Source organism: Glycomyces algeriensis (assembly GCF_027622855.1).
GTDB classification, from domain to species: domain Bacteria; phylum Actinomycetota; class Actinomycetes; order Mycobacteriales; family Micromonosporaceae; genus Glycomyces; species Glycomyces algeriensis.
In genome coordinates, this window is sequence record NZ_JAPZVR010000002.1 from 74,984 (window position 1) to 120,346 (window position 45,363).

Annotated in this window: 46 protein-coding genes; 17 read left to right on the plus strand and 29 right to left on the minus strand. The window is 70.8% G+C overall.

Annotation, left to right across the window (positions count from 1 at the left end):
* Positions 1-100: 100 nt before the first annotated feature.
* The 6 genes from secF to ruvC form a co-directional block, all read right to left on the minus strand.
* On the minus strand, positions 101-1,309 hold the full coding sequence (gene secF, locus O2L52_RS03525) for a protein translocase subunit SecF (RefSeq protein ID WP_270113937.1): 1,209 nt from the start codon (positions 1,307-1,309) through the stop codon (positions 101-103).
* Positions 1,310-1,318: 9 nt separating this feature from the next.
* A complete protein-coding gene (gene secD, locus O2L52_RS03530; protein WP_270113938.1) occupies positions 1,319-3,154 on the minus strand; it encodes a protein translocase subunit SecD in 1,836 nt (611 codons plus the stop codon).
* Between the two features lie 168 nt (positions 3,155-3,322).
* Positions 3,323-3,787: a preprotein translocase subunit YajC gene (gene yajC / locus O2L52_RS03535; protein ID WP_270113939.1), complete on the minus strand. Its 465-nt coding sequence runs from the start codon at positions 3,785-3,787 to the stop codon at positions 3,323-3,325.
* 103 nt (positions 3,788-3,890) lie between these two features.
* A complete protein-coding gene (gene ruvB / locus O2L52_RS03540) occupies positions 3,891-4,952 on the minus strand; it encodes a Holliday junction branch migration DNA helicase RuvB (protein WP_270113940.1) in 1,062 nt (353 codons plus the stop codon).
* Between the two features lie 2 nt (positions 4,953-4,954).
* Entirely contained in the window at positions 4,955-5,554 is a 600-nt protein-coding gene (ruvA, locus tag O2L52_RS03545; protein WP_270113941.1) for a Holliday junction branch migration protein RuvA, read from the minus strand.
* Positions 5,551-6,084 carry a crossover junction endodeoxyribonuclease RuvC gene (ruvC, locus tag O2L52_RS03550; protein ID WP_344472163.1) on the minus strand — a complete coding sequence of 178 codons (534 nt, stop codon included), beginning with the start codon at positions 6,082-6,084 and terminating at the stop codon, positions 5,551-5,553. Before ruvC ends, ruvA begins: the two co-directional genes overlap by 4 nt.
* A 279-nt stretch (positions 6,085-6,363) precedes the next feature.
* Between ruvC and O2L52_RS03555 the strand changes: the two genes are divergently transcribed.
* Positions 6,364-7,614: a multidrug effflux MFS transporter gene (locus O2L52_RS03555; protein ID WP_270113942.1), complete on the plus strand. Its 1,251-nt coding sequence runs from the start codon at positions 6,364-6,366 to the stop codon at positions 7,612-7,614.
* A 55-nt stretch (positions 7,615-7,669) separates the two neighbouring features.
* Here the strand turns inward: O2L52_RS03555 and O2L52_RS03560 are convergent, their stop codons facing one another.
* On the minus strand, positions 7,670-8,431 hold the full coding sequence (locus tag O2L52_RS03560; protein ID WP_270113943.1) for a YebC/PmpR family DNA-binding transcriptional regulator: 762 nt from the start codon (positions 8,429-8,431) through the stop codon (positions 7,670-7,672).
* 20 nt (positions 8,432-8,451) lie between these two features.
* Complete coding sequence (pdxT, locus tag O2L52_RS03565; protein WP_270113944.1) at positions 8,452-9,126, minus strand: pyridoxal 5'-phosphate synthase glutaminase subunit PdxT; 675 nt, start codon at positions 9,124-9,126, stop codon at positions 8,452-8,454.
* 181 nt (positions 9,127-9,307) lie between these two features.
* On the opposite strand from pdxT, the gene O2L52_RS03570 reads away from it, so the two are divergent.
* On the plus strand, positions 9,308-9,718 hold the full coding sequence (locus O2L52_RS03570) for a hypothetical protein (protein WP_270113945.1): 411 nt from the start codon (positions 9,308-9,310) through the stop codon (positions 9,716-9,718).
* Positions 9,719-9,768: 50 nt separating this feature from the next.
* Complete coding sequence (locus tag O2L52_RS03575; protein ID WP_270113946.1) at positions 9,769-10,338, plus strand: hypothetical protein; 570 nt, start codon at positions 9,769-9,771, stop codon at positions 10,336-10,338.
* Here the strand turns inward: O2L52_RS03575 and O2L52_RS03580 are convergent.
* Entirely contained in the window at positions 10,335-10,634 is a 300-nt protein-coding gene (locus O2L52_RS03580) for a hypothetical protein (RefSeq protein WP_270113947.1), read from the minus strand. The two genes, O2L52_RS03575 and O2L52_RS03580, sit on opposite strands and share 4 nt — an antisense overlap.
* Positions 10,635-10,737: 103 nt before the next feature.
* On the opposite strand from O2L52_RS03580, the gene O2L52_RS03585 reads away from it, so the two are divergent.
* Positions 10,738-11,169: an SSI family serine proteinase inhibitor gene (locus O2L52_RS03585; RefSeq protein WP_270113948.1), complete on the plus strand. Its 432-nt coding sequence runs from the start codon at positions 10,738-10,740 to the stop codon at positions 11,167-11,169.
* A 58-nt stretch (positions 11,170-11,227) separates the two neighbouring features.
* On the opposite strand, the gene pdxS is transcribed toward O2L52_RS03585, so the two are convergent.
* The 7 genes from pdxS to O2L52_RS03620 all read right to left on the minus strand — a co-directional run bounded on the left by pdxS (position 11,228) and on the right by O2L52_RS03620 (position 16,801).
* Positions 11,228-12,148: a pyridoxal 5'-phosphate synthase lyase subunit PdxS gene (pdxS, locus tag O2L52_RS03590; RefSeq protein ID WP_281846475.1), complete on the minus strand. Its 921-nt coding sequence runs from the start codon at positions 12,146-12,148 to the stop codon at positions 11,228-11,230.
* 131 nt (positions 12,149-12,279) lie between these two features.
* Entirely contained in the window at positions 12,280-12,759 is a 480-nt protein-coding gene (locus O2L52_RS03595; protein ID WP_270113950.1) for a hypothetical protein, read from the minus strand.
* A gap of 151 nt (positions 12,760-12,910) precedes the next feature.
* Positions 12,911-13,366, minus strand: a complete 456-nt coding sequence (locus O2L52_RS03600) for an SPW repeat protein (protein ID WP_270113951.1) — start codon at positions 13,364-13,366, stop codon at positions 12,911-12,913.
* Between the two features lie 130 nt (positions 13,367-13,496).
* On the minus strand, positions 13,497-14,615 hold the full coding sequence (locus tag O2L52_RS03605) for a glycosyltransferase family 4 protein (RefSeq protein ID WP_344472546.1): 1,119 nt from the start codon (positions 14,613-14,615) through the stop codon (positions 13,497-13,499).
* A 10-nt stretch (positions 14,616-14,625) separates the two neighbouring features.
* Complete coding sequence (locus O2L52_RS03610) at positions 14,626-15,522, minus strand: phosphatidylinositol mannoside acyltransferase (RefSeq protein ID WP_270113953.1); 897 nt, start codon at positions 15,520-15,522, stop codon at positions 14,626-14,628.
* On the minus strand, positions 15,515-16,144 hold the full coding sequence (gene pgsA / locus O2L52_RS03615) for a phosphatidylinositol phosphate synthase (RefSeq protein ID WP_270113954.1): 630 nt from the start codon (positions 16,142-16,144) through the stop codon (positions 15,515-15,517). The genes O2L52_RS03610 and pgsA overlap by 8 nt, the downstream gene beginning before the upstream one ends.
* 111 nt (positions 16,145-16,255) lie before the next feature.
* Positions 16,256-16,801 carry an HIT family protein gene (locus O2L52_RS03620; RefSeq protein WP_270113955.1) on the minus strand — a complete coding sequence of 182 codons (546 nt, stop codon included), beginning with the start codon at positions 16,799-16,801 and terminating at the stop codon, positions 16,256-16,258.
* A gap of 82 nt (positions 16,802-16,883) precedes the next feature.
* On the opposite strand from O2L52_RS03620, the gene O2L52_RS03625 reads away from it, so the two are divergent.
* Positions 16,884-18,377 carry a potassium/proton antiporter gene (locus O2L52_RS03625; protein WP_270113956.1) on the plus strand — a complete coding sequence of 498 codons (1,494 nt, stop codon included), beginning with the start codon at positions 16,884-16,886 and terminating at the stop codon, positions 18,375-18,377.
* A 52-nt stretch (positions 18,378-18,429) separates the two neighbouring features.
* Here O2L52_RS03625 and thrS read toward each other — a convergent pair whose 3' ends face one another.
* Positions 18,430-20,397, minus strand: a complete 1,968-nt coding sequence (thrS, locus tag O2L52_RS03630; RefSeq protein ID WP_270113957.1) for a threonine--tRNA ligase — start codon at positions 20,395-20,397, stop codon at positions 18,430-18,432.
* Between the two features lie 226 nt (positions 20,398-20,623).
* Between thrS and O2L52_RS03635 the strand changes: the two genes are divergently transcribed.
* On the plus strand, positions 20,624-21,094 hold the full coding sequence (locus O2L52_RS03635; RefSeq protein WP_270113958.1) for a MerR family transcriptional regulator: 471 nt from the start codon (positions 20,624-20,626) through the stop codon (positions 21,092-21,094).
* A gap of 264 nt (positions 21,095-21,358) precedes the next feature.
* Here O2L52_RS03635 and O2L52_RS03640 read toward each other — a convergent pair whose 3' ends face one another.
* Together O2L52_RS03640 and O2L52_RS03645 are read right to left on the minus strand one after the other, a co-directional pair.
* Positions 21,359-22,324 carry an NAD(P)H-quinone oxidoreductase gene (locus O2L52_RS03640; protein ID WP_270113959.1) on the minus strand — a complete coding sequence of 322 codons (966 nt, stop codon included), beginning with the start codon at positions 22,322-22,324 and terminating at the stop codon, positions 21,359-21,361.
* A 101-nt stretch (positions 22,325-22,425) separates the two neighbouring features.
* Positions 22,426-23,400: an NAD(P)/FAD-dependent oxidoreductase gene (locus O2L52_RS03645; protein WP_270113960.1), complete on the minus strand. Its 975-nt coding sequence runs from the start codon at positions 23,398-23,400 to the stop codon at positions 22,426-22,428.
* Positions 23,401-23,624: 224 nt separating this feature from the next.
* Between O2L52_RS03645 and gmd the strand changes: the two genes are divergently transcribed.
* Together gmd and O2L52_RS03655 are read left to right on the plus strand one after the other, a co-directional pair.
* Positions 23,625-24,632 (plus strand): GDP-mannose 4,6-dehydratase, encoded by a 1,008-nt coding sequence (gene gmd / locus O2L52_RS03650; protein WP_270113961.1) that lies wholly within the window; start codon positions 23,625-23,627, stop codon positions 24,630-24,632.
* A gap of 18 nt (positions 24,633-24,650) precedes the next feature.
* Entirely contained in the window at positions 24,651-25,496 is an 846-nt protein-coding gene (locus O2L52_RS03655; RefSeq protein WP_270113962.1) for an aldo/keto reductase, read from the plus strand.
* Positions 25,497-25,551: 55 nt separating this feature from the next.
* Here the strand turns inward: O2L52_RS03655 and O2L52_RS03660 are convergent, their stop codons facing one another.
* Complete coding sequence (locus O2L52_RS03660; RefSeq protein WP_270113963.1) at positions 25,552-25,851, minus strand: winged helix-turn-helix domain-containing protein; 300 nt, start codon at positions 25,849-25,851, stop codon at positions 25,552-25,554.
* The gene (locus O2L52_RS03665; protein WP_270113964.1) at positions 25,848-26,312 is read right to left on the minus strand and encodes a hypothetical protein; all 465 of its coding nucleotides are present in this window, start codon (positions 26,310-26,312) and stop codon (positions 25,848-25,850) included. Before O2L52_RS03665 ends, O2L52_RS03660 begins: the two co-directional genes overlap by 4 nt.
* Positions 26,313-26,427: 115 nt before the next feature.
* Here O2L52_RS03665 and O2L52_RS03670 point away from each other — a divergent pair, with 115 nt between their 5' ends.
* Complete coding sequence (locus O2L52_RS03670; RefSeq protein ID WP_270113965.1) at positions 26,428-27,258, plus strand: aldo/keto reductase; 831 nt, start codon at positions 26,428-26,430, stop codon at positions 27,256-27,258.
* A 92-nt stretch (positions 27,259-27,350) separates the two neighbouring features.
* On the opposite strand, the gene O2L52_RS03675 is transcribed toward O2L52_RS03670, so the two are convergent.
* Together O2L52_RS03675 and O2L52_RS03680 are read right to left on the minus strand one after the other, a co-directional pair.
* A complete protein-coding gene (locus O2L52_RS03675) occupies positions 27,351-27,986 on the minus strand; it encodes a response regulator (RefSeq protein WP_270113966.1) in 636 nt (211 codons plus the stop codon).
* Positions 27,979-29,139: a GAF domain-containing sensor histidine kinase gene (locus O2L52_RS03680; RefSeq protein ID WP_270113967.1), complete on the minus strand. Its 1,161-nt coding sequence runs from the start codon at positions 29,137-29,139 to the stop codon at positions 27,979-27,981. Before O2L52_RS03680 ends, O2L52_RS03675 begins: the two co-directional genes overlap by 8 nt.
* 123 nt (positions 29,140-29,262) lie before the next feature.
* Between O2L52_RS03680 and O2L52_RS03685 the strand changes: the two genes are divergently transcribed.
* The 3 genes from O2L52_RS03685 to O2L52_RS03695 all read left to right on the plus strand — a co-directional run bounded on the left by O2L52_RS03685 (position 29,263) and on the right by O2L52_RS03695 (position 31,629).
* The gene (locus O2L52_RS03685) at positions 29,263-30,018 is read left to right on the plus strand and encodes an SDR family NAD(P)-dependent oxidoreductase (RefSeq protein WP_270113968.1); all 756 of its coding nucleotides are present in this window, start codon (positions 29,263-29,265) and stop codon (positions 30,016-30,018) included.
* Positions 30,015-31,025 carry an S-adenosylmethionine:tRNA ribosyltransferase-isomerase gene (locus O2L52_RS03690; RefSeq protein ID WP_270113969.1) on the plus strand — a complete coding sequence of 337 codons (1,011 nt, stop codon included), beginning with the start codon at positions 30,015-30,017 and terminating at the stop codon, positions 31,023-31,025. The genes O2L52_RS03685 and O2L52_RS03690 overlap by 4 nt, the downstream gene beginning before the upstream one ends.
* Before the next feature lie 148 nt (positions 31,026-31,173).
* On the plus strand, positions 31,174-31,629 hold the full coding sequence (locus O2L52_RS03695) for a hypothetical protein (RefSeq protein WP_270113970.1): 456 nt from the start codon (positions 31,174-31,176) through the stop codon (positions 31,627-31,629).
* Here the strand turns inward: O2L52_RS03695 and O2L52_RS03700 are convergent.
* Positions 31,626-32,462 carry an SDR family oxidoreductase gene (locus O2L52_RS03700; protein WP_270113971.1) on the minus strand — a complete coding sequence of 279 codons (837 nt, stop codon included), beginning with the start codon at positions 32,460-32,462 and terminating at the stop codon, positions 31,626-31,628. The two genes, O2L52_RS03695 and O2L52_RS03700, sit on opposite strands and share 4 nt — an antisense overlap.
* A gap of 280 nt (positions 32,463-32,742) precedes the next feature.
* Here O2L52_RS03700 and O2L52_RS03705 point away from each other — a divergent pair, with 280 nt between their 5' ends.
* The 3 genes from O2L52_RS03705 to O2L52_RS03715 all read left to right on the plus strand — a co-directional run bounded on the left by O2L52_RS03705 (position 32,743) and on the right by O2L52_RS03715 (position 36,088).
* Entirely contained in the window at positions 32,743-33,462 is a 720-nt protein-coding gene (locus O2L52_RS03705; RefSeq protein WP_270113972.1) for a response regulator transcription factor, read from the plus strand.
* 6 nt (positions 33,463-33,468) lie between these two features.
* A complete protein-coding gene (locus O2L52_RS03710) occupies positions 33,469-34,863 on the plus strand; it encodes a sensor histidine kinase (RefSeq protein ID WP_270113973.1) in 1,395 nt (464 codons plus the stop codon).
* 82 nt (positions 34,864-34,945) lie between these two features.
* Positions 34,946-36,088 (plus strand): low temperature requirement protein A, encoded by a 1,143-nt coding sequence (locus O2L52_RS03715; RefSeq protein WP_270113974.1) that lies wholly within the window; start codon positions 34,946-34,948, stop codon positions 36,086-36,088.
* A 137-nt stretch (positions 36,089-36,225) separates the two neighbouring features.
* Here O2L52_RS03715 and O2L52_RS03720 read toward each other — a convergent pair whose 3' ends face one another.
* From O2L52_RS03720 to O2L52_RS03730, 3 genes are read right to left on the minus strand one after another with little or no spacing between them, the layout of a single operon-like run.
* The gene (locus tag O2L52_RS03720; RefSeq protein ID WP_373897058.1) at positions 36,226-36,987 is read right to left on the minus strand and encodes an ABC transporter ATP-binding protein; all 762 of its coding nucleotides are present in this window, start codon (positions 36,985-36,987) and stop codon (positions 36,226-36,228) included.
* A 47-nt stretch (positions 36,988-37,034) separates the two neighbouring features.
* Positions 37,035-38,081: a FecCD family ABC transporter permease gene (locus O2L52_RS03725; RefSeq protein ID WP_270113976.1), complete on the minus strand. Its 1,047-nt coding sequence runs from the start codon at positions 38,079-38,081 to the stop codon at positions 37,035-37,037.
* Positions 38,078-39,142, minus strand: a complete 1,065-nt coding sequence (locus O2L52_RS03730; RefSeq protein WP_270113977.1) for a FecCD family ABC transporter permease — start codon at positions 39,140-39,142, stop codon at positions 38,078-38,080. The genes O2L52_RS03725 and O2L52_RS03730 overlap by 4 nt, the downstream gene beginning before the upstream one ends.
* A gap of 96 nt (positions 39,143-39,238) precedes the next feature.
* Here O2L52_RS03730 and O2L52_RS03735 point away from each other — a divergent pair, with 96 nt between their 5' ends.
* Complete coding sequence (locus O2L52_RS03735) at positions 39,239-40,321, plus strand: ABC transporter substrate-binding protein (protein WP_270113978.1); 1,083 nt, start codon at positions 39,239-39,241, stop codon at positions 40,319-40,321.
* Between the two features lie 129 nt (positions 40,322-40,450).
* Complete coding sequence (locus O2L52_RS03740) at positions 40,451-41,491, plus strand: ABC transporter substrate-binding protein (RefSeq protein ID WP_270113979.1); 1,041 nt, start codon at positions 40,451-40,453, stop codon at positions 41,489-41,491.
* Positions 41,492-41,588: 97 nt separating this feature from the next.
* Here O2L52_RS03740 and O2L52_RS03745 read toward each other — a convergent pair whose 3' ends face one another.
* Both O2L52_RS03745 and O2L52_RS03750 read right to left on the minus strand, forming a co-directional pair.
* The gene (locus O2L52_RS03745) at positions 41,589-43,826 is read right to left on the minus strand and encodes a hypothetical protein (RefSeq protein WP_270113980.1); all 2,238 of its coding nucleotides are present in this window, start codon (positions 43,824-43,826) and stop codon (positions 41,589-41,591) included.
* Between the two features lie 209 nt (positions 43,827-44,035).
* Positions 44,036-45,223: a PQQ-dependent sugar dehydrogenase gene (locus tag O2L52_RS03750; protein ID WP_270113981.1), complete on the minus strand. Its 1,188-nt coding sequence runs from the start codon at positions 45,221-45,223 to the stop codon at positions 44,036-44,038.
* Positions 45,224-45,363 lie beyond the last annotated feature (140 nt).

The following is a 45,363-nucleotide window of genomic DNA, read 5'->3' on the forward strand; positions in this document are numbered from 1 at the left end:
CCCGGCCCCCGCGCCCCGGGTCCCCGCCCCCCCCCCCGGGGGTCCGGGGGGGCCCCCCCCCCGGGCCCCCCCGCCGATTCGTGTGCTGTGAAGGTGTCGCCTAGCGGCGCTTGCGCTTCTTCGCGCCGCCGGGGCGGTTCGCCCCGCCCGAACCGCTGGAAGCCTTCTCAGGCTCCTCCAGCAGCTCCAGCGGCAGCTCGTCGCTCTTGGCGAGCACGAGGCGGTCGTCGTCCTCGTCAGCGGCCTTGCCGGAACCCTTGTCGGCGGCCTTCGCGGCGCCCTTGCGGGCGGGCTTCTCGTCGTCGGCCCCGGACCGCTTGTTCGCGACCTTCTGGTTGTGGCGGCGGATGACGGCGGCGCGCTCGGCCATGTCGACCACCCACGGCGCGGCCAGGAAGATCGAGGAGTACGCGCCCACGATCATGCCGACGAACAGCACGAGCGCGAGGTCCTTGAGCGTGCCGACGCCCAGGAGGCCCACACCGACGAACAGCAGCGCGGCCACCGGCAGGACGCCGATGAGCGAGGTGTTGATCGAGCGCATGAGCGTCTGGTTGATCGCGTCGTTGACGCCCTCGGCGAAGGTCTTGTTCCGGGTCTGGAGCAGTTGCGCCGTGTTCTCCTGGACCTTGTCGAAGACCACCACCGTGTCGTACAGCGAGTAGCCGAGGATCGTCAGCATGCCGACGATGGTCGACGGCGTGATCTCGAAGCCGACCAGGGCGTAGAAGCCCGCGGTCAGCACGAGGTCGTGGATCAGCGCGGCGAGGGCCGCGATCGCCATGCGCCGCTCGAACCGGACCCAGATGAAGACGCCCACCAGGACCAGGAAGACGCCGAGCGCGATCAGGGCCTGCCGGGAGACCGACTCGCCCCAGGTCGCCGAGACCTCGGAGACCGAGATCTCGTCGGTGCCGACCCCGGCCTCGGCGGCGATCGCCTCGCGGATCGAGGCGGCCTCGTCCGTGGAGAGCTCGCCGATGCGGACGATGTAGGAGCGGTCCTCGCCCGAGCCCACGACCTGGCCGGAGGCCACGTCGGCCCCGGCGGAGGCGGCCGCGCCCTCCACGTCATCGAGGGACGCGGAGGTCTCACCGGCGGGCACGTTGTACTGCACGCCGCCGGCGAAGTCGATGCCGAGGACGAAGCCCTTCGTGAGCATGACGACCGCGAGGGCGGCGATGATCACGGCGGAGGCGATGTAGAACTTCTTGCGGTGCGCGACGAACTGGAAGTCCGTCTCGCCGCGGTACAGCTGGCTGAAGACGTTGGGGCGCTTCTCGCCGCGCCCGGTCTGCTTGGTGCTCATCGGATCTCCTTAGGCCTTCGCGGCCGCATCGGCGGTGGCCGGGGTCGCTTTGGAGTGGAGCCCCGAGAGGTGGTGGTTGCTGAGGACCCTGCCGCGGGCCATCCACTCGGCCAGCGGGTGGGTGAACACGAACACCACCAGGAGGTCGACGACCGTGGAGAGGCCGAGCGTGAAGGCGAAACCGCGGACCGGGCCGATGGCCAGGATGTACAGGACCACCGCGGAGATCATCGAGACGGCGCTGGCCGAGAGGATGGTGCGCCGCGCGCGGACCCAGGCCCTCGGCACCGCCGAGCGCACGGACCGGCCGCCGGCCATCTCTTCCTTTATTCGTTCGAAGTAGACGACGAACGAGTCGGCGGTGATGCCGACCGCGACCACGAAGCCCGCGATGCCCGCGAGGGTCATGGTGAAGCCGATCTGGGTGCCCAGCAGCGCCACGGTCGGGTACAGGATCGCGGCCGCGACGACGAGGCTGCCGAGGACGACGAAGCCGATCACGCGGTAGTAGACGAAGCAGTAGATGATGACCAGGAGCAGGCCGATCGCCATGGCGAACACGCCGGCCTCGAGCTGGTCCACACCGAGCGTCGCGGTGACCTCGTTGACGGTCTCGACCACGAAGTTCGTGGGCAGCGAGCCGAAGTTGAGCTGGTCGGCGAGCTGGTTGGCCTCGTCAGCGGTGAATTCGCCGGAGATCTGCGTCGAGTTCGACGAGACCTCCTGGATCGTCGGGGCGCTGACGACCTCGTTGTCGAGGACGATCGCGACCTGCGACTGCAGGTTCTCGGTGGTGAGGGCGCCCCACTTCTCGGCGCCTTCGGTGGAGAACTGCACGTTGACCACGAACTGGTTGAGGTTCGCCTGGTCGGTGCCGACGTCGGCGGAGGTGACGTCCGAGCCGAGCACCGTGGCGGGCTGCAGCAGGAACTTGTACTGGAAGGTCAGCGACGGGTCGTCGGCTGCGGCGGGCTCGGGGGCCTGGCAGGCGGTGACCTCGATGTCGGGCTGCTGGACGGCGCCCGGCGGGCGCGCGTCGAGCGTCTCGCAGGTGATCTGCGGGATGAAGAACTGCACCGATGCCGGGAGCAGGGCGACCTCTTCGGGCTTGAGCGTGCCGAAGGGCTCCAGCAGGGCGCCGGTGGCCTCGTCGGGAGCGGCGGTGAGCGCCTGGGCGGTCGCGGCGGCGTCGGGGCCGACCTTGGCCCACACCTCGTCGAGCGTGGCGGCCACGTCCTCGTCGGTGGTGGGCGCCTGGCCCGAGCCCGCTTCGCTGGTGGCCTCTTCGCTGGGCGTCTCGGAGGCGTCCGCGGTGGGCTCCTCGGAGGTCTCGGCGGTGGGCTCCTCGCTGGCGGCGGCGTCGGTGGGCTCCTCGGTCGGGGCCTCCTCGGCGAGCTGCTCTTCGAGCGCGGAGGTGTCGGCGACGGAGTTGGTGACGATGCGGAACCGCAGCTCGGCGGGGGCGCCGACGTCGCGGAGGGCCTGCTCGTCGATGTCGTCGCCGGCGACGTTCACGACGATGTTCTCGGTGCCCTCGACGTAGACCTCGGGCTCGGAGACGCCGGTGGAGTTGACGCGGCCCTCGATGATCTGGCGGGCCTGCTCCATGGTCTCGGCCGAGGGGGGCTCATCGCTCCCCTGCTGGTAGGCCGTCAACGTCATCGACAGGCCGCCTTGCAGGTCGAGACCGAGCTTCGGCGTGGGGAACTTCCATCCGGAGCCCGCGAGCGCGGCGACCCACAGGATCGCGAGCACCAGGAACAGCGCCACGAAGTAGGGGGCGACTGGCAGGCGCTTGCGCTGGATCTTCTTCCGTGGGCGGTCAGCGCCCGTTACTGAAGCCAATGGTCGGTCTCTTCCTCAGAACTCGAATAGGGGCGGGCGCGAGGACGCCGCCGGCGCGCGGGGAGCGCGCCGCGGCTGTGCTCTCGCACACGTACCCTCGGCGGGCCTCATTCTAGGACGGGTGCCTCAAAGGCGGTGCAGGGCCCAGGGGTGGGGCCTAGTAAAGGCCTAGTAGTCCTTGCGGTCGGGGTTGCCCGCGTGCTTGCCCTTGCCGTCGTCGTCCGAGGCCTCGTCGGTCGCGCGGAGCTTGTCGAGGTCCTCGTCGGAGAGGGTGGCGTCCGCTTCGGAGATCTCCTCGGCAGGGGTCTCGTCAGCGGCTTCGACGGTCTCGGCGGGGGTGATGACCTTGGCGATGGCCTGGCGGGCGAAGACGAGGAAGTTGTCGTCGCTGGCCTCGAGCGTGACGGTCTCGTCGTCGGAGTCGACGACGGTGCCGTAGAGGCCGCCGATGGTCATGACGCGCGCGCCGGGGGCGACGTTGCTCTGCATGTCCTGCTGCTCCTTCTGCCGCTTGCGCTGCGGCCGGATCATCACGAAGTACATGAGGGCGATGAAGCCCACGATCATGATGAGGAACATGAAGTTCGAGCTGCCGGCGCCGTCCTGCGCGAGGACGTCTGCGGATGCGAGCACGATGGTGCCTTTCGTCGTTGACAAGATGTCGATGTCGTCGGTGGGTGACGTGGGCGGAGTCTATCCCGCCGGGCGTGACGCTCCGTCCCCCCTATCGTCCACCCTACGCGTCGCCGCTGCCGAAGAGCCCTTCGGCGCTCGGGGGGTTGAGTCCCAGGTGGTGCCAGGCGGCGGCGGTCGCGACGCGGCCCCGCGGGGTGCGGGCGAGGAGCCCGGCGCGCACGAGGAACGGCTCGCAGACCTCTTCGACGGTGTCCGGTTGCTCCCCTACGGCGACGGCGATGGTGGTCAGGCCGACGGGGCCGCCGTTGAAGGTGCCGCAGAGGGCGCGCAGGACGGCGCGGTCGAGCCGGTCGAGGCCGAGCTCGTCGACGTCGTACAGGGCGAGCGCGTCGGAGGCGACCTTGGCGGTGATGACGCCGTCGGCGCGCACCTGGGCGAAGTCGCGGACGCGGCGCAGGAGGCGGTTGGCGATGCGGGGGGTGCCGCGGGAGCGGCCCGCGATCTCGGCGGCGCCCTTCGGGTCGATGGCGACGTCGAGGATCCCGGCGGAGCGGGTGACGATCGCTTCGAGTTCGGCGTCGTTGTAGAACTCGAGCTGGCCGAGGAAGCCGAAGCGGTCGCGCAGGGGCCCGGTGAGGAGCCCGGCGCGGGTGGTGGCGCCGACGAGGGTGAACGGCTCGAGTTCGAGCGGGATTGCGGTGGCGCCGGGGCCCTTGCCGACGATGACGTCGACGCGGAAGTCCTCCATGGCGGTGTACAGGAGTTCTTCGGCCGGACGGGCGATGCGGTGGATCTCGTCGATGAAGAGGACTTCGTTCGGGCCGAGGCTGGTGAGGATCGCGGCGAGGTCGCCGGAGCGCTCGATGGCCGGGCCGGAGGTCTGGCGCATGCCGACGCCGAGTTCGGCGGCGACGATCATGGCGAGGGTGGTCTTGCCGAGGCCGGGCGGGCCGGAGAGCAGAAGGTGGTCGGGCGAGGCGCCGCGGCGGCGGGCGCCTTCGAGGAGGAGGCTGATCTGCTCGCGGACGCGGGACTGGCCGATGACGTCGTCGAGCTTGCCGGGGCGGATGCCTTCTTCGGCGAGGCGGTCGAGCTCGGTGGCCTCGGCGGCGGTGAGGGCCGCGGTCCATTCCTCTGCGGAGTAGTCGTCGGGTCGCTCCATCGCTATCGCTTCCCGAGGAGTCGGATGGCCTGTTTGAGGAGTGAGGGCACGTCGGTGCCGTCGGCGCCTTCGGCGTCGAGCTTCTCGACGGCGGTCTCGGCCTCCTTGGCGGACCAGCCGAGGGCCTGCAGGCCCTGGCTGACCTGGGTCCTCCAGCCGCCGGGGCGGCCGCCGGGCTGCTTGGGGACGCCGCCGAGGTCGACGGGGCCGATCTTGTCGGCGAGGTCGAGGACGATGCGCTCGGCGCTCTTCTGGCCGACGCCGGGGATGCGGGTGAGGGTCGCGGTGTCGCCGGTGGCGATCGCGCGCCGGATCGCGTCGGGCCGGAGCACCTCGACGGCGTCGCGGGCGATGCGCGGGCCGATCTTCTGGGCGTTCTGGAGCAGTTCGAACAGGTCGCGCTCTTCGGCGGTGTTGAAGCCGTGCAAGGTGATCGAGTCCTCGCGGACGATCGTGGAGATGGCGAGGACGGCCTGCGAGCCGACCTTGAGGTTCGCGAGGGTGTGGGCGCCAGCGTGGACGGCGTACCCGACGCCTTGCACGTCGACCACGGCGTAGGACTCGCTGACGGAGGCGATCATGCCGGTGAGCTGGGCGATCATCGGGCGCTCTCATTCTTGAAGGCGGCCCTGTCGACGGCTGCGGCGATCCGTGCCTTGACGCCGCCGCGCCACAGGTGGCAGATGGCGATGGCGAGGGCGTCGGCCGCGTCGGCGGGCTTGGGCGCCTCCTTGAGGCGCAGGATGCGGGTGACCATGCTGGTGACCTGGCGCTTGTCGGCGGTGCCGCTGCCGCAAACGGCTGACTTCACTTCGGACGGCGTGTAGGTCGCGGTGGGCAGTCCGAGGCGGGCGCCGGCGAGGAGCGCGATGCCGGAGGCCTGGGCGGTGCCGATGACACTGGCCACATTGTGCTGACTGAAGACGCGCTCGACGGCCACGGCCTCGGGCTCGTGCTCCTCCAGGAAGGCGCGGAGTCCGTCGTCGAGAGCGAGGAGCCGGTCGGCAAGGGGCGCTTCCGGATCGGTGCGGACGACGCCGACGGCGACCATGGCGCCGGGGGCTCCGGGGCGGCCGTCGACGATGCCGACGCCGCACCGGGTCAGGCCCGGGTCGATCCCCATAACGCGCACGCGTTCCTCCTGTCGCTGGGTTCGCGTCAGCTTATCCGGCCCTACCGACGTTCGGTCCGAAGCACGTCGGTGGCGGCCGCGGCGGCGCGGCGGTCCGATCGCCGTCAGTCGGGAATCGGACCGGTGGCCTTGCCCATAAACCACTTGCCGGTCGGCTAGTAACGTGCTTCGCTTGATGCTGGCCGGACCGGTCGCGCCCGCCTCCCAACGGCGAGCGGCGCGAGGCGCGAACCGGCTCCCCGATGTCATACTCCGCCCCGCGAACCTGTTGGGATCACTGTGTCTGCTGCTGTCTTCATCCCGCCCGTCGCCGCGCCCGGACACTCACGACGCTTCATCGCCACGATGGTGTTCGTCCTCGGCGCGCTCTCCGCGACCGCGCCGATCGCGATCGACCTCTACCTCCCCGCGTTCCCGTCGATGGCCGAGGCCCTCGGCAGCCCCGAGAGCCGCATCCAGCTCACCTTGACGTCGATGATGATCGGCATGGGGCTCGGCCAGGCCGTCATCGGCCCGCTCTCCGACCGGTTCGGACGCCGCCGGCCGCTGCTCATCGGCATGTCGGTCTTCACGCTCGCCTCGCTGTTGTGCGCGGTGGCGACCAGCGCCGACCTCCTCGTCGGCCTCCGCTTCCTGCAGGGCCTCTCCGGTGCGGCCGGCGTGGTCGTGGCCCGCGCGGTCATCCGCGACCACTTCTCCGGGGACGACATGACCCGGTTCACGGCGAAGATGATGTTCGTCACGATGCTCGCGCCGATGCTCGGCCCGATCGTCGGCGCCCAGCTCATCCGCTTCGGCCCGTGGCAGACCGTGTTCGTCTTCATGGCGGTCCTGTCCGCGCTGTCGACGTTCCTGGTGTGGCGCTTCCTCCCCGAGAGCCTGCCCGCGGAGGACCGCCGCACGATGACCGGCCGCGAGTTCGGCTCGGCCCTGGTGACGCTGGTCCGCGACGCCCACTTCATCGCGCCCACGATCGCGGTCCTGATGAACTTCTCGATGCTGTTCACCTACGTCTCGACGTTCAGCTTCATCTCGCAGGAGGAGCTCGGGGCCTCCCCCGGCTTCTTCTCGCTGCTGTTCGCCTTCGGCACGCTCGCCCTGCTGGCCGGCAACCAGCTCAACATGCTCCTCATCGACCGCTCCCGGTCGAGCAGCCGCATGATCGCGGGCATGATCGTCTCGCTCACCGGCGTCGCCTGGCTCGCGGGCGTGCAGTTCGCGGGCGCCGAGAACCTGTGGACGGTCCCGGCCGGGATCATCCTGATGATGTTCGGCTGCGGCATCGTGTTCCCGAACGCGGGCGCCGCGGCGATGTCCTCGCAGCCGCCGCAGATCGCCGGGACCGCCTCCGCGTTCATGGGCTCGCTCCAGATGGCGGCCGGCGGGGTCCTGCCGGCGCTGGCCACGGTCGGCGGCGTGACGCTGGCGAGCATGACGCTCGGCATCGGCGTGTACGCCCTGGCGACGGCCGCCGCGGTCGCGTGGACGATCGTGGTCTACCGCCGCCGGCCGGTGCCCGGCATCGCTTAGACGGCAACGTGAAAGGGGGCCCGCGGCGTTCGCCGCGGGCCCCCTTTCCGTCGTCTTACTCCGCGTCGAGCTGCGCGAAGACCTCGTCGCTGATGTCCGCGTTGGTCCACACGTTCTGGACCTCGTCGGAGTCCTCAAGGGCGTCGACAACCCTCAGGACCTTGCGGGCGCCCTCGACGTCGACCTCGATGTGCACGGAGGCCTGGAAGCCGGCCTCGGCCGAGTCGTAGTCGATCCCGGCCTCCTGGAGCGCGGTGCGCACCGCGATCAGGTCGGTGGGCTCGCACAGGACCTCGAAGCCGCCTTCGCCGAGGTCGTTGACCTCTTCGGCGCCGGCGTCGAGGACCGCCATGAGGATGTCGTCCTCGGTGAGCTTCTCGTCGGGCGAGACGATGATCGTGCCCTTGCGGGAGAACATGTACCCGACCGAGCCGGCCTCGCCGAGCGAGCCGCCGTTGCGGGTCAGCGCCACGCGGACCTCGGCCGCGGCGCGGTTGCGGTTGTCGGTGAGGCACTCGATGAGCACCGCCACGCCGCCCGGGGCGTACCCCTCGTACATGAGGGTCTCGTAGTCGACGCCGCCGCCGTCGAGGCCGCCGCCGCGCTTGACCGCGCGGTCGATGTTGTCGTTGGGGACCGAGCTCTTCTTGGCCTTCTGGATCGCGTCGAAGAGCGTCGGGTTGCCGGTCGGGTCAGGACCGCCGGTGCGCGCCGCGACCTCGATGTTCTTGATGAGCTTCGCGAAGATCTTGCCCCGCTTGGCGTCGATCGCGGCCTTCTTGTGCTTGGTCGTCGCCCACTTGGAGTGGCCACTCATACCGGCGTTCCTCGTTCCTACTACTCGACCGGTCCGGCGTCTGCGCCTCGGACCATATCCACGAAGTACTCGTGCACCCGCGCGTCGGAAGTCACCTCCGGGTGGAAGGAGGTGGCCAGGCAGGCGCCCGCACGTACGGCGACGATCCTACCGCCCTGCTCCCCGCCGGACCCTGCACCGCTGCCCGAGGCACTGGCAGCGGCACCGTCAGGGGCGCCGGCGACCCGCGCCAGGACCCGCACCCCCTCGCCGACCCGCTCGACCCACGGAGCGCGGATGAAGACCGCCCGGAACGGGTCGCCCGCGATCCCGTCTATCGCGATCTCGGTCTCGAACGAGTCCACTTGGCGCCCGAACGCATTGCGGCGCACCGTCATCGGGATCGCGCCGAAGGAGCGCTGGTCGGGGCGGCCGTCGAGCACCTCGTCGGCGAGCATGATCATGCCCGCGCACGACCCGAACACCGGCAGCCCGGCGTCCAGGCGCTTCTTGACGGGCTCGAACAGGTCGAAGATCTCCAGGAGCTTGCTCATCGTGGTCGACTCCCCGCCGGGGATGACCAGGCCCGCGACCGCGTCGAGCTCCGAGGCGCGGCGCACCGGCACCGCGCGGGCCCCGGCCGCCTCGAGCGCGCGCATGTGGTCGACCACGTCGCCCTGCAGGGCGAGCACACCGATCGGGGGCACAGCGGTCATCAGAGAACTCCAAAAGTCTCGCGGCAACGGGCGCCACAAGCGTAATTCGGGTTCGCTCCCGTGCCTACCTGGAGAAGCGTCCCTGTGACCGAAACCGGGCTGAACTCGGCCGACAGGCGACGATCCGTTAAAGTCTGCGATCGAACGTGACGCACCCCTTCATGCCCGGGAGTAAGTACAGATGGCCAAGACCTCGAAGCGCAACCCGATGCCCCGTGCCGTCCGGGCCGGACGCAACGCCATGTGGATCGAAGCACTGATCGCCCTCGTCACCGGCGGCCTCATCGTGCTCCTGCACCACAAGGCGAACGACTTCGTGCCCCCCGCCGCCGTCCACGACGTCTACCGCGCCGCGGTGGGCCTCGGCGGCCTCGCCCTGTTCCTGGTCCTGGCCATCGCCCTGCTGCGGTTCCAGTGGCGCGTCCTGTGGGTCCTGATCCTGCTCGTGCAGGTCGGCGCGATCGTCGGCCTCGGCTGGCTGCTGTTCACCGGCGGGCTCTACTGGGCGCTGTGCATCGGCCTCGTCATCGTGCCGATTACGATCTTGGGAACGCTTACCGAACGCTTCGCCCGACGCTGGTTCAACCACTAGGACGAAATGCCGGCCGGGCGACCCAGCCGCCACCGCTGAAAGGCCACATAATGCTTCCGCAACCGAACTTCGGCCGCGACAAGGGCCCGATAGAGCCCCCGAAGGACGAGCAGGGCGAGGACGCGAAGCCCCGCAAAAAGCTCCTCCGGCTGCAGATCGCGATGTGGGTGCAGGTGGTCTTCGCCGTGCTGCTCGGCAACCTCCACGCGTTCCGCGTCATCGGCGCGCGCGGCATCACCGAGGCGGAGATCCTCGCGGACTACCAGGAGCAGCCGCCGCCCGGCGACATCACCCCGGAGGACGCCGCGCGCACGGCCTACGAGACGTTCCAGAGCACCGAGTTCATGGTCTTCATGCTGGCGATCTCCGGCTTCGCGATCGTCGCGGCCATCGTCGCCGCGCTATGCGCGATCCGGCTCAAGTCCCGCCTGAAGGCCGTGCGCTGGTGGGCCGTCGGCGCCACCGCGATCCTCTTCGTGGTGGGCATGTACATGTCCACGCAGTTCGGACTCCTGGTGGCGCCGTGGGTGTTCGCCTCCGTGCTCGCCCTGTGGTGGCTCTTCGCCAGCGACATCCGCTACTGGCTCAGCGAGTCCGCCAAGAGCCGCGCCGAAGGTTAGCCCTTCGGCGCCTCGTCGGCGCCGTGCCGCTGGATGTAGTCGATGAAGGCCGCCCGCGCCAGCGGTTCGGCCGAGCCCCAGTCGCCCTTCGTGCCCTCGCGCCACATGCTCAGCAGGTCGTCGATCGCCACCCCGATCTCGGACACGTCCGGGTCGAGGTCCTCGGCTTCGAGCGCGGTCGGGGTGTGCCGGAACAGGTCGATGAAGAACCGCCAGTCGCGGCGCTCGCGCGCCAGCGCGAACGCGCGGTGCTGGAGGTCGGTGGTCGAGAGCCGGTCGAGGTCGCTTGCGTCCATGCGTCCTAGCGTAGGGCCTGTCCCCAGAGCGAGGGATGCGACCGGGGCAGGCCGCGGAGTGTCGGAACCGGATCGGGAGTGTTCCACTCCTTAGGATCAGGCCATGAGAAAGCTCATCGTCGGCGCCTTCGCGGCCGCCGCATTCGTCGCCGCGGGTTCCGGTGCGGCCCAAGCGGCGTTCCCGTACGAGCCGATCCCGGTCGACCCCGGCATCGGCGACGGCTCCGGTCCGCACAGCGCGTTCGACCTCAGCGTCACCCCCGTAAACGGCGGAAAGGCCGGTTCGATCTCGCTGTCGTGCCCGCAGGAGTGGAGCGAGCACCCGAACGCGGCCGCCGTGTGCGATCAGCTCGAGGAGGCCCGCGGGTACATCGAGGCGATCGCGCCCGTCGACGGCATGTGCACCAAGGAGTTCGCGCCAGTGCGGCTGCTGGCGACCGGCCACTGGCACGGAACGAACCACTTCTTCATGAAGGAGTACAGCAACCGCTGCGAGGCGGTCCTCGCCACCGGCGGGAGCCTGCTCGACTTCTGATCGGGACGTGCGAGGGGCCCGGGCGCAAGCGCCCAGGCCCCCTTTTTCGCGTTCGGGACTACCAGCCGCGCTTGGCGAGCTTCTGGTCCTCGGCGAGGGTGTCGACGTTGATGCCGACCATGGCCTCGCCCAGGCCGCGGGAGACCTCGGCGATGACCTTCGGGTCGTCGTGGAAGGCGGTGGCCTTGACGATGGCGGCGGCGCGCTTGGACGGGTCGCCGGACTTGAAGATGCCGGAGCCGACGAAGACGCCTTCGGCGCCGAGCTGCATCATCATGGCCGCGTCGGCGGGGGTGGCGATGCCGCCGGCGGTGAAGAGCACCACCGGGAGCTTGCCGAGCCGGGCGACCTCGGCGACGAGCTCGTACGGGGCGCGGAGCTCCTTGGCCGCGGCGTACAGCTCGGTGGAGTCGAGGGTGGTGAGGCGGCCGATGTCCTGGCGGATCTGCCGCATGTGGCGGGTCGCCTCGACGACGTTGCCGGTGCCGGCCTCGCCCTTGGAGCGGATCATGGCCGCGCCCTCGCTGATGCGGCGCAGGGCCTCGCCGAGGTTGGTCGCGCCGCACACGAACGGCACGTTGTACTGCCACTTGTCGATGTGGTTGGCCTCGTCGGCCGGGGTGAGGACCTCGGACTCGTCCACGTAGTCGACGCCGAGGGACTCCAGGACGGCCGCTTCCGTGAAGTGGCCGATGCGGGCCTTGGCCATGACGGGGATCGAGACGGCCTCGATGATGCCGTCGATCATGTCGGGGTCGGACATGCGCGAGACGCCGCCTTCGCGGCGGATGTCGGCGGGGACGCGCTCGAGCGCCATGACCGCGACGGCCCCGGCGTCTTCGGCGATCCGGGCCTGCTCGGGCGTGACGACGTCCATGATGACGCCGCCTTTCAGCATGTCGGCCATGCCGCGCTTGACTCGGGCGGTCCCGATCTCGGCCTCGGTCTTCTGGGTCTCTGACACGGTTCCCGGCTCCATCTGAGGTAGTCGCCAACTGCTGGGTGAATGTATGGCTCGCACGCTTCGCCATGAGGGGTGCTGACCTGGCCGATTCTACGCCGCGACCCGCCTCACAAGCCTCCTGATACAAACGGGGTGACGAGGGCGTCTCAGTGCACGGGGTCCTCGATGTCCCAGTACTCGGGGCGGGGCAGGCGGTCGCGCAGGCGGAGCACGACGGACATGGGCAGGGAGCGGGAGGCGACGGCGTCGCGCACGAAGTCGGTGTGGATCTGGCGGGCCAGGGCGACGCGGCGGTTGGCGGCCTCGAGGTCGTCGGTCCAGAGGGGGTTCGCGGCGAGTTCGCGCAGGGCGCGAGTGAGGTCGTTCTCGGCGTATTCACGCAGTTCGCGCTGGCGCTGGGTGTCGGCGGGGACGGCGACGACGGAGAGGGCGAGGGCCACGACCTCTTCGAAGCCGGGGTTGCCGACGAACTTGAGGACGGTCTCAGCGCGGTCGTCGAGCTTGGCGAGGAGGGCGCCTTCGGCGGCGTGGGCGCGGCGGTGCAGGCGTTCGACGCGGGTGACCGTCCACGTCGCGTACGCGCCGACGACGGCCACGATCGTCACGAGCACAGCCAACCACCACATCGGGCTGATCTTACGGTTAAGCGCCGACCCGGCGGGTCCCGGTGGAGCTGAATCCGATTCCGGATTCGGCCCGGCGGACTCGCCGGGTGGGCGCTTGACCGCCCGCCACCGGTGTTCCGGTGGCGGGCGGTGTGCGGCTCGGGTCGCTGCTCTAGACCTCCGCTCCGGTGTCGGCTCTGAAGTTGCGGACCTGCCAGGCGGCCATGAGGCCGAGGAGGAAGGTCAGCGCGCCGACGATGATGTTGTTCCATGCGAGGCTCATCGGCGGATCGGTGAGGAGCACCCATGGCGAGACGGCCAGCCAGACGCCGACCGCGCACAGGGCCCAGCTCATGCCGTACATGCGCTCGGGCGCCATCGTGAATCCGAGGGCCAGCAGCCCGATCGCGATACCGATGATCAGGTTGTGGGTCGCGAAGTCCGCCTGCGAGGCCGAGAAGCCGACCACCCAGGGGGAGATGATGCAGTACAGGCCGACCAGGAAGATCGGCGCGTCGATCATCGCCACGTCCCTGCGGCTGAGCATCTTGTCGTATCGTGCCCGCATCTCGTGAACGTCCGGGTGCGTGGTCATCGCCTCGCCCGTGGTGTGAGAGATATCGGCCATCGAACTGCCCTCCGTCGAGTCCGCGCGCGTGCGGCTCCGGCACGGGACTACGCAGACCCTTCGTCTCATTATGACCCCTGCATGTACGCAGAGTAAAGAGGCGCTCACGTTCTTTGTCGGGTTCAGCGCCTCAGCGGCGCTGCTCGGTGCCCGCTTCGATGGCGGCGCGGTAGACCTCGAGGAGGCGCGCGGCGACCTCGGGCCAGTCGTAGCGCTTGACCCACTCGTTGGCTCGTTCGACGTACGCCGTACGGAGTGCTTGGTCGTCGAGGAGGCGCCCGGCCTTGGCGGCGAGGTCCGCACTGTCGCCGACGGCGAACAGCTCGCCCGCCCGGCCGTCGTCGAGCACGGAGCTGAACGCCTCGATGTCCGAGGCGAGCACGCAGGTCCCGGCGGCCATGGCCTCGGTGAGGATCATGCCGAAGGACTCGCCGCCGGTGTTGGGGGCGACGTAGAGGTCGACGCCCGCGAGCATCGAGGCCTTCTCCTCATCGTCCACGGCGCCGAGGAAGCGGATGCGGCGGGCGATCGCGGGGTCGAGCCCGGCGACGGCCGCTTCGGGGTCGCCCCGGCCGACCACGAGCAGGTGCAGGTCGGGGCGTTCGGCGGCGAGCGCCGCGAAGGCGTCCCGCAGGATCGGGAAGCCCTTGCGGGACTCGGAGTAGCGGCCCATGAAGCCGATCGTGGGCCCGTCGGGCTTGTCGAGGAGCGGGGCGGCCTTGCGGTAGAACGCGACCGAGACGCCGTTGGGGATCTCGACGGCGCCGCCGCCGAGGTGCTCGACCTGCACCTTGCGGGCGTACGGGCTCACCGCGATGCGCGCGGAGAGGCTCTCGAGCACCAGCTGCGCCATGTGCTTCCCGGCCGCGAGGATCCGCGAGCGGGTCATCGCGGTGTGGAACGTGGCCACGACCGGGCAGCGGGCATTGAGGACCGCCAGGCACGCGAGGCTCGGCGTGAGCGGTTCGTGCACGTGGACGACGTCGAAGTCGCCTTCCGCGCACCACTTGCGCACCCGCGCGGCCGAGCGGGGCCCGAACGCGAGCCGCGCGATCGACCCGTTGTAGGGCACGGCGACGGCCTTGCCGCCGGGGACCACGAAGTCGGGCAGGTTCGCGGTGTCGGTGGCGGGGGCGAGGACCGACACGTCGTGCCCGGCGTCGATGAGGGTCTCGGCGAGGTCGCGAATGTGGAACTGGACCCCGCCGGGGACGTCGAAGGAGTACGGGCTCACGATCCCGATCCGCAGGTCCCCCACGTCAGTCCGCGCTTTCCCGCGGCGCGTCGAAGTCGGCGGACCAGAAGCGCTGCAGCATGTGCCAGTCGGCGGGGTGGGCGCGGATGCCCTCCTCGAAGGCCTCGGCCATCCGCTGGGTCGCGCCGGCGACGCGCTCGCGGAAGGACCCGGTGCCCAGGTCGACCGGGCCCGAGATGTGGCAGACCGCGCGGTCGTCCTCGTAGTGGATCGCGGCGGTGAACAGCTCCACCTTGTTGCGGATCGCCAGCAGCGCCGGTCCCGTGGGGAACGTCGTGGTCTCGCCGAAGAACTTCACTTCGGTGCCCCCGCGCCCCAGGTCGCGGTCCGCGACGAGTGCGACCACGTGTCCGTCGTCGAGCGCTTCGCCAAGGGCCGCTTGCGGATTGCGGTCGCCGCCGGAGGTCGGGATGATGTGCATGCCGAGGGACTCGCGGTACTCCAGGAACCGCCGGTAGACCCCTTCGGGCTTCAGCCGCTCGGCGACGGTGGTGAGCCGGTCCTTCGCGACCGCGCCGACCCAGGCCCCCGCGAAGTCCCAGTTCCCGCAGTGCGGCAGCGCCACGATCGAGCCCAGGCCCTGCCGGGCCCGCTCGTGGACGGGCTCGTACCCGTTCATCTCGAACTTCCGCTCGAGCTGCGCGGTGCTCATCGACGGGAGCCGGAACGCCTCCAGCCAGTACCGGGCGTACGAGCGCATCGCCCGGCGCATCAGCGCCTCGTCGGGCTCGCCGTCGACCACCCGGGCGAGGTTCTTGCGCAGCTGGCGCACGGCCCGGCCGTTCTTGCGCAGGGCCCGGTCCGCGAAGCGGTTCCCCAGCGCGCTCGCGGCGCCCTCGGGAAGGAGCCGCACGCCGCGCCAGGCGGCCAGGTAGGCCAGCTCGGTGAGGCGCTCAGACATCGAGGCGCTCCTCGCTCGCGGCGAGCACCGCGCGGGCGTGGAAGAGCCGCTGCACCACCGTGATCGAGGCGAGCACGCCCAGCAGGCCCATGCCGGCCTCGAGCGCCCACGGCATGCCCAGGACCTCCGCGAGGACCGCGGCGGCCGCGATGATGAGCCGCTCGGGGCGCTCGGCGATGCCCACATTGCAGTCCGCGCCGAGCGACTCGGCGCGGGCGCGCACGTACGAGACCATCTGCGAGGCGATGAGCGCCCACAGCGCGAGCGCCCCGCCCAGGCCCCGGTCCTCCGAGAGGAGGAAGAAGGCCAGGCCCGCGAAGATCGCGCCGTCCGCCAACCGGTCGCAAGTGGAGTCGAGGAGGGCGCCGAAGCGGCTGGTGGTGCCGTTGACGCGGGCGATCGCGCCGTCGAGCATGTCGGTGAGGACGGAGGCCGCGACCACGAGGAGGCCCGCCAGCAGGTGGCCGGGCGCGAGCAGCAGCACCGAGGCGCCGACGACCACGGCGGTCCCGGCCACGGTGACGGCGTTGGCGGACACGCCGACGCGGATGAGGACCTTCGCGGCGGCGTCGACGTACCGGCGTACGCCCGCTCGGCCGGAGGTCCGAAGGAACTTCGCCATGGTCTCCTGTTTTCTGGGCGGGCCCGGGTGGGTGTTCGGGCAAGTGGGTGCGGTGCCCGTCCGGATCGGGCCGGGAGGGGCGCTGCCTTGACTCTAACGGGGTCCGGCCGGTCACACCCGCTCCCATGCGGCCGCGAGGTCCGCCCGGGTGTCCTTCAGCAGCTGCGGGAGGGTCTTGGTGCGGCCGATGATCGGCATGAAGTTCGCGTCCCCGCCCCAGCGCGGCACGATGTGCTCGTGCAGGTGCCCGGCGATGCCGGCGCCCGCGACCTGGCCCTGGTTCATGCCGATGTTGAACCCGTGCGCGCCCATCACGGCGCGCAGGACGGTCATGGCGCGCTGCGTGAGCGCCCCCATCTCGGCGATCTCGTCGGCGTCGAGGTCGGTGTAGTCCGGGACGTGCCGGAACGGCACGACCATGAGGTGCCCGTTGTTGTACGGGTACTTGTTCATCACCACGTACATGTGCACGGCGCGGGCGACGATGTTGCCGTCCGCGTCGTCGAGCTTCGGGATCTCGCAGAACGGGCAGCCCTCCACGTCCGCGTCGTCACCCGTGGGCTTGCCCTCGCCTTGGATGTAGGACATGCGGTGCGGGGTCCACAGCCGCTCGTACCCGTCGGGGACGCCGACGCCTTCGCCTTCGCGCTCTTCCACGGGACGATCCTAGGCCACTGCGAGCCCGAGCTGGAAACCCGACGAAAACACCGTGACACGTCGTGTCGGTTAAGCTCCGAGCGTGACGTTGCCCCAGCTGTACCTCGTAGTGCTGATCGGCTGCGTCACCGTGCTCCTCTCCATCGCCGCCCTCCGTGCGACGCAGCGGCTCGGACTCCCGGCGCTGCTGGTCTTCCTCGGCGCCGGCCTGGTCCTCGGCGAGGACGGCGTCGGCATCCTGTTCGAGGACTTCGAACTCGCCCAGGCGCTCGGCACGTTCGCGCTGGCGCTCATCCTCATCGAGGGCGGCCTCTCGACCCGGTGGCAGGCGATCTCCAAGCAGGTGGCCCCCGCCGGCATGCTCGCCACGGTCGGCATCGGCGTCTCGGTGGCCGTCACCGCGCTCGGCGCGCACTACCTGCTCGGCTTCGACTGGCAGCTCGCCCTCACCGTCGGCGCGGTCGTCGCCTCCACCGACGCCGCGGCGGTCTTCTCGGTGCTGCGCGGCATCGGACTGCCGAAGCGACTGAGCGGCACCCTCGAAGCCGAATCGGGCTTCAACGACGCCCCCGCCGTGATCCTGGTCCTCGCGTTCTCGGCCGCGGCGGGCATCCCCGACCCCGCGCACCTCCTCGGGGTCCTCGTGTGGGAGCTCGCGGCCGGCTCGCTCATCGGCCTCGCGGTCGGCTTCGGCGGCGCCTGGCTCCTGCGCCGCCTGGCGCTGCCGGTCTCCGGCCTCTACCCGCTCGCGGTCTTCAGCCTCGGCCTGGCGGCCTTCGCGGCCGCCGGGGCACTCCACGCGTCGGGGTTCATCGCGGCCTACCTGGCGGCGCTCGTCCTCGGCAACTCGCGCCTGCCGCACCGGGCCGCGACGCAGTCGTTCGCGACCGGCCTGGGCTGGATGGCGCAGCTCGGCATGTTCGTGATGCTCGGCCTGCTCGCCTCGCCGTCGGACCTGCTCGACGCGATCGTGCCGGGCCTCGTCCTCGGCGTGGTGCTCACCCTCGTCGCGCGGCCCCTCGCGGTGTGGACCTCCCTGCTGCCCTTCAAGTTCACGGCCAAAGAGCAGGTGCTCATGTCGTGGGCGGGCCTGCGCGGCGCGATCCCCATCGTCCTGGCGACGATCCCGCACGCGGCGCACCTGCGCGGCGCGCAGCAGCTCTGGGACATCGTGTTCGTGCTCGTGGTCGTCTTCACCCTGCTCCAGGGCCCGACCCTGCCGTGGGTGGCGCGGCGGCTCGGGCTCTCGCAGGAGGACATCGTCCAGGAGATCGAGATCGAGACGGCCCCGCTCGACGCCGTGGACGGCGAGGTCCTCACCATCACCGTCCAGAAGGGGTCGGGCCTGGCCGGCATCCGGATCTTCGAGCTGCGCCTGCCCGAAGGCAGCGCCGTCGCCGGCGTGGTGCGCGGCGACCGGCTCTTCGTCCCCGCCAAGGCCGACCGCCTCCGCTCGGGCGACCAGCTCATCGTCGTCACCAACCCCACGCTCCGCGAGGCCACCGAGCAGCGCCTCACGGCACTGGCGCGCGCGGGACGACTGGCCCGCTGGCTCGGCGAGACCGGCAAGGGCTGATCGGAACATGAAGAAGGGCCGGGGCGTCGCCGCCCCGGCCCTTTCGTACTGCTTACGCCGCTTCGGTTGCGGCCGAAGGGCCTTCGTTGACGCGGGACTCGACGAACGCGGCGACGTGGGCGATCGCCTCATCGGCCGGGACGCCGTTGCGCTGCGAGCCGTCGCGGTAGCGGAACGAGACGGTGCCCGCGTTCTGGTCGTCGTCGCCCGCGATGACCATGAACGGGATCTTCTGCAGCTGGGCGTTGCGGACCTTCTTCTGCATCCGGTCGTCCGAGTGGTCGACCTCGCCGCGGATGCCCGCCGCGCGCAGCCTCCCGAAGAACGCCTCCAGGTAGTCGGCGTTCTCGTCGCGCACCGGGATGCCGACGGCCTGCACCGGGGCCAGCCACGCCGGGAACGCGCCCGCGTAGTGCTCGGTGAGCACCCCGAAGAACCGCTCGATCGAGCCGAACAGCGCCCGGTGGATCATGACCGGCTGCTTGCGGGTGCCGTCGGCCGCCGAGTACTCGAGGCCGAAGCCGCCCGGCTGGTTGAAGTCCAGCTGGATGGTCGACATCTGCCAGGTGCGGCCGATCGCGTCCTTCGCCTGGACCGAGATCTTGGGGCCGTAGAAGGCCGCCCCGCCCGGGTCCGGGACCAGGTCGAGGCCCGACTCCTCGGCGACCTGGCGCAGGGTCGCGGTCGCGGTCTCCCACAGCTCGTCGTCGCCGATGAACTTGTCCGAGTCGCCCCTGGTCGAGAGCTCCAGGTAGAAGTCGTTGAGGCCGTAGTCGCGCAGCAGCTGCAGCACGAACTCCAGGAGGCTCCGGATCTCGCCCGGCGCCTGCTCCTCGGTGCAGTAGATGTGCGCGTCGTCCTGGGTCAGGCCGCGCACGCGGGTCAGGCCGTGGACCACCCCGGACTTCTCGTACCGGTACACGGTCCCGAACTCCGACAGGCGCAGCGGCAGCTCGCGGTACGAGCGCCCGCGCGAGCGGAAGATCAGGTTGTGCATCGGGCAGTTCATGGCCTTGAGGTAGTAGTTCGCGCCCTCGAGCTCCATCGGCGGGAACATGGTGTCCGCGTAGTACGGCAGGTGCCCCGAGGTGTGGAAGAGGCCTTCCTTGGTGATGTGCGGGGTGTTCACCACCTCGTACCCGGCCTGGCGCTGGCGCTCGCGCAGGTAGGACTCCATCTCGTGGCGGATGATCGCGCCCTTGGGGTGGAACACCGGGAGCCCGGAGCCGAGCTCGTCGGGGAACGAGAAGAGGTCGAGCTGCTGCCCGAGCTTGCGGTGGTCGCGCTTCTCGGCCTCGGCCAGGCGCGCGAGGTAGTCCTTCTGGTCCTGCAGGGTCGGCCAGGCGGTGCCGTAGATGCGCTGGAGCTGCGGGTTCTTCTCCGAGCCCATCCAGTACGCGGCGGCCGAGCGCATGATCTTGACCGAGCCGATGAGCTTGGTCGAGGGCAGGTGCGGGCCGCGGCAGAGGTCGCCCCAGACGCGCTCGCCGTTGCGGTCGTGGTTGTCGTACGCGGTGAGCTCGCCGCCGCCGACCTCCATGACCTCGTCGGCGTCGGTGCCCTCGCCCTTGGTCTCGATGAGCTCGAGCTTGTACGGCTCGTTCGCGAGCTCGGCGCGGGCCTCGTCGAGGGATGCGTACTTGCGGCGGTGGAAGGTCTGCCCCTGCTTGATGATCTGGAGCATGCGCTTCTCGACGGCCTTGAGGTCGTCGGGGTTGAACGGCTCGGCGACGTCGAAGTCGTAGTAGAAGCCGTCGGTGATCGGCGGGCCGATGCCCAGCTTGGCCTCGTGCAGCTCCTGCACCGCCTGCGCCATCACGTGCGCGGCGGAGTGGCGCATGACGTTGAGCCCGTCGGGGCTGCCGAGCGGCACCGGCTCGACCTTGGTGTCGGCTTCGGGGGCCCAGGAGAGGTCGCGGAGCTGGCCGTCGGCGTCGCGGACGACGACGATCGCGTTCGGCCCGTTGCCGGGGAGCCCGGCCTCGGCCACGGCTGCAGCGCACGTGGTGCCGGCAGTCACCCACAGCGGTTCAATGACGGCTGGGTTGCTGTGATTCGGCGCTGCGGATGCCACGGTGCTCCTCGTTCGGTGCTGGTCATCGGAGTTTCCGATGTCGGATAACGGGTCCATGGTAGTAGCCGCGGCGCTGTGGACTCCATCGCATTGCGGCCGCCGGGGGCGCGATGGAAATTTCTTCGGGTCCGGACTTGACCTTGGTCCCGGCACCAAGGTTTACGGTCGTTGCATGACCGCAGCAACCGCCGCCACCTTCACGGTCGGACGACTCGCCGAAGCGGTGGGCGTCTCCACCGACGCGATCCGCCACTGGGAGCGCGAGGGCCTGTTCCCCGCCCCCGAGCGCAGCGCCGCCGGCTACCGCCGGTACGGGGCCGAGGCGCTGGACCGGGCCCGGTTCATCCGGGCCTGCCAGCGCGCGGGGCTGCGCTTGTCCGACATCGGGGACCTCCTGGCGGTGCGCGACACGGGCTCGTGCCCGTGCGAGCCGGCCGGGCAGCACCTGGAGCGGCGGATCGGTGAGATCACGGCCGAGATCGCGCGGCTGGAGGGCCTGCGGACCCAGCTGACGGACATGCTGCGGGCGGTCGACGCGGGCGTCTGCGAAGCGCCGCTGCCCGAGAACTGGTGTCCCCCTGGCTCGGTGCTCGTGCCGAGCCGCCGATCCGATCAGGTCCCCGATGGAGGTGAGTGTCGATGATGATGACCGATGAGTGCTGCACCTGCTGCAATGACAGTGCGTGCGACTGCGCCGGAGAGGCGTGCTGCCACGGCTGCTGCGAGAAGTAGGTAGCGGCGAAGGAGTGCCGAGAGCGCGCTCGCCGCGGACCCGGGCCGGGTCCGCGGCGGGCGCGTTTTTGGCGTGTCACGGAGCGTCTTCGCAAATCGGGCGTCGCGAAGCGCCCCCGGATCAAGGGTCGCAGCCGGGTCCGACAGTTTCGGCTGGTCGGACTCGGGCCGCCGCCTACTTGACCGTGAGGACGATCTTGCCGAAGTGGCCGCCGGCGCCCATGAGGCGGTGGGCTTCGGCGGCTTCGGTGAGGGGCATGCGCGTCGTGACGACCGGTTCGATCTCGCCGGAGTCGAGGGCGGGCCAGACGCGTTCGAAGGCTTCGGCGAGGATCTGGCGGCGCTGCTCGAGCGGGCGGGCGCGGAGGGTGGTGCCGGTGATGGTGGCGCGCTTGGCGAGGAGGCCGCCGAGGTGGATCTGGGCGGCGGTGCCCTGCTGGAGGCCGATGATCGCGAGGCGGCCGTCCTGGGCGAGGGCTTTGAGGTTCGGTTCGAAGTAGGCCGCGCCGATCACGTCGAGGATGGCGTCGGCGCCGCCCGCTTCCATGGCGAGGGCGGCGAAGTCCTCGCTGCGGTAGTCGATGACCCGGTCGGCTCCGAGCGCCTGGAGCCGCTGTGTCCATTCGGGACGGGCGGTCGTCCAGGTCTCGGCGGCGGCGAGCTTCTTCGCGAACTGGATGGCGAAGGTGCCGATGCCGCCGGCGCCGCCGTGCACGAGGACGCGGCGCTTGCGGTCGGCCTCCGCGTCGAGGAGGTAGCCGAGGTTGGAGTAGACGGTGGCGGCGACTTCGGGGAGTCCGGCCGCGTCGGTGAGGGTGACCTTCTCGGGCTTGGGGAGCACGAGTCCGGCGTCGACGGTGACGTACTGGGCGTAGCCGCCGCCGGGGAGCAGGGCGCAGACCTCGGCGCCGAGGAACGAGGCGTTGTCGTCGCTGCCGACGTTGACGATCGTGCCGGAGACTTCGAGGCCGGGCCAGGCGGGCGCACCGGGCGGGCTCGGGTAGTGGCCGGCGACTTGGAGGAGGTCGGCGCGGTTGACGCCGGCGGCGGCGACCTCGATGAGGACTTCATCGGGGCCGGGCGCGGGCTCGGGCACCTGGGCGGCGGTGAGGCGGCCGTCGGCGACGGTCATGGCAAGCATCTCCGCATAGTAGGACTCGGGTCGGAGTCCCCGGCGTGATACCCGTCAGTACGTCACGTTAGTCCCGTTTGGATTTGCGAGATCCTTTGTGCTGCAAGGAATCAGGGATGCTCGCTCGAGTGTCCAGGGAAGAGGTGCGCATCGGGGTCGATCGCCACTGCGGCGTTGTTCACCGCCGTGGCGGCCTCGCCGAAGCCGGTGGCGATGAGCTTGACCTTGCCCGGGTAGGCGGCGATGTCGCCCGCGGCGTAGACGCGCGGCAGGTTGGTGGCCATCGTGGAGTCCACCGCGATGGTGCGGCGGTCGAGTTCGAGGCCCCACTCCCCCAGCGGCCCGAGGTCGGCGGTGAAGCCCAGGGCCGCCACGATCGCGTCGGCGGGCAGCTCCCGGATCCCGTCGTCCTTCACGTCCACCGTGACCCCGTCGACCGCCTCGGTGCCGTGCACGGCGGTCACCTGCGCGTTGACCAGCACCGGGACGCCGAGTTCCTTGACCTGGTTCACCGTGGCCTGGTGGGCGCGGAACTTGTCGCGGCGGTGCACGATCGTGGTGCTGCGGGCGATGCCGTGCAGGGCGATCGCCCAGTCGAACGCGGAGTCGCCGCCGCCCACGATCACCACGTCCTGCCCGGCGTGGGCGGCGAGTTCGGGGACGAAGTAGACGATGCCCGCGCCGTGGAACTCCTCGGCCGCCGGCAGCGGCCGGGGCGCGAAGCTGCCGAGCCCGCCGGTGATGAGCACGGCCTGGGCCTCGATGCGCTCGCCGTCGGCGAGTTCCAGGACGGGTACGCCGTCATGGTGCTCGAGTTTGCTCGCCTGGCGGCCGAGGAGGTACTGCGGCTTGAACGGGGCGGCCTGGCGCAGCAGGTTGCCGACGAGGTCGCGGCCCTTGACCGAGGGGAACCCGGCGACGTCGAGGATCTGCTTCTCGGGGTACATGGCCGTGATCTGGCCGCCCGCTTCGGGAAGCGCGTCGAGGACCGCGGTCGTGAGGCCGCGGAAGCCCGCGTAGTAGGCGGCGAAGAGGCCGGTGGGGCCTGCTCCGACGATCGCGAGGTCGACGGTGAGGACGGGCATGGACGATCACCGACTCCGTTGTAGGGACACGTTCCGACATCCTAGCGACGCGGCGGCCCTTGTGGGGCTTCGCGGAGGTCCGCTTCCGCAGCGGCTCGGTCCCGCTTGGACGGCGCGGTACGGGTGGGTGATGACGCGATGACCGAGACGTGAACGCTTTTCGCCCCGGATCGGCCCCGGGACCTGGATTAGACTCGGACCGCAGCCGACTGGAAGGCGGACGAATGACCGCAGCGACGACCCCGACCGCCCCCGGCAAGACCGCCCTGATCACCGGCATCACCGGGCAGGACGGCTCCTACCTCACCGAGCTGCTGCTCGCGAAGGGCTACACGGTCCACGGGATCGTCCGGCACGCGTCGTCCCTCATCGCCAACACCTCGCGCCTGGAGTCGGTCTACCAGGACCCGCACGACTCCGAGCGCAGGCTCTTCCTGCACAAGGGCGACCTGACGGACGCGGGCATGATGGTGAACCTCGTCCGGGACGTGCGGCCCGACGAGATCTACAACCTCGCCGCCCAGAGCCACGTGCGCGTCAGCTTCGACCTGCCCGAGTACACGGCGAACGTGACCGCGCTCGGCGCGATCCGGCTCCTGGAGGCCGTGCGCGCCAGCGGCATCGACACCCGGATCTACCAGGCGTCCACTTCGGAGATGTTCGGCACGGCCGCGCCCCCGCAGGACGAGTCCACGCCCTTCCACCCGCGCAGCCCCTACGGGGTCGCGAAGGTCTACGCGCACTGGGCCACCGTGAACTACCGCGAGTCCTACGGCATGTTCGCGGTCAACGGGATCTCCTTCAACCACGAGAGCCCGCGCCGCGGCGAGACGTTCGTGACCCGCAAGATCACGCGCGCCGTGGCCCGGATCGCGGCAGGGCTGGAACAGAAGGTCTTCCTCGGCAACATGGACGCGGTGCGCGACTGGGGCTACGCGCCCGAGTACGTGGAGGCGATGTGGCTCATGCTCCAGCACGACGAGCCGGTCGACTACGTGCTCGCCACCGGCCGGCCCGCCACGGTGAGCGACTTCGCCGAGGCCGCGTTCGGCCACGCCGGGCTCGACTGGCGCGACCACGTCGAGCACGACGCCCGCTACGAGCGCCCCGCGGAGGTCCCCGAGCTCATCGGCGACCCCGCCAAGATCGAGCGCGAGATCGGCTGGAAGGCCCGCGTCCACTGGGACGAGTTGGCGCGGATCATGGTCGACGCGGACCGCAAGGCCCTGTGAACTGGTTACCCTCGGGGCATGACAGATCCCAGCGCTCCGACCGACCTGGTCGAACTGAACGACGGCGTCGCGATGCCCCGCATCGGGTACGGCACCTACAAGGTGGGCGACGACGAGGCCCAGCAGGCCGTCGAGGCCGCGCTCTCGGCGGGCTACCGGCTGCTCGACACGGCCGAGATGTACGGCAACGAGGTCGGCGTCGGCCGCGCCGTCGCCGCCTCAGGCGTCCCGCGCGAGGAGGTCTTCCTCACCACGAAGGTCTGGAACGACCACCACGGCGCCGACGCCGCCCGCGCCGCGCTCGAGGCCTCGCTGGAGCGCCTCGGCACCGACTACCTCGACCTGTACCTGATCCACTGGCCCTCCCCGAAGCAGGGCCTGTACGTCGAGACCTTCGAGGCCCTGCTCAAGGCCAAGGAGGACGGCCTGATCCGCTCGGCGGGCGTCTCGAACTTCCTGCCCGAGCACCTGGACCGGGTCCACGAGGCCGCGGGCGTGTACCCCTCGGTGAACCAGGTCGAGCTGCATCCGTACTTCAACCAGCGCGAGCTGCGCGCCTGGCAGGCCGAGCGGGGCATCGCCACCGAGTCCTGGGGCCCGCTGGGCCAGCGCACCGGCTCGGTGCTGGCCGAGCCGGCCGTGGCGGCGGCGGCCGACGCGCACGGGAAGAGCCCGGGCCAGGTCGTGATCCGCTGGCACCTGCAGCACGGCTGCGTCGTGATCCCCAAGTCCTCCAAGCCGAGCCGCATCGCCGAGAACTTCGACGTGTTCGACTTCGCGCTCTCGGCGGACGAGATGGCGGCCATCGACGCGCTGGAGACCGGTGTGCGCCAGGGCATCGACCCCGGCAGCGGCGAGCGCTGAACGACGCGAACGGGGCGGGTGGCCTGGCCACCCGCCCCGTTCCCGTCTGGGCACGTCATTCGATCGCGATACCGGCCGCGAGCCGCTTGAGTTCGGCCACATGGCCGTTGAAGGCGTCCCGGCCCGCCGGGGTGAGGGCGGCCCAGGTGCGGGTGCGCCCGTCCAGGGGGGACTTCTTGACGGTGATGTATCCGGCGTCCTCCAGCGCTTTGAGCTGCTTGCTGAGGACGGAGTCGCTGACGCCGAGGGATTCGCGCAGGGCGGCGAACTCGACTTCGTTCGTCGCCGAGAGCATCGAGCAGATCCGCAACCGGTTGGGCGCGTGGATGATCTCGTCGAACCGGGGCCCGGTCATGCGGTCTCGCGAAGCTCGGCCCGGAGGAGGGCGTCGTAGCGGCGGCCCCAGAACGTCATGGTCAGGGCGACCGCGAGGCCGGTGAGCACGGCGGTCCAGCGGATCTCCAGGCCCATGCTGAACACCGAGCCCGCGATCGCGATGAGGAGCGTGGTGGCGAACAGGAGGACGAGGCTGCGGCGGGCCCTGGGGCCGCCGCCGAAGCCGTTCATCCAGACGCCGGTCTTGCGGCGGTAGGCGCTCATCAGGAGGTAGACGCCCACGGCGTAGACGGCGAGGACGCCGATCAGGGTCGGGAAGGCGACGCCGATCGTGGCGACGGTGATGAGTCCGCCGATGAGGACGCCGAGCACGGGGTGGTACCACCAGGGGGTGATGAGGCGGTCGGCGATGTCGGAGCGGGACTCGTCCACGGCGGCGAGGGCGGCCTGGGCTTCCTGGGGGGTCAGTTGACTTTCCATGTCGGAAAGTCTAACCCATGGCTTTCCATCACGTCAAGTCGGGACTTTCCATGACGGCAAGTTTCTCGCGCTGCGATGCTGTGCAATCGCGTGCCAAGTGAGTAGGCTCGCGCGCATGAGCGAACTGAGCACAGCGATCACCCTCTCCGGCGGGGCGGCGATCCCCCGCTACGGCTACGGCACCTTCAAGATCGAGGACGGCACCGACGTGCGGTCCGGCGTCGCCACGGCCCTCGAGACCGGCTACCGGCTCGTCGACACCGCGGTCGGCTACCAGAACGAGACCGGCGTCGGCCAGGCCATCAAGGAGTCCGGCGTCGCCCGCGGCGACATCTTCCTCACCAGCAAGACCTGGGAGCACGGGTACGACGAGGTCCGCCGCAACCTCCAGGAGTCCTTGGAGCGGCTCGGCACCGACTACCTGGACCTGTACCTCCTCCACTGGCCGCGCCCGCAGGTCGGCAAGTACGTCGAGTCCTGGCAGGCGCTGCTCGACGCCCGCTCCGAGGGCCTGCTCCGCGCCGCCGGCGTCTCGAACTTCACCGTCGAGCACCTCGCCCGCTGCGAGACCGAGACCGGTTCGGCGCCCGAGATCAACCAGGTCGAGCTCCACCCGTACTTCAGCCAGCCCGAACTGCGCGCCTGGCACGAGGAGCACGGCGTGGTCACCGAGTCCTGGGGTCCGCTCGCCCTCCGCGGCGGCGGCCTGTTCGACGAGCCCGTGGTCCGGGCCGTCGCCGAGGCCCACGGCCGCACCCCCGCGCAGGTCGTGCTCCGCTGGAACCTCCAGCGCGGCAACGTCGTCATCCCCAAGTCGGTCACCCCCGAACGCATCCGCGAGAACTGGGCGGTCCTCGACTTCGCCTTGTCCGACAAGGACCTCGCCGAGATCGACGCCCTCGACACCGGCGTCCGCATGGGCGGCGACCCGCTCGAAGTCAACTAGCGCCACCGAACCGGCGGCGCCTCGCGGTGCCGCCGGTTCGCCGTCCTTCCCGGAACGCCTCGACGCAGGCCTGCGAGGTCACGCTTTGCGGTTCATCCGATGCCGTGGCGAACCGCCCACAGTGCCGCCTGGGTGCGGTCGGCGGCGCCGATGCGGCGCAGGAGGTTCGTGACGTGGGTCTTCACAGTCTTCTCGGAGACGCCGAGGGCGCGGGCGATCTGGCGGTTGGTCTGGCCTTTGGCGATCAAGCCGAGGACCTGGCTCTCGCGCGGCGTGAGGGACGGCGCCGACGGGCTGCTTCCGTTGCCGCTCATCAAGCCGCGCATGGCGACCGGCGAGAGGAGCAGCTGTCCGGAATGGACCGTGCGGATGGCGCTCGCCAGCGCGTCGGGGTCGATGTCCTTGTACACGAAACCGGCCGCTCCGGCCGAGATGGCGTTCGGGACGCGTTCGGCGTCGGTGGCGGAGGTGAGGACCAGTACGCGGGGGCCGTCACCGGTCGTGGCGGCGCTGCCGAGGCGGTCGAGGACGCCCTGGCCGTCGAGGCCGGGCATCTTGAGGTCGAGGAGGACCACGTCGGGGCTGGTCTCAGCGATGGCGAGCAGGGCCGCTTCGCCGTCGCCCGCTTCGCCGACGACGGTGAAGTCGGGTTCGAGTTCGAGGTAGCCGCGCAGGCCGCGGCGGACCACGGGGTGGTCGTCGACGAGGAGCAGTCGGATCTCAGCCACGGTCGGCCTCTTCGGTGTCGGGGTCTTCGAGCCTGAGGGTGACGACAGTGCCTTCGCCGGGGGCGGTCGTGAGGTCGAGGTCGCCGCCGAGTGCCTTGGCGCGCTCGCGCATCGAGAGGAGGCCGAGCCCGCGGGTGGCGGCCTCGGCCGCGTCGAAGCCGCTGCCGTCGTCGGTGATGGTGATGCGCTCGGTTTCGACGGTGACGGCGACATGGCGGGCACGGGCGTGGCGGAAGGCGTTGCTCAGGGCCTCTTGGACGAGCCGGAGCACTTCGACCTCGCCGTCGCGGGAGAGGTCTACTGGGGAGCGGACTTCGAAGGTGACCTCGGTGTCGTGCAGGCGGTCAAGGAGCGTGACGTGCCGCCGGAGGGTCTCGACGAGGCCGTGCGCGTCCAGGTCGGCGGGGCGGAGTTCGACGATCACGGCGCGCAGTTCGGCGATGGCCTCAGCGGCGAGGGACTCGACCTCGCCGAGGCGGCACGCGGCGGCCTCGGGGTCGGTCGGGGCGAGTTTGCGGGCGGCCCGCGCGGAGAGCCGCAGTGAGAAGAGGCGCTGCATGACGGCGTCGTGGAGTTCGCGGGCGAGCCGGTTGCGCTCTTCGACGACGGTGAGTTCGCGGCTGCGCTCGTAGAGGCGGGCGTTGGTGATCGCGATGGCCGCGTGCGAGGCGAGCAGCTCGATCAGGTCCGTGTCGGACTCGCTGAACCCGGGCTTGCCGAGGTCGTTGGTGAGCACGACGATGCCGAGGGTCCGCCCGCACTCCTGGATCGGGACGCCGAGCAGCGCGGCCATGCTCGGGTGGGCCTTCGGCCACCACTGGAAGCGCGGGTCGCGGCGCAGGTCGTCGAGGCGGATCGGCTCGCTCTCGGCGAGGATCGCGGCCAGCATGCCGTGCTGGCGCGGGAGCGGGCCGATCGCGAGGCGCTGCTCCTCGCCGATGCCGTCGGTGATGAACTCGGCGAACCCGCCTTCGTCGTCGGGGATGCCGATGGCGGCGTAGTCGGCGCCCACGAGGCGGCGGGCCGAGGAGACGATCACCTCGAGCACCTGGTGGACGGAGAGGTGCCGGGTGATCGCGCCGACGGCCGCCGACACTTCGTGCAGCAGCGCGGTCGCCGCTTGGGCGGGGTCGGCGTTCTCGGAGGCGGTCACGCTGCCAATCTAGTCCACCCGGCGCCGTCCGGGCCTCGGTCGCTGGTCCTAGGACCTGCGCCGCAGACGCGACCGCGACTTCGGCCCGATGCGCCCGGCCCGCCCCGGAAATAGCGTGGGGCCATGAGTGAAGCACCGCTGCCGCAAGTCGACGACCGCACCGCCATCGTCACCGGGGCCTCCGCGGGCCTCGGCGAGGCCTTGGCCGAGCGCCTCGCCGCCGCCGGCTGGAACCTGATCCTGACCGCCCGCGGCGAGGAGCGCCTGGCCCGCGTCGCCGAGCGGCTGAACGCCCGCTATCTCGCCGGGGACGTGACCGACGCCGTGCACCGCCAGGAGCTCCTCGCCCTCGCCGGCGGCCGGCTCGACCTCCTCGTCAACAACGCCTCGACCCTCGGCGAGGTGCCGCTGCCGCACCTCGCGGAGGCCGATCTGACCGTGTGGCCGCGCCTGTTCGAGATGAACGTGTGGGCCCCGATCGCCTTGGCGCAGCTGGCACTGCCGGCCCTGCGCGAGCGCGGCGGGGCGATCGTCAACATCTCCTCGGACGCCGCGGCGGGACCGTACGCGACGTGGGGCCCGTACGGGTCGACGAAGGCCGCGCTCGACCAGCTGTCGAACGTGCTCGCCGCCGAGGAGCCGGCCGTCGCGGTCTGGGCGCTCGACCCGGGCGAGATGTCCACCGCGATGCTCGCGGACGCGGTCGGCGAGGCCGACGCCGCCGAAGCGGACCCGCCCGCGCTGGCCGCCGCGGCGATCTACTCGCTCGTGGGCGCCCGCTGGTGCACCTGCGAGTGGCAGGCGCCCGAGAGCGGCCGGTACGCCGCCCGCGACTTCGACAAGCTGCACCGACACACACATGAGGAGGCGAGGGCATGAGCACGACGTTGACCTCCCCGTTCGAGTTCGCCCTGGACGCCGCGCTGGAAGCGGTCCAGCCCGCCGAGGTGCGCGGCACCGCCCGCTCCGACGTGCGGCTCCTGGTGTCGGACAAGGCCCGCGGCGACATCCGCCACCACCACTTCGAAGACCTCCCGGCGCTCGTGCGCCCCGGCGACCTGCTGGTCGTCAACAACTCGGCGACGCTCCCGGCGGCCGTGCCGACCCGCCAGGGCCTGCGCGTCCACTTCTCCTCCAGCCGGCCGGACGGGTCGTGGCTGATCGAGCTGCGGGACAAGGACAAGCCGTTCCTCGGCGAGGTCCCGGGCGGGATCGTGGACCTGCCCGGCCAGGTGCCGCTGCGCCTGGAGCGGCGGTTCGGCAAGCGGCTGTGGGTGACCCGGCCCGCGATCGACTCGGTCCCCGACTACCTCGCGCGGTACGGCAAGCCGATCCGGTACTCATACGTCGACCGCGACCAGCCGCTGGACGCGTACCAGACCGTGTTCGCGACCGTGCCCGGCTCGGCCGAGATGCCCAGTGCGGCAAGGCCGTTCACCCCGGAGATCGTCACGCGCCTGGTCTCGGCCGGCGTCGGCATCGCGCCCGTGACCCTCCACACGGGCGTCGCCTCGCTGGAGAGCGACGAGGACCCGTACCCGGAGTGGTTCGAGGTGAGCGCCTACACGGCGCGGCACGTGAACGCCGCCAAGGAGTCCGCCGGCAGGGTCATCGCGGTCGGCACGACCGCGGTGCGGGCGTTGGAGAGCGCGGTCGTCGACGGCAAGGTGGTCGCCGCCTCGGGCCACACGGACCGGATCATCGCCCCCGCGCACCCGGTCGAAGTGGTCGACGGCCTGCTCACGGGCTTCCACGAGCCGCGCTCGACCCACCTCTCGATGCTGGAGGCCATCGTGAACACCGACCTTCTGCGCGACTCGTATGTCGCGGCGATCGACGCCCGCTACCTGTGGCACGAGTTCGGCGACGTCCACCTGATCGCCTGACTCCCCGGATCGCCGACCTGAGCCGCACTCGACAGTGCTGCCGTCGAGGATCGTCCACGTACCGGTCCTCGGCGGCATGCGCCGCTCGCACGGTGGCGCCGCCGGGCTGATCGGATCAGGTTCCGGGCCTCGGCAGTACCATCGGGGCGTGGCAAAACGTTTCGGGCGCGATCGCGACTACTCGGACGCCGACCTCGGGCTCGGGGGCGGCGCCAAGCGCAAGCGTCGGCTGGTCCCGGACACACCCGGGGTCGCGGTATTCAGCGCGCTGGTCACGCTCGCCCTGGCCGTGGTGCTCTTCATCGTGGCCCTGCCCGGCGAGGAGCGGGTGCTCGTCTACCGAGGCGAGGAGGTGCGCGCCACCGCGCTCTGCGAAACCACCGGGCCGGACGGCGAGGCCGTCAAGGGCGCGTGCGCCGAGCTCGGCGAGTTCGAGGAGCGCGAGACGGGCTGGGTCGTGCCCGCCGCGATCGCGGCGGGCGTGCTCGCAGTACTGGCGATCGTGGTCCTCGCCGGGGTGCCCGCGCAGGTCAGGGCCGCTCGCAAGGAGCAGGAGACCGCGCGGGAGTTCATGTCCGACGAGGACCGGGGCCAGGCCCGCTAGTCGACGTAGATGTCGGGCTGGAAGTCCTCCTGGCCCGGTACGACCGCGTAGCCGGAGAGGTCCGTGACGCCTTCGGCGGCGAGCACGTCCTCCACCATGACCGCGTTGCCGGTGTAGGACTTCGGGTCCTTCGCGAGGACCGCGAGCGCCGCGTCGGCCACGATCTCGGGCTTGCGGCTGCGGTCGATCATCGGCTGCCCGCCGAGGGCGAACGCGACGGCGGCGGTGGCGATGGTCGTCTTGGGCCACAGGCAGTTCGCGGCGACGCCCGGTTCGGTCTCGGACGCACCGAGGGTCATGATCGTCATGCCGTACTTGGTGGCCGTGTACGGGCCGCCCGCGAACCACTTGGGGTCGGTGTTCAGCGGCGGGCTGATCGTGAGCAGGTGGGCGTGGTCGGAGCCGCGCAGGTACGGGAGGGCGGCGCTGATGGCCGCGAAGGTGCCGCGCATGTTGACGCCCGTGATGAGGTCGAACTTCTTCAGGCTGAGCTCGCCGATGCCGGTGAGGTCGAGCGCGGAGGCGTTGTTGACGCAGATGTCCAGGCCGCCGAACGCGGCGGCGGCGGTGTCGACGGCCTCGCCCACGGATTCGGCGTCGCGCAGGTCGCCCACGATCGGGAGGGCCTGCCCGCCGGCGTCCTCGATGAGCTTCGCGGTCTCGTAGAGGGTGCCGGGGAGTTTCGGGTGGGGTTCGCCGGTCTTGGCGAAGAGCGCCACCTTGGCTCCGGCCGCGCCGAGCGCGACGGCGATGGCCGCGCCGATGCCGCGGCTGGCGCCGGTGACGAACGCGGCGCGCCCGCTCAGGTTCGAAGTGTTGATGGCTGGCTCCATTGCTCTGCCTCCAAGTGTTCGGTGTCACCCGAATACTACTAGTCAGTAACTTCCAGCGGAAGGCCGCTCGGCACGACACTCCGGTCAGTTGCTGAATGCCAGCTGAGAGCAGGTCCAGAACTCCTCTGGAATCGCCTCCGAACCCTTTCCGCCCTGGAAGGGGTGCAATAGGCTGGCCGAACGGATCGTGTGCGCGGACAACCGACGGGGGTCCGGCACCAGTACTGAGGAGCGGTGGATGACTTCGACCAGCGGGCCAGCCGGGGCTACACCGCCAGCGGTGCCGCTCAGGGGCGACGGGTCCCCGGCGCGGCTGCTCGTAGTGGATGACGAGGAGAGCCTGGCCGACCTGCTGGTCGAAGCCCTTTCCTTCCAGGGGTACGACGTCACCGCCGCCCGCTCGGGCACCGAGGCGCTCGCCTCGCTCGAGAAGGTCCGCCCGGACCTGGTCATCCTCGACGTCAACATGCCCGGCCTCGACGGCTTCGGCGTCGCCGACCGGATGCGCGCCTCCGGCGACGAGACCCCGATCATCTTCCTCACCGCCCGCACCGCCCCCAGCGACCTGCGCGACGGCTTCGGCTCCGGCGGCGACGACTACCTGATGAAGCCGTTCCGGCTCGAAGAGCTCTCCCTGCGCGTCTCGGCGGTCCTGCGCCGCACCATCGGCAAGGAGTCGCCCTCGACGCGCGGCGGCGACACGGTCGCCGTCGCCGACCTCATCCTCGACCTCTCGGCCCACCAGGTGACCCGCGACGGCAAGACCATCGACCTGTCCCCCACCGAGTTCCGGCTCCTGCGCTACCTCGCGGCGAACACCGGCCGCGTCGTGTCCAAGTCCGAGCTGCTGCGCCAGGTCTGGGGCTACGACTTCGACACCGAGTCGAGCCTCGCCGAGACGTACGTGTTCTACCTGCGCCGCAAGCTCGACAAGCTCGGCCCCCGGCTCATCCACACCGTCCGCGGGGTCGGCTACATGCTCCGCCCCCCGCAGGCATAGCCCGACATGGCCATCAGAACCAAGATCGCCGCGGCCATGGCGGTCCTGCTCATCGTCGCGGTGAGCATCATCGGCTTCGTCACCGTCCAGACCGTCTCCAGCCACCTGATCGACCAGCTCGACCGGAAGCTGCACGGCCTGGTCGAGCAGAAGACCATCCCCGTATCCGGCAGCGAGCCCAGCGACGAGACCGCCGGCGAGATGCCCTACAGCGAGGTCGCGATCCTGGTCTTCGGCGAGGACGGCGGACTCGTCGACGCCCAGCCCGCCGGATTCGCGGACGACCCGTACTCGCTGCCCGACGTGCAGGCGCCGCCGGACACCAAGGGCTACTTCACCGTCGACAGCGAGAACGGGGCCATGACCTACCGGGCCGTCTCCACCGGCCTGGTCACCATCAAAGGCGTCACGGGGACTTACACGATCGTGTTCGCCCTCCCGACCGCCGGCGTCGAGGCGACCATCTCGACCCTGACCCGGACCGTGCTCGTCACCGGCTTCGTAGTCGGCGCGCTCGGCATCCTCATCGCCTGGGTCGTCACCCGGCGGGGCCTGCGCGTGGTCGACCACATGGTGGCCGACGCCGAGCACGTCGCCTCGGGGAACCTCGACCACCGCATCACCGCCGCCGACCCGCGCACCGAGATGGGCCGGTTGTCCTTGGCGCTCAACCGGATGGTCTCGCGCCTCACCGACGCCATCACGCAGCGCGACCGGCAGCACGAGCGCCTGCGCCAGTTCGTGGCCGACGCCGGGCACGAGCTGCGCACCCCGCTCACCGCCATCGGCGGCTACGTCCAGCTCTACGAGTCCGGGGCCACGCCCCCGGGAGAGAAACTCGACCGGGCCCTGAACCGCATCGGCAGCGAGAACGCGCGGCTCGCGAAGCTCGTCGACGACCTCATGGTCCTCTCCCGCCTCGACGAGGAGGTGGGCGGCGACCGCGAACTCGTCGAGCTCACCCAGCTCGCGCAGGACGCGGTGGACGACGCCGAGGTCGCCGACTCCACCCACCCGATCAGCCTCTCGGCGCGCCGGCCGCTCACGGTCGTCGCCAACGAGGGCCAGCTGCGCCAAGTGCTGGTGAACCTCCTGACCAACGCCCGCGTCCACACCCCGCGCGGCACCGCCATCGACGTCTCGGTCGCGGAGCATGTCGGCTGGGCGGTCCTGCGCGTCCACGACCACGGCCCCGGCATCCCCGCCGAGCACCGGCAGAAGGTCTTCGACCGGTTCTACCGGGCCGACCCGTCGCGCTCGCGCGCCACCGGCGGCTCCGGCCTCGGGCTCTCCATCGTGTCGTCCATCGTGGCCGCCCACGGCGGCGAGATCCGCCTCGACAGCGAGCCCGGCGAAGGCACCGCGATCGAGGTCCGGCTCCCGATCGCGCGACTCGAGTAGCGGTTCCGAAGGGCCCCAAGCAGTTCCACGATGCCGGACGAATCAGCGGGGCCCACGGGACCTGCTGCTACGCTCGGTCGTCGTGGCACGCATCCTTCCCTCATGGTTCGCCGAACGCATCGAACCGACCAAGGACGAGGACGACCTCCGCGTCTCGACGCTGGAGCTCTTCTTCGACCTCGTCTTCGTCTTCATCGTCACCCAGTTCACCTGGCTCATCGCCCACGACCCCCTGCTCGGCCTGCTCCAGGCGGTGCTCATGCTCGGGTTCGTCTGGTGGATGTTCGCCGGGTACTCGTGGCTGACCAACGTCATCCCGCCCGAACGGCCCGCCCGCCGCGTCCTCATCCTCTGCGCCATGGCCGGCTGGCTCCTCGTCGGCCTCTCCGTGCCCGCCGCGTTCGAGGACGGCAGCATCTGGATCGCGGTCGGCCTGCTCGTCGTCGTGGTCGTCCACGGCCTCATGTACATGCAGGCCTCCGGCGCGTTCGGCCCGATCTTCCTGGCCAACCTCGCCGGCGTCGCCGCGGTCTTCGCCGCCCAGTTCGTGCCCGTCGACCCCTGGCGCTACGTGCTGTGGGGCCTGGCCGCCGTCATCGTCTGGTCCGTGCCGTTCTTCCACAGCCAGCGCGGCCTGACCCTCCACCCCGCGCACATCGTCGAACGCCACGGCCTCGTCGTCCTCGTGGCGCTCGGTGAGTCGGTGGTCGCGATCGCGGTCGGCTCGCGGGGCCTGAACATCGATGCGGACCTGCTCGTGGCCGCGATCCTCGGCCTGATCATCGCCGCCTGCCTGTGGTGGTCACTGTTCGTCCACGAGATGCCGCGCGCCGAGCACGCTCTGGCAGCGACGACCGACTCGGTGCAACGCGTCCGGAAGGTCCTCAAGGGACTCTCGTACTCGTTCATTCCGGTGCTGCTGGGCATCCTGGTGCTCGCGGCCGGCGTGGAGCACTCCGTTGGGCACGCCACGTCAGCGCTCGACCTGCCGTCGTCGCTGCTGCTCTCGGGCGGCGTCGCCTTGTTCCTGCTCGGGACGGCCGGCCTGCGCGCCTCGATGCCGATGCCCCGCCCGTACGGCCGCGTACTGCTGGCCGTAGCGGTCCTCGCCATCGCCCCGCTCGGCCTGCTCAACGCGGCACTCCTGCTGGCGGCCATCGCTATCGTGCTCGTCGCCGGACTGGCGATCGAGCACCGGCTCCCGCAGGAGCGGGTGGCCGGGTAACGCAACACGTAAAGGCCCGGGTGCCCGCGAGGGCACCCGGGCCTGCTGCATCGGTCTGGCCCAGGCAGCCGTCGGAGGAAGTCCCTCGCGCGAGCGCCCGGGCTCTACACCAAATCCCTCGCGCGAGCGCCCGGGCTCTACACCAAGTCCCTCGCGCGAGCGCTCGGGATCACCAACGGCGTCCCCGACTCGGGGTCGTCGATGATCCGGCAGGGCAGGTCGAAGACCTGCTTGACGGTCTCGGCGGTCACGATGTCGGCCGGGGCGCCCTCGGCCACCACTTCGCCCGCGCGCATCGCGATGAGGTGCGTGGCGTAGCGGGCGGCCTGGTTGAGGTCGTGGAGGACCGCGACGAGGGTGCGGCCCTCGTGGTGGAGCTTCGCGCACAGGTCGAGGACCTCGATCTGGTGCGTGATGTCGAGGAACGTGGTCGGCTCGTCGAGCAGCAGCAGCGGCGTCTGCTGGGCGAGGACCATCGCGATCCACACGCGCTGGCGCTGGCCGCCGGAGAGCTCGTCCACGCCGCGCGAGGCGAGCTCGCTGATGTCGGTGGCGGCCATGGCCTCGGCGACCACGCGCTCGTCCTCCGCCGACCACTGCTTGAGGATGCCCTGGTGGGGGTAGCGGCCGCGCGCGACGAGGTCGGCGACCGTGATGCCGTCCGGGGCGATCGGGGACTGCGGGAGCAGGCCGAGGCGCCGGGCGACGGCGCGCGTGGGCTGGGAGTGGATGTCCTTGCCGTCCAGCAGGACGCTCCCGGCCGAGGGCTTCAGCATGCGCGCCAAGGCTTTCAAGAGCGTCGACTTGCCGCAGGCGTTGGGGCCCAGGATGACCGTGAACTCCCCCTCGGGGATGTTCACGCTGAGGCCTTCGCTGATGGCGACGCGGCCGTAGCCGATGGTGGCGTCGCGCACTTCCAATGGACCGGCGACGAGCGGACCTGCGGTCACGACATGACCCCCTTCTTGCGTTGAGCGATGAGCAGCCAGATCAGGTAGACGCCGCCGACCACGCCGGTGACGACACCGGTCGGCAGTTGGCGGTCGCCGAGGCCGGCGACCGCGATCATGTCGGCGCCGGTGACGATGAGGGCGCCGATGATCGCGGAGAGCGTGAAGCTCCTGGTGGAGCCGGTGAGGCGGGCCGCGATGTGCGGGGCGGCGAGCGCGACGAACGCGAGCGGCCCGGCGACGGCCACGGCTCCGGCGATGAGGACCGAGGCGGCGATCAGCGCGATCACCCGGGTGCGGGTGACGTGGACGCCGAGTCCGGTCGCGCTCGCTTCGCCGAGGCGCAGGGCGTCGAGTCCGCGCGACAGGACCATCACCACGGCGGCGCCTGCGGCCAGCACGATCGCCACGACCGTGGCCTGCTCCCAGCTGCGGCCAGAGAGGTCGCCGGTGAGCCAGTAGACCGCCCGAAATGCGTCCACAATGGTCGTCCGGGTGAGCAGGTAGCCGTTGACGCCCGCGAGGATCGCCGCGACACCGATGCCCACCAGCACGAGCCGGTACCCGGAGGGGTCGCCGCCGCGCGTGAGCGCCCAGATCACCAGGCCGGTGGCCAGTGCGCCGAACGCCGCGAAACCGGCGGTGAGCTGGAGCGTGGCGTCGGTGAGGATGATCGCGACGAGCGCGCCGGAGGTCGCGCCCTGGGTCAGGCCGAGGATGTCGGGGCTGCCCAAGGGGTTGCGGGTGAGGTTCTGGAAGAGCGCGCCCGAGAGGCCCATGCACGCGCCCACGGCGAGGCCCGTGGAGAGGCGCGGGAGGCGCAGGTCCCAGAGGATGAACTCGTCGCCCTTGGTGCCCTGGTCGATGAGGGCCGCCCAGGTCCGGTCGAGACCGAGCGCGGTCGAGCCGGTCGCGGCCGACCACAGGCTGATCGCGACGAGCACGGCGAGGGCGCCGAGGATCGCGGCGATCGTGCGGTGGCGCAGGCGGATCGAGGCCGCGCCCACGCGCAGGATCGTCGATCCCGAGGTCAGGGTGCTCACAGCCGGGCCACCTTCCTGCGGCTGACGAGGTAGAGGAAGAACGGGCCGCCCGCGACGGCGCAGACGATGCCCACCTGCACTTCGGCGGGGCGCGCGATGACGCGGCCGAGGACGTCGGCGGCAATGAGGAACACCGCGCCCGAGAGCATCGAGTACGGCAGGACCCAGTTCTGGTCGGGCCCCGTGAAGGCCCGGACCACGTGCGGCACGACGAGCCCGACGAAGACGATGGGGCCGCATACGGCCGTCGCGGTGCCGGCGAGGACCGTGATCGCGACGATCCCGGCGACCCGCAGCACGCGCGGGTCGACGCCGAGGCCGGTCGCGGTCGCGTCGCCGAGGGCGAGGGCGTTGAGCGGCCGGGCGAGGAGCACCCCGCCCACCGCGGCGATGCCGATGAGCAGCACGACCGGGAGCATCGGGGCGACGTGCGCGTTGACGAGCGAGCCGACCGACCAGAACCGCATCTGGTCGAGAGTCGCCGCGTCCATGAGCTGGACCGCCGAGACGTACGCGTACCCGGCGGCGGTCACGGCGGCCCCGGCCAGCGCGAGGCGCGCGGGGGTCGCGCCGGCCGCTCCGGCGATGAGGTAGACGGCCACGGAGGCGGCCGCCGCGCCGATGAACGCGAAGACGATGGTCTGCGCGAATCCGAAGGAGCCGATGAAGAAGGAGGCGGTGACGACCGCGGCGGCCGCACCGGTGTTGACGCCGAGGAGGCCGGGGTCGGCGAGGGGGTTGCGGGTCATGGCCTGCATGAGCGCCCCGGCGAGGCCGAGGGCGGCGCCGGCGGCGAGGCCGAGCACGGTGCGGGGCAGGCGAAGTTCGGTGACCACGGGGTAGGACTCGGACCCTGCGTCGGTGAGGCCCTCCCAGACCTGGCCGAGGTCCATTGCACGGGAGCCGACGGCGACGCTGAGGATCGCGAGGGCGGCCATGAGGGCGACGAGGACGAGGAGTCCGAGGATCCTTCGGCCGGTGCGCGATGGCGGGGCGCTGCCCCCGTCCCGTGGTGCGTCGAGCTCCGGGGCCTGCTCCCTGGCGCTTTGGGCGGTTGACAAGTGCGGTCTCCGGAGGGATAGTGGCTGCGGTTTTGTTTAGGCTAACCTAACCCCGATATCCCCGCCATCCTCGCTCTCCCTCCGAAGGAGTTTCCCGTGCCACTCCGCGCCCGCCCCGTGCTCGTCCCCGCCGGACTCACCCGCCGCGGCCTCTTCGCCGCCGGCGGCGGACTCGGTGCCGCTTCGCTCCTCGCGGCCTGCAGCTCGGAAGCGGAGCCGGCCGACGGAGGCGGCGGCGCATCGCGCTCGTTCAGCTTCCTCGACGAGCGGGACCAGACGGATGTCGAGCTGGACGCCGTGCCCACCAGGGTCGTCGCGTTCACCGGTCTCGCTGCGGCCCTGTACGACTACGGCGTGGAGGTCGCGGCGGTGTTCGGGCCGACGACGCTCGCCGACGGCGCCCCCGACATCCAGGCGGGCCGCATGCCCGTCGAGGACCTCCAGGTCCTCGGCAACGCGTGGGGCGAGTTCGACGTCGAGCAGTTCGCGCAGTTGAACCCCGAGCTGATCGTCTCGCACTACTACGAGGGCTTCGACCTGTGGTTCGTTCCCGAAGAGCGCCTTGAGGAAGTGCAGGCGCTCGCGCCGGGCGTCGGCATCGAGGTCTCCAAGCCGACGATCGACGAGATCATCGACCGCCATGCGGCCCTTGCCAAAGCGCTCGGTGCGGACCTGGAGTCCGACGAGAACGCGGCCGGGGTGGAGCGGTTCGGCAGCGCCGCCGGCGGTGTGGCGCAGGCGGTGGCCGACAAGCCGCTCAAGGCCGTCGCGGTCGGCGCGTGGCCCGACGGGCTGTACATCGCCAATCCGCCCACCTTCAACGTGCTCGCCAAGTGCGTGGAGCTCGGCGTCGACTTCGTCGTGCCCGAGAACGCCGACCAGAACGGCTACTGGGAGCTCCTGTCCTGGGAGAACATCGACAAGTACGAGGCGGACGCGATCTTCCTCGACATCCGCACCGGGAACATCACCGCGGAGCAGCTGCTCGCGGACTACCCGACCTGGGCGGCGCTGCCGGCGGTGCAGGCCGGGCAGGTCTACGGCTGGAACGCGAGCCGGTGTACTCCCACCTCGGCGGCGCGGTCGAGCTGGAGCGGATCGCCGAAGGACTCGCGGCGGCGCAGCCCCTCGCCTAGCGGTGACCCCGGGGCGGGCGCTAGCCGCGGGGCCAGTGGCTGACGCCACGTGAGGGCCCCAGTGCGGAGCGCCCGAATCCAGTGAGGTTAGCCTAACCTCAGATCGGCCGGGCTGCGTCCGCGAGCCGTTCGCAATCCGGCCCGCACAACCCCTTTCCAGAAGGAGAAACACATGGCTTTCGATGCCGACAGCGTCAAGTTCGGCCGCCGCGGCCTGCTCGCGGGCGGCGGCGCCCTCGGACTGACCGGCGTGCTCGCCGCCTGCGGCTCGGGCGACGACGAGACCGGCGGCGACGCCGAGGAGACCGGCCCCTGGTCGTTCACCGACGACCGCGGCGAGGCCGCCGAGCTCGAGGCCGTCCCCACCAAGATCGTCGCGTTCACCGGCATGGCCGCCGCCCTGTACGACTTCGGCATCGAGATCCCGGCCGTCTACGGCCCCACCACGAACGAGGACGGCTCGCCGACCACCCAGGCCGGGAACCTCCCCGTCGCCGACCTCGAGGTCTTCGGCAACGTCTACGGCGAGTTCGACGTCGAGGCCTACGCGTCCTACGGGCCCGAGGTCATGATGACCCACTACTACATCGACCCGGCCACGCTCTGGTACGTGCCCGTCGAGAGCCAGGAGAACATCACCGGCCTCGCCCCCGTCGTCGCGCTCAGCGCCAACGACGAGGCCCTCTCGAACACCCTCGACCAGGTCATCGGCCGCCACGCCGAACTGGCCGCGTCCCTCGGCGCCGACCTCGAGTCGGAGGCGAACACCGCGAGCAAGGAGCGGTACGACGCCGCCGTCGAGGCCCTCAGGGCCGCGGCCGCCGCGAACCCCGTCAAGGTCCTCGCCTGCGCCGCCTCGCCCGACATCTTCTGGGCCTCCAGCCCGCTCATGGGCAACGACCTGCGCTTCTTCACCGAGCTGGGCGTCGACCTCGTCATCCCCGACGGGACCGAGGCCAGCGGCGGCTACTTCGAGGAGCTCTCCTGGGAGACCGTCGACAAGTACGCCGCCGACGTGCTGCTGCTCGACAACCGCGCCCAGTCGCTCCAGCCCGACGCGCTCGCCGAGTTCCCGACCTGGGCCGCCCTCCCGGCCGTCCAGGAAGGACAGATCGTGGGCTGGGAGGCGGAGCCGATGTACTCCTACGGCCTCGCCGCCGCCTCGATCGAGGCGCTCGCCACTGCGATCCAGAACGCCAAGAAGGTCGTCTAAAGGCTTGACTGCAAAGTGAGAAGGGGCGGGTCCCTCCACGACGACGCTTGCGAGTCGTAAATTCGTGGAGGACCCGCCCCTTCGTTGTGCGCTGGTACTACCTGATGTCGATCGTGATCACCGACGGGTCGTGGTCGGAGACCCCGTAGTTGCCGTAAGCGGGCTCCTCGCCGAACTCGTAGGCGTCGGCCGGGTAGTCCGCGTTGATGTGCGCGGAGACCGCGGACTCGACCTCGCGCAGCAGGCGCGGGGAGACGAACATCTGGTCGAGCGTCTGCGTCTGCCCCATGTACGTGTAGGAGTAGGCGGCCTCGGGCTGCTCTCCCACCATGTAGTCGTACATGCTCGAGAGGCCGGAGTCCTCGTAGAGGCCCGCGAGCTGGTCGGACGGGCCGACCCAGTCCCCCGCGATGACCTGGCCCTCGGCGAACGGGTCGTCAGGGCGCGGGAAGACGTTGAGGTCGCCGCCGGCCAGGACCTTGGCCTTGCGGTCGTGGTCAAGGATCGCCGAGCTGATGGCGGCCAGGTAGTTCGCCTGCTCGGTGCGGTGCAGCACGCGCGTGTTCGGGCTCGAGGAGAAGTGGTTGTTGATCAGGTAGATCTCCGAGGCCTTGAAACCCCACTTGTCCTTGAGGTGGAACTTCGCGACCTGCGCCGGGCGGCTGTACACGTCGAAGCCGTTGCAGGCGTAAACGCCCGAGCTCGTGCACCGGTCGATGACCTCCTGCGGCAGCGCCGCGTTGAGGGCCTTCGGGTTCTGCACGTCCGCGTTGATCGCGTCGGCCTCCGTCGGGTACTCGATCGCCGGCTCCTCGCCGAAGACCGGGTCCCAGCTCTTCACCTTCGAGAGCCCGGCCAGCTTGGGCTGGTACAGGAAGCCGGTCATGATGCCGCGCGTGTCGGCCGAGTCGAGGTCGCCCGCGGCCGTGTACGCGGGGCCGCCGGTCTCGGCGATGACGAGCGCGAGCTCCTGGATCGAGTCAGGGGCGCCGTCGCCGCCGGTGTTGGCGTCACCGGTGTTCACGAGGTCGCACACGAGCCGGTCGGCGCCGAGGTCGGAGCGTTTCGTCCACTCGGGGTTGACCGAGCAGACGTCCTGGGCCTCGCCTTCCTGGGTCATCAGGATCGCAGGGCTGTGCAGGTCGTCGATGATCTGCCCGGCCTGGCGCAGCAGCTGCGCCTCGTACTCCTCATAGGAGGCCGGCACGTAGTTGAACGGCGGCTTGACGTTGCCCTCGGGGTCCTCGGCGTCGGTGCAGCCGGCGTTCCCGGTGAAGTCGCAGCCGGAGTCCGGGTTGTCGCGGAAGTCGTAGAGGTTCTCGATGTTGTACGAGGCGATCGTGGCCTCGCCTCGGCCCGCGGGCTCCACCGGCTCGTTCTCGGCCGGCTCGAGGCCGCCTTCGAGCGTAAGGTCGTTCGCGACCTGGATGGCGTACTTGGCGAACGAGAGGTACACGCCGCCGGTGTTGGCCTCGGTGATGACGTCGTAGGTCTTGGCCGGGGCGATGATCGTCTGGTTCGTGCCCTCGGTGGCGCGGATGCCCATGTCGCCCATGACGAACAGGTAGCCGTTGCCGTCATCGAAGCTGCCTTCGGCCGTGTCGAGCGGGTGCGCGTCGCGGTAGGCGCGGGCGGCGTAGCCGTCCTGCTGGGCCGCTTCGCTGTCGCCGCGCATCGCCCAGACCTCGCCGCCGCTGGAGTACACGTCGCGCCCGGCCGTCACGACCGAGTCGGCGGGAACGGTGAGCTGCATGCCGAGGTGGCGGCGGAAGTACTCGGTGGAGGCCTTCGCGTCGTTCGGCGGGTCGACCACGACCTGCTCGACCTCGGCCAGCGGGTCCAGACCGGACTCGACCACGTCGTAGACGAACGTGGAGCCGCCGCTGAACTGGACGTTCCCGAAGTAGTTGCCCACCACGGCGCGCACGACGATCTCGTCGCCCACCTGCACGTTCCAGTTCGCGCCCAGCTCGGCCTGCGCGGGCGAGCCGTTGAGAGTGCGGATCGTGTCGTACTTGTTGTTGAAGACGAAGATCCCGTCGGAGGAGAGCGGGTCGCCGTCGGTCGCGTCCGCCTTCTCCTGCAGGAAGAAGCCCTTGTTGCCGGTGGTCTCGAGAGTCTCCTGGGTGACCACGCCCTGGACGTACACCGTCTGGCCGGCCAGGGGCGAGGTGAAGTCGGTGTCGCCGTCGGCGATCGAGCCCTGGACCTCACCGATGTGCCTGACCTCGATCTGCGCGGAGGCGGAGGAGGCGAAGAGGAGACCGGAGGCGCCGACGATGACCGCACCCGCGGCGGCCGCCGCGAGCCGGGCTCGACGTCTGAGGGAACGCACAGGAATGCTCCAATGCTGTCGAACGGGACCTCGGCGCTCAAGCGCCCGAGGCGAATGATGGGGGCGGTCTTCACTCAACCGCAACAGCGGGTCGAAAGCAAGGCCTCGGAGTGAATTCCTCGTATCATCCCATGTCTATTTCGGCAGCGGGTCCCAGCGGCGAGGGGCGAAGGCGGAGCGCTTCGGCGGCGGCCGGTCCCCCGCGGTCCCTATGCGGCGGTGAGTCGGTACACCGCTCCTGCTCCTTCCGGCGTGAGCTCCGAGGTCATCAGGTAGACCTCGCCCTCGGCGTCCGTGTCGACCGACCAGAGCCGGCCCACGAGCGGTGCCTCGTCGGGGAACGGGAGGTCGAGCACCCTGTGGCTCCAGCGGCCCTCGCCCGGTTCGGCGACGATGACCGTCCCGGCCCAGTCCGCGACGATCGCCTTGCCCTCGAACTGCGGCAGCTCGCTCCCCCGGTAGACCACGGCCCCTGAGCAGATGGCCCCGGTGTCGGGCCCGTACTCGACCGCGGGCGGCGTGTACGGCTCTGTGCAGACCGGCAGGGGCGCGGCGGCATCGCCGTCGTAGCAGCGGCCCTCCACAGTGTCCTGCGGGTAGCCGAAGTTCGCACCGGGCGCGGCGAGGTTCACCTCTTGGGCCTTGTCCGACCACATCGGCTCGGGGTTGAGCAGGCCGACCTCGGCGTCCCAGTGGAGCCGCCACGGGTTGCGGTGGCCGTACGTGTAGACCTCGGGGGCCCCGGCCGCACCGTCCGCGAAGGGGTTGTCGGCGGGGATCGCGTAGGGCGCCTCCCCGTCGACGTCGATGCGGATCACCTTGCCGTGCAGGTCGAACGGGTCTTGCGCGAGGCCGGCGAACGTGGGCGAGCCGAGCCCGAGGTAGAGCAGTCCCCGGTCGTCGAAGGTCATGTGGCCGCCGATGTGGTCGTTGGTCCCGTAGTGGAGCAGCAGTACCCGTTCCGAGGCGCGGTCGAGTGCGGTGCCGGCGGCGTCCAGTGTGAACTCGGCGAGGACCCCGGTGCGGCCGAGGTCCGACGGCGCGTCGGGGTCGGTGACCTTGGTGTAGTACACGAAGACCCGGCCGTTCTCGGCGAAGTCCGGGTGCGGCGCGAAGCCCGAGAGGCCGAGCTCGGGGCTGCGGTCGGGCCCGGAGACCGTGTCGGTGAGGTCGAGGAAGGGCGCGGCCAGGATCTCGCCATCTTCGAGGACGTTGATGCGGCCCACCTGGTCGCTGATGAGCATCCGGCCGTCGCCGAGGTCGGCGAGGTCGTTCGGCACGGCCAGCGCGTCGGTGACGAGCTCGAGGACCGGCACGGGATCGGGCTCCTCGGCGGGGGCGCAGGCGGTCAAGCCGAGCAGGACGGCCGCGGCGGCCAGGGGAACGGTGCTTCGCACGATGGGCTCCAGTGGAGTACAAGGGTTCTGGGAGCGCTCCACATGGCACTCCGGTTCCCATCGTGCCACGCACGACAGGGGGCGGGCCGCGCAAAGCGGCCCCCCCCCCGTGCCGCTCCCGGCCGGGCAGCCCCGGGAGC

Bases quoted from the DNA above. Each gene is read 5' to 3' on its own strand.
- secF (WP_270113937.1), bottom strand. From the start codon at position 1,309: ATGAGCACCAAGCAGACCGGGCGCGGCGAGAAGCGCCCCAACGTCTTC.
- ruvB (WP_270113940.1), bottom strand. From the start codon at position 4,952: ATGGAGCGACCCGACGACTACTCCGCAGAGGAATGGACCGCGGCCCTC.
- ruvA (WP_270113941.1), bottom strand. From the start codon at position 5,554: ATGATCGCCCAGCTCACCGGCATGATCGCCTCCGTCAGCGAGTCCTAC.
- O2L52_RS03560 (WP_270113943.1), bottom strand. From the start codon at position 8,431: ATGAGTGGCCACTCCAAGTGGGCGACGACCAAGCACAAGAAGGCCGCG.
- pdxT (WP_270113944.1), bottom strand. From the start codon at position 9,126: ATGACCGCTGTGCCCCCGATCGGTGTGCTCGCCCTGCAGGGCGACGTG.
- O2L52_RS03570 (WP_270113945.1), top strand. From the start codon at position 9,308: ATGGCCAAGACCTCGAAGCGCAACCCGATGCCCCGTGCCGTCCGGGCC.
- O2L52_RS03575 (WP_270113946.1), top strand. From the start codon at position 9,769: ATGCTTCCGCAACCGAACTTCGGCCGCGACAAGGGCCCGATAGAGCCC.
- O2L52_RS03580 (WP_270113947.1), bottom strand. From the start codon at position 10,634: ATGGACGCAAGCGACCTCGACCGGCTCTCGACCACCGACCTCCAGCAC.
- O2L52_RS03585 (WP_270113948.1), top strand. From the start codon at position 10,738: ATGAGAAAGCTCATCGTCGGCGCCTTCGCGGCCGCCGCATTCGTCGCC.
- pdxS (WP_281846475.1), bottom strand. From the start codon at position 12,148: ATGGAGCCGGGAACCGTGTCAGAGACCCAGAAGACCGAGGCCGAGATC.
- O2L52_RS03595 (WP_270113950.1), bottom strand. From the start codon at position 12,759: ATGTGGTGGTTGGCTGTGCTCGTGACGATCGTGGCCGTCGTCGGCGCG.
- O2L52_RS03600 (WP_270113951.1), bottom strand. From the start codon at position 13,366: ATGGCCGATATCTCTCACACCACGGGCGAGGCGATGACCACGCACCCG.
- O2L52_RS03610 (WP_270113953.1), bottom strand. From the start codon at position 15,522: ATGTCTGAGCGCCTCACCGAGCTGGCCTACCTGGCCGCCTGGCGCGGC.
- pgsA (WP_270113954.1), bottom strand. From the start codon at position 16,144: ATGGCGAAGTTCCTTCGGACCTCCGGCCGAGCGGGCGTACGCCGGTAC.
- O2L52_RS03635 (WP_270113958.1), top strand. From the start codon at position 20,624: ATGACCGCAGCAACCGCCGCCACCTTCACGGTCGGACGACTCGCCGAA.
- O2L52_RS03640 (WP_270113959.1), bottom strand. From the start codon at position 22,324: ATGCTTGCCATGACCGTCGCCGACGGCCGCCTCACCGCCGCCCAGGTG.
- O2L52_RS03645 (WP_270113960.1), bottom strand. From the start codon at position 23,400: ATGCCCGTCCTCACCGTCGACCTCGCGATCGTCGGAGCAGGCCCCACC.
- gmd (WP_270113961.1), top strand. From the start codon at position 23,625: ATGACCGCAGCGACGACCCCGACCGCCCCCGGCAAGACCGCCCTGATC.
- O2L52_RS03655 (WP_270113962.1), top strand. From the start codon at position 24,651: ATGACAGATCCCAGCGCTCCGACCGACCTGGTCGAACTGAACGACGGC.
- O2L52_RS03660 (WP_270113963.1), bottom strand. From the start codon at position 25,851: ATGACCGGGCCCCGGTTCGACGAGATCATCCACGCGCCCAACCGGTTG.
- O2L52_RS03665 (WP_270113964.1), bottom strand. From the start codon at position 26,312: ATGGAAAGTCAACTGACCCCCCAGGAAGCCCAGGCCGCCCTCGCCGCC.
- O2L52_RS03670 (WP_270113965.1), top strand. From the start codon at position 26,428: ATGAGCGAACTGAGCACAGCGATCACCCTCTCCGGCGGGGCGGCGATC.
- O2L52_RS03685 (WP_270113968.1), top strand. From the start codon at position 29,263: ATGAGTGAAGCACCGCTGCCGCAAGTCGACGACCGCACCGCCATCGTC.
- O2L52_RS03690 (WP_270113969.1), top strand. From the start codon at position 30,015: ATGAGCACGACGTTGACCTCCCCGTTCGAGTTCGCCCTGGACGCCGCG.
- O2L52_RS03700 (WP_270113971.1), bottom strand. From the start codon at position 32,462: ATGGAGCCAGCCATCAACACTTCGAACCTGAGCGGGCGCGCCGCGTTC.
- O2L52_RS03710 (WP_270113973.1), top strand. From the start codon at position 33,469: ATGGCCATCAGAACCAAGATCGCCGCGGCCATGGCGGTCCTGCTCATC.
- O2L52_RS03740 (WP_270113979.1), top strand. From the start codon at position 40,451: ATGGCTTTCGATGCCGACAGCGTCAAGTTCGGCCGCCGCGGCCTGCTC.